Origin of the sequence: Legionella lytica (assembly GCF_044626755.1) — a bacterium.
Classification (GTDB): Bacteria; Pseudomonadota; Gammaproteobacteria; order Legionellales; family Legionellaceae; genus Legionella; species Legionella lytica_A.
In genome coordinates this window covers 1,498,210-1,555,880 of the sequence record NZ_JBGORX010000001.1, presented here as the reverse complement: position 1 = coordinate 1,555,880, position 57,671 = coordinate 1,498,210, and the positions used below count along the sequence as shown (strand labels likewise).

Below are 57,671 nucleotides of genomic sequence, written 5' to 3'. Positions count from 1 at the left end.
TCAAACCATCGAACGTGATTTGCAGCAGGCTCTTGCGCAATTAAATATTCCTTACGAGCAGGTATTTGGCAGACAGAAGCACTTATACAGTATTTATCGTAAAATGCGGCAAAAAAAGGCCTCATTTACCGAAATTACTGATGTATTTGCATTCCGAGTTATTACCGAAGATATTGATTCCTGTTATCGTATTTTAGGTGCCTTGCATTGTACCTATAAACCAGTGCCACAGCGCTTTAAAGATTATATTGGCATTCCTAAGGCGAACGGTTATCAATCCTTACATACTACTTTATTTGGTCCCTTTGGGGTTCCACTTGAGGTACAAATTCGTACACGGGATATGGATAAAGTTGCCGATAATGGGGTTGCCGCGCATTGGATCTATAAATCCTCAGGATTGGAAGTAAATGAAGCGCAATTACGTGCCCGTGAATGGGTACAAAGTTTATTAGAAATGCAACGTAGTACCGGAAACTCCCTGGAATTCATTGAAAACGTTAAAATTGATTTATTCCCCGATGAGGTTTATGTATTTACTCCCAAAGGTCATATTATGGAGTTGCCCAAAGGAGCTACACCCGTTGATTTCGCGTATGCAGTACATTCGGGAGTGGGAAACAGTTGTGTGGCTGCCAAGGTAAATCGACGTTTAGTGCCTCTGAGTATCCCTTTATCGAACGGACAAACTGTAGAAATTGTTACTTCTTCCAGCGCTCAACCGAATCCGACATGGTTAAATTTTGTGGTTACTGGTAAGGCGCGTTCGAATATACGTCACTTCTTGAAAAGTCAGCAAAATGAGGAATCCATTGTTTTAGGAAAACGATTATTGGAACAATCATTAGCTGAGTTATCGAGCGATTATGCCAAAGTACCCCCAGAAACATTGCAAGCCCTATTAAGTGATTTACATTATAAAGCGATAGATGATTTGCTCTATGCCATTGGTATTGGTAACCAAATGGCTATGGTGATTGCAAAACGCTTAGTGGTCAGTCAAGACTTCCTTGAATTGGACAAAGCAAGCAAAGTGCGCCCCTTTGCCATTAAAGGCACCGAAGGAATGGTGGTCCATTTCGGTGAATGTTGCCAACCCATTCCTGGTGATAGCATCATAGGAGTCTTCCAGCAGGGAAGAGGAATCATTGTCCATAATAGCGATTGTGCTACCTTAAAAACATCACGCATGAACCCGGAGCAATTTGTTCCCTTACGTTGGGACGAACAAGTTGAAGGAGAATACTGGGTTGATATAACGGTTGATGTAGCCAATGAGCGTGGGGTTTTGGCTGCTTTAGCAACTGCTATTTCTGAAGCGGGCTCCAATATCGGTAATATTAACGTGGACCCTCGCGATGGACGCCATAATGCAGTAACCTTTTCAATCAGTGTCATTGACCGGACCCATCTGGCGCGAGTAATGCGTCGATTACGCGCTAATAAAGTGGTAATGCGACTGTACCGAAAAAAACAAGGGGATAATTAATGCAACCTGTACATACCCAATCAGCTCCGGAAGCTATTGGAACCTATTCACAAGCAATTCAATGCGGTAACACGGTATACCTCTCAGGACAAATACCACTAGACCCTAAAACCATGCAAATCTGTAGTGAAGACATTAGTGAACAAATCACCCAAGTTTTAGAAAATTTATCTGCAGTGTGTGACGCTGCGGGTGGTAGTTTGGCAAATATAGCCAAGCTCAATGTGTATTTAACTGATTTAAGTCATTTTCCCTTGATTAATGAAGCCATGGGGCGTTATTTTGTAGAGCCTTATCCTGCTCGAGCAGCAATTGGTGTTGCTGCGTTGCCGCGTGGGGCGCAGGTCGAGATGGATGGGGTTTTGGTATTACCTGCGTAGGCTGGGTTTAGTTAAATCTCCCACTACTTTTGCTATTGAGTTGAGGATGAATCGCTACTTCGAAAAGAGTAACACCTTTAACTTAAAGGTATGAGAGTGGGTAGAAACACCATAAATCAAGCCAAAATATGTTCAATTTTTCGAGTTTAAAATATGAGTATTCTTTCCCTTCATGACGTAAGTCTTAATATCGCTGGCAATCAACTATTAGATAAAGCCGATTGGCAAATACAGCCACAAGATAGGGTTGCCTTAGTCGGCCGTAATGGGGCAGGTAAATCAACGCTGCTTAAATTACTGCAAGGAGATATTGTTCCTGACAGTGGGCAACTCAATCAATTATCCGGCTTAAGAGTCGCAGGTCTAACCCAAGAAGTTCCGATTACCGGGGACGACTCCGTTTATCATTTTTTAGTGAAAAGCTTAGGCGAAGTAGGGGAGGTTCTTTCTCAATTCCACGAACTATCTCAGCAAGGGGACATGGAGAAATTAGCGCGTGTGCAACAGCGTATGGATAACCTACACGCTTGGGATAAATTGCCGCAGATCGAAACGATGGCTAGCCGTTTGGGTATTACTACTCAGGAGCGGATGAATAACCTATCTGGCGGAATGAAACGCCGTGTTCTGTTGGGAGCGGCACTGATTGCATCCCCTGATTTACTATTATTGGATGAGCCAACCAACCATTTAGATATTGAAGCGATTGAATGGCTCGAGGCCTATCTCAAAAGCTTTAAAGGCGCTGTGTTATTGGTTACCCACGATAGAGAGTTTCTAAGTCAGGTATCAAATCGTATTGTGGAAATTGACCGTGGAAAATTACATCAACATGATTGTGATTACGAAACTTATCTTGAGCGACGTGAGACAATTCGTCACAGCGAGCAAAAGCAGAATGAATTATTTGATAAAAAACTAGCTGATGAAGAAGTCTGGATTCGCACGGGTGTTAAAGCTCGACGTACACGAAATGAAGGACGAGTACGCGCTTTAAAAGCATTGCGTGAAGAATATAAAGCACGCCGTAATCAATTAGGGAAAGTTAAGACAATTTCTTTAGATGTTAATCGCTCAGGCTCTGTAGTGATTGAAGCAAACCAAGTGAATTACTCTTTAGGGGAAAAGAAGTTATTAGAAAATTTTTCCTTATTACTGACTCGCGGAGATAAGCTGGGTGTTATTGGTCCTAATGGTTGCGGTAAAACAACCCTGGTACGTTTATTGTTAGGGGAATTGCAGCCTGACTCAGGAGATATCAAACAGGGTACTTCCTTAAACGTGGCCTATTTTGATCAGCTACGTCGTCAACTGCAAGAAGATAAAACGGTAATGTATAACGTGGGCGAGGGAGCGGATTATATAACGATTAACGGTAAGCAAAAGCATGTTGCCAGTTATTTACGCGATTTTCTATTTTCTGCAGAGCGTTTTAATCAGCCGGTTTCCGTGTTATCAGGTGGAGAGCGTAATCGTTTATTGTTAGCAAAGCTATTCGCTAAACCAGTTAACTTTTTAGTGATGGACGAACCTACAAATGATTTAGATATTGAAACGCTAGAGCTTTTGGAAGAGATGTTGGCTGATTATCCGGGTACCTTAATATTAATTAGCCATGACAGAGCCTTCATTAATCAAGTGGTCACCAGTGTTTTAGTGTATGAAGAGGCCGGACAATTTAGTGAGTTTGTTGGGGGCTATGATGACTATAAAGCGCATAAGAAGCAACAGCAACAACAGCAGCGTGAGCGTGGTACTGCTGACAAAAATCCAGCCGTTAGACGCAGCCCATCAACAAATAAGCTAAGCTTTAATGAACAGCGAGAATTATCCCAGTTGCCCAAAAAAATTGAGCAATTGGAAAAGAAAATTTCTGAGCTGCAACTCCAGATGGCTGACCCTAAATTTTATCAGCAAGAGGCATCGGTGATTGCAAAAATAAATCAGAGTCTTGCTGACGATGAAGCTGTATTAATGGAGTATTATGCGCGTTGGGAAGCTTTAGAGGAACGATTATAAATAGTGGCTAATTGGTTTTTAGATTTATGTTTGAGGAACAAGTAACATGTTATTTACCCTGACCTTGGTTATCCTGTTGGGAGCTATTGCGGTATTCTTTTCACAGGAGTTCCTCGGAGTTATTAAGAGGATCTTTGCGGTTAAAGGGGTTAAATTATTTTTGCCTTTACTGGCGGCTTCTTGGTTTGTATTTAGTTTGGGCGATTGGGTTATCTTTGCGCTCACTTATTATCGCGAAACACTAGTAAAGATATTATCGTTTATCGTCTCCATAATACCCGCTCCGCAAATAGCCGAATACGTGGCTTTGGTGATTGTATTAACCCTTGTTTCAGTGCTTCCTGTCTACCTAATCGATTTATTCATGCGCAAGCGAAGTTATAAGTCGTACCACTACCCCCAGATAACCAGCTTGCTAATTTTCCTTGTAAGCACCTTCATTTTGCTGGGGCTCTAATCACCACTCGGTATGGGATTTGTAACTTCCACGACAAAAACCTTATGCGGGGTAATTACCCTAAACCACTGCAAAGTTAATGCATATGCTGCCGCTAATCATCCATCAGTCCTATTATAGGGCTGCCCTCCTTGCGCCCGCGGACTCGCCACGGGACATAGGGGTATAGGGTATTGGAAATATCGAGAAGGGTCAGTTAGTACTATACAGCGGTAATAACCGGCGTAGCAGCCCTGAAGTATCTACGGTAAAAGTAAATGGCGCTGTGGGCGAGGAAGTATTGCCTGCAGCATCCGTTGCGGTGAAGGTGAAGGAGTGTGTACTATTCGTTAGCGCTGTTATTGGTGTAAACGCCCAGGTCCCATCTGCAGCTGCAGATACTGTTCCGATAATGTTGCCATCATCAATAATGTTGATGGTACTACCCGCTTCTGCTGTTCCACTGAAGGTGGGTTGAGCATCATTAGTAGCTCCTCCGTTAGTTATTGGCCCTATATTAGGGGGGACATCACTTACTACACTAGAAATAACTGGGGTTGGAGGTGGTGTGGTATCTACGGTAAAGGTAAATGCCGGAGATGGCGCAGAAGTATTGCCTGCAGCATCAGTCGCAGTTGCAGTGATGGAGTGTTCCCCCTCACCGAATGGCACTGGTGTAATAAGCGACCAATCGCCAGCTGCATTCGTAGTAACAGTCCCTATAATGGTGAGCCCATCATACACCGTGATGAGCGCGTTAGCTTCAGCATTTCCATTGATGGTGGGTTGGTTATCATTAGTAAATCCTCCATTGTCTATTGGTCCAATATTTGGGGGGATATCACTTACTACACTAGAAATAACTGGGGCTAGGGGTGGTGTGGTATCTACGGTAAAGGTAAATGCCGGAGATGGCGCAGAAGTATTGCCTGCAGCATCCGTTGCGGTGAAGGTAAATGAATGTAAACCTTCAGTTAACGGGCTTGTGGGTGTAAACGTCCAAGCACCACTAATTGGATCCGCAGTCGCGGTTCCCACAACGGTAGTGCCATCATAAGCGGTGAGAGTAGCTCCAGGCTCTGCTGTTCCATTGAAGGTAGGTGTATTATCGTTGGTGGTTCCACCATCTGGGATTGTGCCACCAGGGGGGACATTACTGGTTGCATTGATAATGACGGGGGCATCTGGTACTTCCGTATCGATGGTCAAGGTGAAGGAGGTTGCCGGAGAAACATTGCCTGCAGCATCCATTGCGGTGAAGGTGAGGTTATGTAAACCATTAGTGAAGGCTGTTAATGGTGTAAACGTCCAGGCTCCCGCGCCATCCACAGTAACAGTTCCTAACAACGTAGTGCCCTCGTAGGCGCTGATGGTCGCTCCAATTTCCGCGGTTCCATTAAAGGTAGGGGTATTATCGTTGGTGATTCCACCATCTGGGATTGTGCCACCGGGGGGGACATTACTGGTTGCATTGGTAATGACGGGGGCATCAGGGGCTATCGTATCTACAGTAAAGGTAAATGGCGCTGTGGGCGAGGAAGTATTGCCTGCAGCATCCGTTGCGGTGAAGGTGAAGGAGTGTGTACTATTCGTTAGCGCTGTTATTGGTGTAAACGCCCAGGTTCCATCTGCAGCTGCAGATACTGTTCCGATAATGTTGCCATCATCAATAATGTTGATGGTACTACCCGCTTCTGCTGTTCCACTGAAGGTGGGTTGAGCATCATTAGTAGCTCCTCCATTAGTTATTGGCCCTATATTAGGAGGGACATCACTTACTACACTAGAAATAACTGGGGTTGGAGGTGGTGTGGTATCTACGGTAAAGGTAAATGCCGGAGATGGCGCAGAAGTATTGCCTGCAGCATCAGTCGCAGTTGCAGTGATGTTATGTATCCCTTCACCTAATATTGGTGGTGTAAACGACCAATTACCCACTGCATCCGCAGTAACAGTCCCTAAAGTTGTGGTGTCATCATACACCGTGATTAACGTGTTAGGTACTGCATTTCCATTGATGATGGGTTGGGCATCATTAGTAGCTCCTCCATTAGTTATTGGCCCTGTATTAGGAGGGACATCACTTACTACACTAGTAATCCCTGGTGCAGCTGGTGCTACTGTATCTACAGTAAAAGTAAATGTATTACTGACCGGAGAGGTATTACCTGCGGCATCAGTCGCAGTTGCAGTGATGGAGTGTTCCCCCTCACCGAATGGCACTGGTGTAACAAGCGACCAATCGCCAGCTGCATTCGTAGTAACAGTCCCTATAATGGTGAGCCCATCATACACCGTGATGAGCGCGTTAGCTTCAGCATTTCCATTGATGGTGGGTTGGTTATCATTAGTAAATCCTCCATTGTCTATTGGTCCAATATTTGGGGGGATATCACTTACTACACTAGAAATAACTGGGGCTAGGGGTGGTGTAGTATCTACGGTAAAGGTAAATGGGTCACTGGCCGGAGATGTATTGCCTGCAGCATCCGTTGCGGTGAAGGTAAATGAATGTAAACCCTCACTTAACGGGGTTGTGGGCGTAAACGTCCAAGCTCCACCTGGACCTGCAGTCGCGGTTCCTACAATGGTAGTACCATCATAAGCGGTGAGGGTAGTACCCGCTTCTGCCGTTCCATTGAAGGTAGGTGTATTATCGTCAGTAGTTCCACCATTAGGTATATTTCCTTGTGTAGGCCCGGTATTATCCGTCACATTAGTAATAACGGGTGCTGCAGGAGGTACCGTATCGATGCTAAAGGCGAAAGGAGCACTTTCTGGAGAAGTATTACCCAGGGCATCCGTTGCAGTGAAGCTGAAGGAATGCGATCCATTATTTAGCGTTGTGGGTGGAGTAAAGGTCCAAGCACCATTTCCCCCGACAGTAGTTGTTCCCATAAGGATGCTATTATCATAAGCCGAAATGACTGTGCCTGGCTCTGCGGTTCCATTGGCGGTAGGTTGTGGATCATTGGTAAAACCTCCAGGAGTTATCGGTCCCAAATTTGGCGGCATATTACTTGTTACATTGATAAGGACAGGAGTGTCAGGGGCTTGAGTATCTACCGTAAACGTAAAGGGCGTAGTTTCCGGAGAAGTGTTGACACCATCCGTTGTGGTGAAGGTGAATGAATGTAGACCATCAGTTAACGGCGTGATTGGGGTAAACGTCCAATTACCATTTGCATCAACTAGAACTGTTGAGATAGGGGTGCCATTATCAATAATGGTGACGGTATTGCCTGCCGTTGCAGTTCCAGTGAAGGTCGGTGTGGTATCTCTAGTAGCACCGCCCTCAGGGATTGGACCTATTGGTGGCACATCACTGATTACACTGGTAAGAACCGGGGGTGCCAGGTTTAGAGTTAGAAGGGCTGGGTTCGTGATTGCCTGGCCGATACTGTTAGTAAATACCGCTCTATATTGGTTGCCGTTATCAGTCATCGACAAAACAGGGGTAGTATAGGGGCTTGAATTTGCGCCAGGAATGTCACTCCAGGTAATGCCATCCGTACTTAATTGCCATTGTACGGTGGGTGTTGGGGTTCCTGAGGCTGCAGCAGAAAAGGATGCGGTATTGCCTACAGAAGCACTTTGGTTTACGGGTTGCTGAGTGACTATAGGTGCTGCTGTATAAACAAAGGCATTAGGTTTGTTTACACTTCCTGAGGACGTAGTGAGGATTATGGGGACTTCGCCTTGCATATTTGGAGGGCTAATCACGATCACTTGAGTGTCAGTTACCTGCACCAGAGTACCGGGAGTGCCTCCAAAAGTGACGCTTTGGGTGGTACCAAGATTGGTTCCAGTAATGGTGACGGTTGTACCTCCAGTAATGCTGCCCTGAGTTGGGCTTATAGAAGAAATTGTCGGTAAAGAATTTCCTAGATAGGTATATCCACTCGTGAGAAAAGATTTTTGCCCATCTGGGTTTTGCACTACGACATCAACAGCTCCTGACGAGTTTGACATTGGCGGTACGGTGACAAGAATAGTTGTTGATGAGAGTACTTGAATATTAGAGGCTAGTTGGCCGCCAAAAAATACTAATAATCCTTGAGCAAAATTAGAGCCGGTTATGGTTACGGTATTACCACCAGCAATAGAGCCGCTATTGGGGGATATACCGGAAATGGTAGGCGCTAGTAATTTGGTAATTTGCTCAGCAGCTACCAGTACTTGGTTCATTTTTACTGCAGGTGCGCGTACCCATTGAGCAATATCATTACTTACAAGTGCTCGTTGGGCTCGTTTAGTGTAGAGTTTAGGGCCATCACCAAACAAACTGAGGTTGATGCTTATGGTGTTATTATTGGGAGTAGCATTATGAGATACGAGATGCTGACCTACTACCGAAATTTCTGAGTTGAATCCCCAAGAAGGGACAAAGCTAAAACCTGCTTGATAGGTATCATAAATTTCGCGCACGCTTGCTTCACCTAATACTTTGAAGCGTTGGCCCAGAAGTTGATCTATTTTAAATCCTACGCCCATACCTGAGCGGTTTTTTACGGAGTTAGTGTTAATCGTATTGAATTGAGTACGGTAATGAACTTGATCGTAATATAAATTAGTTTTTATGAAGGTTGCTGGAGTTAAGGATAAATCAATGCCTGCATCCAAGCCCTGGCTTGTTGCTCCTGCTAAATGGCGGAAGTTAATACAGGTCAATCCGGCACCATAACCACCGCAGTTTGAGCCGGTTGACGTGAATATAACGGGATTTAAATTTTTATTACTGGCCTGTGCCCAATAGCCTCCAAAATTAAACTCTTGCACCCAATTAGAGTTTAATAGTTGTTGAAATCTTCCTCCATAGGCCATTTGATCCACTCGAGCGCTAATATCCCCTGAATCAAATTCGAAAGGCAAGCGTTGGCCTAAACGCTCCGCAGTCGCTTTGAATTGGCTAAATGGAGTAAGGCTATAGCCTAAGGTACCGTTGACGCGATATTGATTTGCACCATATTCACCTAAAGCGCCTAATGCGAATCGCTCGCCAAGAGGTAGTACATATTGGGCATTGAAAAAGGTGCCAGTGAGATCGCTATAGGTTAAACCCCAATCCAATGGTCCTTTTAAGCCTAATTGGCCATTTGTTAAGTTCAAGGCTCCCGTTTGGGTATAATTCAATAAAGGCGTAAAGCGGCCCGCTGATACAGGCGTATTATTTGCCACTGGTTTATTAATCTGATAGTACAGTGAAGACGAAGATGAGGAGGATCTTGTGGGAGCTACTGCGGCGCCAGCGATTGGTACTATTTGGCAGTATATGAGAGCAGCTGCAACACAACGACGAAAAAAATTATTTTTATTATATTCTTTCTCTATCACCTTACATTCCTTTAAAAGTCGAATAGCAGAGTGGGGTTATATTATCATGATAAATCCGATGTATCGACACTTTGCGTAACTCACTGATTTAACAAAAAAAAGACTTAATTTCCTTGGCCAACTCATCTTCTTCCGCATAAAAATATGCGGTAGGAATCGATAAAACGGTTGCAATTCTTTTTAAAGTGGAGAAATCGGGAGAATGTTTTCCTGTTTCATATTGATTGATGCGGGGGCTGGCTGAAAATTCGTCTATTCCTGCCGCAATGCCTAATTGTTTTTGGGAGATTCCCGTGGCAATACGAGCTTCTTTTAATCGCTTGGGTAAAGGTGAATCGGTCATTTTACGTACCTACTAATTCTATATAAAAAACTAAGAATCGCTTAGTATCCACTCTTCAATGAACCAAATATGATCATTTGGTTTTTTATGGATTCATGAAGTCTAAATAAAAAACGAAACTGGTGCTAACCAGTTAAATTTTATCAATTTTGTTTAGGGGTTCCTAATGAAATTAAGAATATTGTTAGTCAGTGTGTTTATTGGTCTTTTTAGTTCTTCTAATCTTCTTTATGCCTGGGGTAATTATCACCATCATCATAAACGCCGACATCACCACCATCACCGTGTTCAACCGCATTATTATCCAAGACCACAGGTGCACGTGCATCAACATTATAATCCCAATCGCTATCCTAGTTTGCATTGTCATAATAATATATGTGAGTAGATGTACTAATAATATTGTCCTAAAGACGTTACTGTGAGAAAAAGAATGAAAAAATTTATCGCCATTATTCCTGTTTTATTACTACTTGTTAGTTGTGCAACAGGCTATCATCCAATGTCACTATCGGGAGGATTTGAAGATTTCCGTTTAAGTGAGGATACGTATACGGTAAAGTTTTTAGGGAATGAATACTCCAGTCGCGATCAAGCTTATCAATATGCGTTAAGACGTTCTGCAGAAGTAACTAAGATGAACGGTTATCGCTATTTTAAAATTCTTGATTCGGCATCAACGGTAAATAAAAGAACGTATCAAACACCAGTAACGGAAACTACAACAACCGACTCGACTTCGGAGCATCATCGTCAGCGTCGCTATAATACAACCACCACAAGTAGGACAACTATTTCAGGTGGGGACTGGGTAACGGTAGAAATTCCAACTACCTTTATGAAAATTAAATTGTACCGTACCAATGTCGGTGGAGTAATGGATGCTGAGGCTGTTTTAAGTAACTTCAAAAAGTAATTTAAACTATAGCCCGTATACGCTGTGCTAATACGGGCTATAGTTTCTAGTTTTCTTTTTGAATTGATGTTTACTTAATCACACTCTCGAATTGCCAGGCTTGTTCCTGAGGAATTCTCTCATAAAATTACCGCCGCTTGACCAAGTTATCCATAAGTTCGAAGTAACTCTTAACTTTCAGACCAAAGATACTGCTGTAAATCCACACGTCCCCCAAGCATTACAATTCCTTCCATCTCCAGCAGTCCTTTCTGATACTCATAGGCTTCACTATGTGGCGGAAATGAGAGTTGTCCGCTTGATTTGATGACACGATGCCAGGGGAGCTGGTGTTTTTGCGTACTTGAATGCAAAAGCCAGCCCACCTGACGTGCAGCACGTGGACTTCCGGCAAGGGCGGCAATTAATCCATAAGTGGCTACGTTACCCTCGGGAATTGCTTTGATAAGTCGAATTACCTCTTGAGAAAATTCAGTTACTTCATCCTTATTCACCGTCACTAAGACTCCCGGCTAATGAGGGTTAATAGCTCGCGTAAGGCAATAAAAAATTGAGTATAGTCAACTTCTTGACTGCTGAATAGCATTTCGAGCAACTGATCCCAGCGCTTTTGTATAAAAACATGGTCTGACAACCAGAAATCAATTAATTCGTTGGTGTTAAGTCTCTGCTGATCTTCTTTTAAAACGGCAATAGTGATACGACGTTGTAAGTTGTCCAAGTCTTCGCGTAAGGAAACACGGGCCAGACTATTCCAATGTCCCTCACGAGAATCGGTGGCAATCTGATCACGAAACCAAACTAAATTAAATTTACTACCTACGGTAAAATACACTTCAGCCGTACGTTCTAAATCAAATTTATTTTGGGTAGCGACTTCGACGATATTCAATGCAGTATACATTGCTCGGGTGGCTGCAATCTTCTTCGCAGTCGCTTCTGCAATACCAATGCCTACAAATTGAGCCACCAGTTTATCTAAATAATCTTTAGTAATTCCCGCCATTAACGAGGGAATCATTGTTTCAAGCTTATTAATGGATTGTTTATAGTGCTCAATATTACTGGCCAGATCGCCATGCAGCCGTCCATGATGCAAGAACCAACGGGATGATAAATTCATTAATTGGCGCACATGATGCAGTAACTCGTATTGAGTTTGTACGGATACTTTATAGTTTAGTGAATCAATTAGCTCATGCAATTCCTGTAGACCATAGGCTTTGGCTGCTAAGGTATAGGCACGAGCAATATTAGCGATGGACATACCTGTTTCTCTTTGCAAGCGAAACATAAACGTAATGCCAACGGTATTTACGATCTGATTGCTTAATTGAGTCGCAATAATTTCGCGTCGTAAACGGTGTTTTTCCATCTGTTTTGCATACAGTTTAGTGAGCAGTGAAGGAAACCCTGTTTCCATCGTGGCGAGAAAATAAGGATCCTCAGGTAAATCGGATTTTAATAACTCCCCAGTGATGTAAATTTTGGTATAAGCCATAAGAATTGACAGCTCGGGACGGGTTAGTCCTTGACCGGAGGCTTTGCGCTCTAAGAGTTTCTTGTCATCAGGAAGAAATTCAACGGTTCTATCCAAATTTACTAATTTTTCCAGTTCTTTTATATAGGACTGGTACAGCCCACTATATAAGACGGTATTTGCGGCAGAAAAACCGAGAACCAGGGCTTGATTATAATTATCCTCCAGCACCAGTTGTGCAACTTCTTCTGTCATTTGCGCAAGTTCTTGATTGCGCTTTTCTTCTGTAAGATATCCTTGATTCACTTCCTTATTTAGCAAGATTTTTATATTCACTTCATGGTCGGAACAATTTACACCTGCTGAATTATCAATCGAGTCCGTATTAATATGGCCACCATTTAGTGCATACTCCACACGGCCCAGTTGCGTAAATCCAAGGTTTCCTCCTTCACCTACCACTTTACACCGTAATTCACTACCATTAATACGGCAAAATTCATTGGTTTTATCACCTACCTCCAAATTGGATTCAGTCGATGCCTTAACATAAGTACCAATACCGCCATTAAATAATAAATCAACAGGGGCTCTTAAGATGGCTTTAATCAATTCATTCGGTGGCAATGAGTTTTGGTGGATGTCCAGCGCTTGTTTTATTTCTGGTGAAAGCGGAATAGACTTGAGCCTACGTGAGTACACACCACCTCCAGTGGAAATGAGCTTGGGGTTATAATCTTCCCAGGAGGAGGTGGGCAGATGAAAGAGACGTACCCGTTCATCAAATGATTTACGTGCATCAGGATTAGGATCAAGGAATATATGGCGATGATCAAAGGCTGCCAGGAGGCGACTGTTTCTGGAATAGATGAGCCCATTACCAAACACATCACCACTCATATCCCCAACACCAACGATGGTGAATTCTTGCTCTGCGAAGTTAATATCTAATTCACGAAAATGTCGTTTCACAGACTCCCAGGCTCCACGCGCGGTAATTCCCATTTTTTTATGGTCATAACCTACAGATCCGCCAGAGGCGAAGGCATCGCCTAGCCAGAAATTGAATTCTTTAGAAATGCCATTAGCGATGTCGGAAAAGGTTGCGGTTCCCTTATCCGCAGCGACCACCAAATAAGGATCCGCTTCATCATAACAAACGGTATTGGCAGGTGATACGACCTTATCTGCAATAAGATTATCAGTGAGATCAAGAAGTCCATTGATAAATAATGTATAACAAGTAACCACTTCCTGCTTGATTTGCTCGCGGTCGGAAATACTGTCTAATCGTTTTAAAACAAAACCGCCTTTGGCGCCAGAAGGCACAATTACTGAGTTTTTAACCTTTTGCGCTTTCATTAGGCCAAGAACTTCGGTACGAAAATCTTCAGGACGCTCGGACCAGCGAATGCCCCCACGCGATACTTTGGCGCTGCGTAAATGGATGCCTTCAAAACGGGGGGAATATACATAAATTTCATACATGGGCTGACCAGGTGGTAAGTCTGGGATTTGGGCTGAATCCAATTTAAATGATAAATATTCTCTTACGTGTCCATTGCCAGTTTGGAAATAATTGGTGCGCAGGGTGGCTTTAATTAACGACCAGAAATAACGAATAATATAATCTTCGTCCAAACTGCTAATGTCATCGATCCTGGTTTGAATTTCATGCTCTAGCTGTTCCATGGATTTTTTAGTTGCCGCATTTTGCTGTGGATTAAATTTTAAGGAAAACAGTTGAATGAGCATTTTGGCTATTGAGGCATGGGTATCAATAATTTTTTCGAGGTATTGTTGGCTGAAGCGGAATCCTACTTGATGCATGTATTTAGCATAAGCGCGAATGATGTTCAGTTCACGCCAGGTCAAGCCAGCACCCAGGACTAATTTATTAAAGCCATCATCCTCACAAGCACCACAGGTTATTTGCAGTAAGGCATCACTAAAAATATCTTGTAGTTGTTCAATAGCCAGGGCACCACTATGAGTGGAGTTAACATTAAAATCACTAATCCAATATTGTTGTCCATTAAGAACAATCTTATAAGGACGCTCAGTATAGGTACGCAATCCCATGTTTTCCAGCATGGGCAGGATATCTGATAAAGGAATTGGACTGCCAAAACGATAAATTTTTACATGCAAGGGATATTCGGAAAGGGTCGACTCATAGAAGTTGATAATTATTGAACGCTGATCAGATAATTGCTCAAGCAGTAACAGATCGCTTACGGCCACTTCAACCGTGTGCTGTTCGCAATAACTCGTTGAGAGGGCTTTAACGAATTTTTGGGCTTCAATATGTTTCTCTAGTTGCTGATTTAACTGTTCTTTCCATGAATGGTCCATTTTAGATCCTAAGATGAAAAACGTTATTATTTAACTACAGTATAGGTGATGAAAAATTTCCGTCCATTTTTAATGCATTGCTGGTGTTTGATCGGGTTTGAATATGAGGGGATAAGAAAGCCCTAGACACTCCCTGGAACTAAACTTACAATGATGAATGCGTCGTTATTTTTAATAAACATCAGCAACTTAATTAATGATAAAAAAAACACTATTCTTAATCTCCATACTAATAGGATTATGGGGCTGTGGTAAGGGAGTCAAGCAGCAAGTCGTGGCGCCAAAGCAATTTCCCTCCAGTACAAAAGCTTATAAACCATTAGATAAGTTACCTTGTCTGGCCTGGTGGCAACAATTTCATGATGAGGAATTAAATCATTTGATTGAGCTTGGTTTGCGTTACAACATGGACATCCATATTGCTTTGGGCAATTTGCAACAAGCGCGCGGAGAATTACTGCAAGTCAAACTGAGTTGGATTCCTACCATTCAATTATTAGCGGGGTATTCAACAAACCCGGCACTCGGTGTTCCTGGGGGCTTTTATGGTATTTGGCCCTACTATGCACTGAATATGATGAAGCTGTATACGCAAGGAAAAGAGGCTCGTTATAACGTAGAATTTCATCGTGCAGCCGTTGATGGAGCTCGCTTGACAGTTATTGGACAAATAGCGTCTGCTTATTTTACCCTGATGTCTCAACAAGAACAAATCCGACTCCTAAGGCAGTTAAATAAGGATATTAAAACGCTCATTAATTTAAGTGAACACGATATCAAAATTGGCTTAGACAATGAAATTGCCTTAGCGCAACTGCAATCGGATGAGCGCTTGCTTGCCGCGCAAATTGAGCCTGCTTTGCATAACATGGTATATAGTGAAAATGCATTGCGTTTTTTAATTAATGAAAATCCAGGGCGAATAAGAAATAAAAACAATTTTGCCAAATTGGATTTCTCCCATTTTAAACCAGGTAGTTTGCCAGCCACCGTCCTTAACAACCGTCCAGATATGCACATGGCCATATACGCTTTAAAGGGGGCTCGTGCCAGTGAGTGGGTTGCCTGGAGTGATTTTTTCCCGGCATTACAATTAGATGATTTGGTAGGAAGAATACATCTTCCTGGTGGGATATCGGCTAATGTGACTGATGCTTATGCAGATTGGGATTTAATGCCAGGTTCTTTAGGTAAAGTGGCTCGAAGTAAAGGCCTACAGCAGGCCAAACTAGCAGAATTGTATAAAACAGCCAAGCGAATTTTGCGGGAAGTAGATACTGACTATTCCGCAAATAAACGCATGAATGAGCAATTTAATGCGTACATGCTCGCCGAAAGGGAATACCGTCGTAAATATAAATTACAACAGGGCTTGTTAAGTACCGGGTTAATTTCGTATAAAGAATTAATACAAAGCAAAATTTATTTAGATAACTTGGCACTTAGAACAAATCAGGCTAAGTTAGAGCTAGCCATGTCCTTAGTGGTTTTATACCAAGACTTAGCCGGAGGCTATGCCGTAAAGCCACAAGAAGGAAAATAAAATGTTGTGGGCTTGGTTGTTTACAATTAGTGACTCCGAATTACTGCGCTCAAGCTACGGTCATTCAAAAATACCATTATGTAAGAACAGTTTAAGTCAGTGGCATTAGTTGCAAGCAACCAGGCTACACCAGAAAAGTAAATTATTTGAGAGGGATATGATTAATTTCACCAAGCTTCGTAGCCAATTTAAACAACGCCTTACGCGGGCGAAGCGCTGGGTTACTTTGCCAAATACCATTATTTTTATTGGCATTTTCACCACCTTTGTTTACCTGTTTTCTTTTTTATTTCCCTTTACCGATAATGCTTTTGTGATGAATAATGTGCGCCCGGTTGCAGCCCTTACCAGTGGTTATATCACTGGCCTTTATGTACAAAATGGTGATGTGGTGCATAAAGGACAAAAGCTCTTTACCGTATTCAAAAGACCTTATGCTTATGCTCATGACCAATTTATTGCAGATTTAGCCAGTGGCGAAGCTAAATTGGCGGCGTTCAAAGCCACCTATGAACGCGACTTAAGGCTTAGTCGTAATGAAGAGCGTAATTACATTAGACTAAAACAAGACGATGAAAAATACCGAAAAGGATACCGTTTGCGGTCGGTTTCTTTAATCACGGTACAAAATTCTGAACAGGAAACGATGGCGGCAAAAAACCGCTGGGAAGCCTCTTTAAAACAGTTGGAAATTGATAAGTATCAAATTCAAGGCCAAGAAAGCGAGATTCAATCGCTGGGCGCACGCTTACGCAATGCCAAGGTAAATCTGAACCTCACCGATGTATATGCTCAAGGTAATGGGGTGGTGCAAAATTTATTTTTTACGGTAGGGACTCCCGTAAATGTTAATCAGCCCTTATTTTCTTTAGTTGATACCGAGAATATTTACATTCAAGCCAACTTTAATGAAACAGATTTAAGTGCAGTGCGTAAAGGCTCGAAGGTGGTGGTGTTTCCTCGAATGTATTTAGGAAGAAAAGTATTTCATGGGATTATTGAATCCGATTATTGGTCTGCTAATCGTCAATTAGTTGATCCGCGCACGCAATTGCAAAATGTTACTAATGAAAACCAGTGGATTTTATTACCGCAGCGTTTACCTGTAATTATCCGTGTTACTGATCCTGATCCTAAATACCCACTTCGTCTTGGCAGCAGTGCTTATGTTTACATCAGGGTTTAAACAATGGCTTGAGGAATATGATCCTTATGGGGCGCAAAGGGTCATTCTCCCTAAAGCGCTTTTTCTTGCTACCGTGGCGACCTACGTCTATTGGATATTTCAGCCATCTAATTTTCAAAGTTACATCATTCCTTTTTTGGTGATCGCTTTTTATGAGGCACCCGTACTGGATTCGTATGCCGAAAAAGAGCGTTTATTAGTTTTTATCACCATTGCACTCATATTAATTAGTGTGTCTTTTTATCTGGTTTATCCTTTTAAAGGGACGTTTTTCTTTTTCTCCATACTGGTTTTAGCCCTTACGTACTATTCAATACTCAAGTATTTTTATGCACTCAAGAACTTAACCATGCTGCTATTAGTTAATGGGACGGTGGTTTTAAGCACTGTACCTTTAGGAAGTATTCAAGTCGCGTATACTTTTGTCTCTTCAACTTTATTAGCCATGCTTACCGCTTTTATTTGCCTCAAAATTTATCCAACTAACTATTTGTGGATCTGGAATAAAGCGATGCAAAAATTCATTCATTGCCTGCAAGAGGGGATTGATTACGCCATTAGAAAGGAAAAGCACAGTTCGGCACAAGAGATACAACATTTAGGTATGGCGCGTAATTACCGTAAATTAATTCCCCTCAAATATCGAAGACAGGCTTATCGGATAGCGGTTAATTTGCGTAATATTCAGCATTGTTTGGACAGCCTTTATTATGAAGATAAGAATGTGGCTTTTTGGCATGATATTCAGGCAAATTTTGAATTACTTCGTTTGAATATGAATACCTATGCTCCTTGCGGAATGCCACGCATGACTACGGTTGCAGAAACGCAATTACAACAGTACATTTGCCGTTGTTTAAAGCAAATTTTTATTCACTGGGATAAATTATGTTATCTACAGCACAAATGAGAAGACGACTTGATTATGCTCGTTTTACTCATTTAGCCGGCATGTTCATGATTGCTATGTTCATCTATTTATTTTCGACGATCCCGCATAAGTTTTGGGTTTTACTTACTGTGTTAGTGGTGAGTGCAGGGATTGAACCCGGTTTAATTACGAGACGAGCCATACATCGTATTGGTGGAACCTTTATCGCGCTCGCGATTTTACTTCCCCTAATCTATTTAATGCAGTTGAATTACCGATTTATTTCCGTAGTCTTTATTTTGGCTTTGATTGGTTTATCGATTTCCACTTTAAATCCGCGGCGTTATGATATTAGCGTGTTGTTTACAACCATTATGATTTTTTTATTATTAGCAGAAACTTCGCAGAGCAGTTCGCCAGAAGGTCCCTTTGATATGGTAATTAACCGCGCCATTTGCACCTTAATCGGTGTGGCAATTATTTTAGTTGGCGATTATTTTTTATTTCAGGGTTACCATTATTCGCAAAAACTTTATTTATTTCACCAGCGACTGGTTTTTAATTTTTTTAGAGATAGCGTACAAGAAATTATCAAGACTAAACCCGAAGAGATCAATACGTTTATTTTTGTAGAAAAACTTCGAGCTGATGTCATTAGTAATTGCGCTCCCATTGCGATAAGCTCGGAAAATTTATCTCTGGAAAAAAAACTTAGTCCAACCACCAAAAAGAAAATAGATGCATTTCAAGATGCGCTTTGGGATATGCGTCGATTAATTTTTGCCTTAAGCATGTCCAAGTTTGTTTTGCATACCGAGGTTACTACCGAGAAGCACTTGCTAAGATTTCAAGAATTATTGGAGAAGGCCAGAGCTAATTTCATATAAACATTCCCTATCTTTACGAATGACCCGAAGTAATCGAATTACTCAGCCCTGCCCAAAGGGTAAATTTCAATCAGGATGTGGTCAAAAAACGCACAAATCATGAGCTATAATAATTCTTACAAGGTAATGTATTCCAATCCCAATGGAATATCGATTATTAGAGGTACGCCATGCCCAAACCAATAAGAGTCCCTGAATTATTAAGAAATGGTGATATGCAAGCTTTAACTACGTTGTCGGACTCAATTGGCAAAGTCTTTGAAATCAGCCGTAAAAAGCAGTTTGGGTTGGCTCACTCGAAGAACATCGCGATATACAATGAAAATGTATTGAATATTAAAACCAGTGTTGAGGATTTAATCCGCTTGCATAATGCACTTAAAACAAGCGGGGTAGAAAATGCACAAGAAATTCTTGCTCAAAAGGTCAAGGCAATCAATGAATCGATGCAAATTCTAGCAAGGACCACTAAAGATCCAGAAAAAAAGCAATTTTTGATCGGGCAAATGAATAATGTATTGAATGCGCTGAGTTATGCTCAAAGTGAAATGGTACGAGCGCCATTAAGAGAGACCTTTAAAGAAGTGCAGAAGCAAACGGAGACTGATTATAAACAAGGAAAAAATGGCTATTATGATGTTTATGTGAAGGAGAACTGGGGGAAGTATAGTGCTAACTATGGAACGCAATTGCAAGAGCATGTCGCAAAAGTACATCAAAGGGAGTTTGATGTGGCACTCGAGAACAAAGTGCAGGAAACTATAGCTGCAGGTGGTTTGCGATTAGAACGACAGTTTGAGGCGCAATATTTTGATAGTTTTACACGTGCGAAAGAATATGAGCTGAGAGTCCAAGGAAAAACATTTAAAACCTTAACCGAGGAAGAGGGAAGGGCAATCCAAGCAGAGTTTAATGCCAAGTTTAAAGATTGGGTGAAAAATGAAGTGCTCGCGCAAGGATTTAAGGAGAATTTTCAAGGAACTTCATCAAAAGTTTTAGAAAAAGAGTTTAAAGCTGATTTTGATAAAGGGTTTCACAAGGCATATCTTGATCACTGTAAAGCTAGGGTTAGACATTATGAAGATGAAATTAAAGTGAAACTCGATAATCCTCAAGACCCTAAGTTACAATTAGGACATATTAAAGAGGTGCTCAGAGAGATACAAAAAACTGCCACCGGCAAAAGTAAACAAGATGTAGTAGCAGCGGAAACCAGTGCGCTCCTTTTGGGGTTCTTTGATAAACTCGAAGGTCAAATAAAGACCTTAACTAAAGGAGGGATGACTACTGCAGAAGCAGGAGCTGCGGCTTTGGCCAATAATCAAATACCACAGGGTTTTGCTACGCTATTGAATAATTGTAAGAGCCCAAAAGCACAAGAGCTAATGACTCGCGAATTTCCTACCTTTTATCAGCAAATACAAGGGATTAATCGAGACATTCAAGCGGCACAAATGAAATGCGAAATGTCTGCTTTACAACGAATGCGCGGTGAAATTTCTGGTAAACAACAACTCGAGCAAGACGTGATGTTAAAAAATGAGTTAAGTGGTGGAGCAATAAAAGTCGAGCCTGGATTGGTAACAAGTTCTAAGATAGCCGAAACGGTTAAGATGAAATCTGAACTTCAGGCACGTAAAGAGTTAGCTGAAGATTCTCCTAACGAGGAATTGTATAGTTCTACTAATATTCGTCCAGTAAAATAATAAGTTACCCCCAATTGAGGATCGATATGTTTACCGAGATACAGTTAGGTTTATACGAAACGTCAAAAGATTTTATTTTTACTCGATTAACAAATTTAGTTAATCGCTCTCATGAGGGGGGAGAGGCTTCAGTTAAAGCCTTTTTTTTCCAATTGAAAGTCGCTCTGGAATACAATAAAACCTATACTGATTATATAGGACAAATATTTTATCCCTCTTATCCAGAGATAAAACTCTTTTTTTCTGGACTTAATGATTTATTACACGCCAACGCTCCTGAGCATGTATTTATTACCTCAATTAGTGATCCTCGTTTTTTTTCTGAAGAAAAAAATAATCCAGAATATAAGAAAAAATTATTAACCGAATTTAGCAAAAATTTAAGGCAGGATGTTCGCGATTGGTATACGGAAGAGTTTAAAAAAACGGAAATAAAAGATGCGGACATGGCTGATTTGCATTCGAGATATCATGCTGAGTTTATTAATTCTCTAGCAGGCAAAAGTAATAAAACCAGTTTTTCTTGATAGCATGATAACCCGTATTACGCAGCGCTAATACGGGTTACGCTTCGTGCTCTTAATTGGGGGAAAAACGTCTTACGTCGTAGGTTAGTAATTTAAAATAATCGTAGGACATATAAAAGTCACCCCGATCGCCATAATCACTTCCCCAAGAGTTGCGTAATGTTAATAATCCAGTGTGTTTCTTACCGTAACTATCAATGACAATGGCATTGTCATCATAACCGGTAACAATAAGGCCGTGTGCCGCTTTTATACTGAAGTTAGTGGAAATATCCGATCGGAGTAACCACGTATCATTCGTGCTTTTATAACTGCCCACAGCACCTACCGTACCGAGGTCAAGACGAGGTAGCATGACCGAAAAAACGGAGCGGTCGCCGGCACGAAGCGCTTCTTTCACTTCATTTAAAGTCCAGGTCGAGTTGAGCCTCCAATAGATATTTGACCAATTGACTACTTTACCGAAGATTAACTCATTCATGTTGCTGTATTGCTGCGGATCGATAAACGATTCGGGTGTTTCCTCCGAATAAGTGGGGTATTCAGTTAAGCCACCACAGCCGTGCTTTCTTTGGTTTTCTTTATTAATAATGCCATATTGGACAATTTGATTGATCACGTCTATCGGAAAATTGCCATTCCAGCCACTCAATACAAACCACCCATGCTGTTCCAGGTAATTGCCTAGTTGTAAAAGACAGAGTTGGCTAATGTAATCTCCCTGGCCCATGACCGCATCAAGTGCACCAGTCATAGCAAAGGTGATGCATGTTCCATGGCGGCCTTGGTCTAGTACCGGAACATTATTCATAGCCAATTGCACCATCGTAGGCGTTTCCGTATCTAACAACGAAGGAGCCTGAGGCTCGTCGGTGAGTTCTTTAACGCGTTTTTCCAACAGTTTTTGTGCCTCATCGGAGAGCTCGATTTTAAGTAATTGAATGACCTTGGGCTTCTTAGTTTTGAACGAGGAGTTAGTGGGTGCTTGTATTGAATGATTGATGGAGCCAACAACTTGGACATCTCCTGAAATGGCCGTCTTCACTATCAATAAAGTTAAAATAACCACGTGTACTAGCGGAGGTATGATCCTCGTTGCTTTCATAATATTTACACTTTGAAAAATTATTATGCGCATATTATTTTCTTTTATCAATTAATTTGCAAGCACCTTTACTGTGTAACTACGGTTAGAAATGAAAATTCAAGACTGTTTCTACAGCGTATCAAGCCCTATTACAGGCATCCTACAAAACGATGGATGAGTCATTATCAGGGAATAACCAGAAATTAGTGTTATTTTGCTCAAATTGGGGTTGCTTGGATGCTGTGGTTAAAGCTAATTCAATTGATGCTATTCGTGATTAGGTTGAGTGGGAAGATCAAAAAGTCGGAAATTTAATAATCAGAGGTAACTGGATAGTCGAATACAGCAGGCCTAGAAGAATAAGGTCTGCTTTTACGAACTGTGTGTCCGAAAATTTTCAACCTATTAGGCATATAGCTACCCGATTTGTCCGTTCACTTAGATTTTCACGAGATTGTGCCAGCTCCGCCGTTCTCACTTCATCAAGCTCATACATTGCCCCTAGATCAATTAGACAGGGTGGGATACCAGCCCACATGGACCGCACTCCAGGCATCCCTCCGCGTATGAACGCAAAATCAAAGCCTAGACCCGCAGATGATGATTTTAAAGGAAACCAGCATTGCCCTAAATTGTCATAATTAAGTCCTCGTGGTAGAGTTGTTTCACGAAAATCACGTCTTGTTTCAAATGATTTATCAGGTCTACAATATTCATGTGCCACATGTGCGGGAACCTCTCGCTGGGCTTTACCAATCTTCATCCTTGCCACATGGCTGGCGTTCGTATTACCTTCACGAAGCCAATTGTTCCATCCCCGAATATATTCTTCAATGCTTTTAATGAGTGGGGTCATATCAAAATGTTTGCTTTGAAAATTTTGTCCGCGTTGTTGATATGCCAATCCATGCTGTTCTATACGTTCAATACGTGCCAAAAGTAGTGTTTTTGTCTCATCGTCCATATGTGCTTCTAACATGCGGCGCATTTGGGTGTCTTTAGCCCAATAAGCATATTCATAGGCGGTGCAATAGAAGGTTCGTCCTGAATAATCAGTGAACAAACCGGGGGTTTGTAAAAGCATTTGGGTATTGTTCTGCATCGGAGTTAATGAGTTCTCGGCCTCAGTTTGCCTCCCTTTGGCAACATCGTGTAAGAATTGACGCATTTGAAAATCAGGAAGAGCATGACAAGCATCTTTGACCTCTTGAGGCAAGAGTTGAAATTGCTCATCATTGACCTGTGTAAGTAGCGTTTCAAGCTCGATATTCACGGTTGCGACAATTCCCTCGTTTTTATTGGAGATCTCAACTGGATGTTCTAAAAAATCAGTGCGAATTCGAGCAAAGTAGTTTTGATTTGCTGCCTCGAGTGTGACAACTTCCGCAAAATTCACACAAATCGACCCTTGATGCGTGACGAAATGTGCTCCTGTTGCCTCTCTGTCTAAAATCATAAAATCATCCATATGCGGATTGTCTTTAGTTGCGGTTATGGTACGGTAAGTTCGTTCAAATTGTTGTTGAACGAGCGTGATATCAGTTGGAGTGAAAGGACGTGATAGCTCAAACTGCGGAGCATGATGCGTATAAAAAGCACAAATGGTTTGCTCTATTTGATTCCCAAGGCTTAAGGCAGTAGCGATCGTTTGGGTTAAATCATGACTTAAAGCAGGGGAGGCATCTAAAATAGCACCAAAATTTTGAGTACTTATACCTTTGGCTTTGCAGTAAATATTTAGATTTGCCAAATAAAATTGGGTGATAATTGAAAGTTGCTCTGTTTTTTCCTCAACGGATGTTGTTGGAGGGAGGCTGTAAAAAGGAGACATCAGGGTTGGAATGGTTCCCCAGAGGTTAGGAGCGCAGGTCCCTAAAAGAGTCTGGATATACTCTTCTGGTGTTGCGGGATCTTCATCGTATCCCATTAGGGCATCGATATAGGCTTGATTTACAGTTTGTTTGATTACTTGATTATTTATCAGGTTAAAATAGCTGGTAAAATCAATCTCCATGCTAAAGGTTTTTTTACATTGTGCGGTTAAGACCTTCACTATTTCCTCAAAGGTAGGCGATGGGGATAAGTTATTCAATACGGCAGTGCTAAGGCTCGATTGAGGGGTACATGGAGTAATCGTGGTAGCCGGAAAGACTTGATACATTGCGTTATATAAAGCAGATAAAGGCCTGCCTGAATTATCATTTTGACGTACGACACTAAATACCGGGTTTATGACGCGGGATTCGCTGTCTTGTTCACGAGGGCGTAACTGGATGCTGTATAAATTAGAAGGTTTGGCCAAGAAGGTATTCAGAGCATGGCCATAACTGTAGCGCATGGCGCGAACGGCCTCAATATAAACATTTATTTGTGTCAGTCGTTCTTCTTTAGCAATTCGCAAGGGATTGTCGTGGGTGAGTAATCCAATATCGAACGTTAATGCATTCTGATACATGATGAGCTCATTCAATGCACCACCATCAAAAAATTTTCGCAATGCGGCAGTTGCCTGACAGGTATTGTCGGTACTAATTTCTTGCCCACCTACAATGGGGACCAAGAGGTGAATCTGGTTAGTTGTTGGGTTGATATGGATGTATCGAGGAGATGGTGGTTCTTTCAATGAGATAAGCATTAGGTTTGTATTTAAATCTTTAATAGCGCAATAGAAGGCGATTGTAAACCATAGTGTACTTAATATGAACTTTTTATGAGAGAAGATGGCTTGAATATGGTATTTCGTCATTGCTTAATTTATAGCAATGACGAAATTTACTATTATTTATGACACTACTGCTATCCACGTATAAATAATAATGTACACCACATAAATTATTGCGCTAACAGCCCCTATTCTTAAAGAAACTGAAGACCTCTTTTTTTCATCTTGATATTTAAGTTCCAGACTAATTGATACAAAAATAGAAATGATTATTACTAAAAAAGTTATCATTTGAATGGCATCTGCAAGGCCGTAGCTGGTGGTTGGCGGTAATCTTGGATCAATGATGTATTTGTTTCCAATGAAGGCAACGACTGAGCCGATGAATACGGTTGCGCGAGCAGCAAAGGGTAATGCGCTCATCGTATATAACAAATGTGCCAAAATTCCGGCCATAAAGAAACCAATAAAATAACTGATATACAATTTCCATCCATGACGCTTCACCTCAATAACAAAGCTAAGTCTTGCATAAGAGCTGGTCTCCATGGTGTCATTACCGAAGTTCGTGGCATAATGATTAATCGATTTTATTAGGCTCATACCGATAATATTCCAGCCTGGCATGGTAAATTCTGAATGAAGCTTTGACTCTTTGGTATCCGGTTCAAAAACAACCTTGTTTATATCTGAAAAATCTTCCATTTTGATGGTTAAAAACTGCCGGCCAAAGGGAAAATATTTACTCTCCCAGGGCTGATGCATTTTAGCGTAGTAGTGTGCAGATTTATAATACTCATTACCTACTTTACCTGTTGCTCCCGCTTTATAGGTGTAATCGCGAGCATTTATAATTTCAATAGTTTTGGTCGGATTATAATTTTTATCTGTAGTTCGCCACCAGGCATAATAACTAATGCTGAAGGTACCATTGGCTGGATCAACATCATAAATACTTACTGGATAAACACCAAAGGTAACTACATCAGGGCTTGCTGCCCATGCTGGAAACATAAACCATGAAATCATTACGATAAGAAAAGCTTTTTTCATCTCTGAAATCCTTTTGAGACTAACTCCATTTATGCTGAGCTGTTCGGTTAAAAACCCATAAATTAAATACTAACACATAACTCGGCTATGTCTAATTTAAGTACTCATGTATTCAAAGTCTGCTGACCTAAATCGGTAAACGTGTTGTCTATGCTTGAGTTCTTGGGTTTTTATATTAGACTTTGGTTATGCGTGCCGTTATTTTGGTCACCTTGAGTGGTGTTGGGATTTACTTAGCCCTTAATGATATTTGTAGCATTTTGCATTGGACATTGAGGAAATTAATAACGAACATGGAGTGTTTTTATGAAAACAATTAGCAAAGATGATCTGAGTAAAATAACTCCAGACCAAGCTATTGATTTACTTAAAAAGGGAAATGAGCGTTTTATAAATAACTTGCGTTATAATCGTAACCTCCTACAACAAGTGAATGAAACCGCTGAAGAGCAATTTCCTTTCGCCTCAATTTTAAGTTGTATTGACTCTCGAACTCCCGCCGAATTTATCTTCGACCAAGGTCTTGGTGATATTTTTAGTATTCGTATTGCGGGCAATATTGTGAATGACGATATTATTGGAAGCCTGGAATTTGCATGCAAAATTGCTGGTTCTAAATTGATTGTAGTCCTTGGTCATACCAATTGTGGCGCCATAAAAGGAGCTTGTGATGAAGCTCAGCTAGGTTATTTAACCCAGCTTTTAGATAAAATCACACCGGCCATTGAGCAAGAAAGCTCTTTTAAAGAAAATCGCAATGGAGCTAATTCCGCGTATGTCACCAAAGTGACCAAAATTAATGTGGATAACAGCATAAAAATAATCTTGGAGAAAAGCAGTATCCTCAGAGAACTGATCAGCAAAAAAAGCATTAAAATCGTCGGTGGCTTATATGATATCGCCTCAGGTGAAGTTACGTTTTTTGATGAGTAAAACAGCCTGAGCATCTAAGCTTGCCGCGGCTTGTTAAAGACCGAAGTCCTCTAAAATAGACGGCCATAAAATTGATGTTTCATGGGGCTAAAATAAACTCCATGCAATTAGGGGCTCAGTTTCTTGGATACCGCGGTCACGCCGCGGTAATTCGAGAGTGTTGATAAGTATGAGAGGGACTCTCAGAGATATTCCATGTTAATTCGTGCCTTAGTCCCTATGCCCTTTGGGTATAAAGCGCACTACAGAGAATAGCTTATCAATGTATTGCAGAAGGGCGGTGATTAAGATTTTGGAACAGAGCGTCCTTCTTCAAAGAAGGTAACTTGACCTGTTTTAATATCATGGATTCCTGCCACAATACCCACTTTGTTACTTTCTACTAAAGACTTGAGGATAGGGCTTTTTTCCTGGATCTCGTTTACCATATTTAATGCATTAGTTCTTGCAATTGCATCAACTAATTTTGGATCCGCGCAATTCTTGTTGTCCTCGGCTTTCATGCTCATTTCCACAGCAGGATGAATTTTATCGAGAACATCCGTTAAATGTCCGAGTTTTACTCCATTACATGCGCCAGCCACTGCACCGCAAGAAGTATGAGCTAATACGACAATTAAACGTGCTCCCGCTGCTTTAGTTGCAAATTCCATACTTCCTAAAATATCGTCATTGACTATATTTCCGGCTACACGTAGGGTAAATAAATCAGCCAAGCCTTGATCAAATAGAAATTCAGGAACACTACGAGAATCCATACAATTCAACACTACAGCAAAGGGATATTGACCATAAGACGATTGATAGGCTTGTTTTAAATAGTCTCTGGTGACGAGTTTATTATTTAAAAAACGTTGATTACCCTCTTTTAAACGGAGTAATGCTTGTTTAGGGGACATTTCTTGTTGCTTCGCCTGAGTCATCGTTTTCCCTAGAAGCGGGATTTCTACCTCAGTATTTGCAAAACTATTAATAGAATAGATAACACCACAGGTTAGTAAAATTGATTTTAATAAATGGTTCACCGAAAGCTCCTTCTTTCTTCGTTATTAGTTTCATCCCTATCCATGATAGCCGTATTTATATTCTTTACAATAGAATTATTGCCGGTTTAACACCGTAACGCGCCGCCTTTGTTATAAAAACTCAACGGGAGGGCATGCGCAGTACTACTACTTCGTCGGAAAATGGATGTGCTGAATTAAATTTAAAATGAGGGAGTGTAAGATAAAAAATGGTACCTAGGGTGGGACTCGAACCCACACGGTGTCACCACCACCGGATTTTGAATCCGGCGCGTCTACCAATTCCGCCACCCAGGCACTGCAGCGGCCATTATAACAAAGAAATAGATTCTCACAATGGGTTTTGGTATATAATTCTAAAAATATTAGCTAAATTAAGGGATAGGATGAAAAGCAATTATTTATTTGCGGGACTCGCACTTATCATGTGGAGCTCTATTGGGAGCGCGATGACTTGCCCAGATCCGGAAACCAGTTCCTTGCAGTGGGGGGAGCCGCCTGCTCCTTGGGTTGTAAATCCTTATTCACAGCATCCACCTCAAGGAGAGGCAGGGACTCGTTTTGTACGTGCGAATATTTTAGTGGCTCAATATGGACAGGGGGTTGTTTGCACTTATAGAAACTCTCTTGGCGATTATTCAATTTGGTTACAGGCGCTTACCAAGATTCCCGCACCGGTAGATTATAGTTGGATTAGAACGTTAGGTGGCTATGTCTGCACCCAAGCTGTGGATGAATGTAATTTTTTTGTCGCGGAATTTTAGAAGAGCGCATAAAAATAAACAATAAGGTTTATTTTTGCTCATATTTGCCATATAATGCTCCCAACTAAAATTTTTTTAGTGCAACTGTAAATTGCTCTAAAAGGTTATTTGGGAGTTTGGTTTATGCTGTCTACCCCTGATGAAGGGCAGTTGTTAATTCAACAGATTAATCAGTTAGCTGCAGCCACAGATGAGCAACTTGCTAATTCAGGGATGGAGCAATTTTTAACCGCGGCAAAAATTGATGTCCAGGGACCGCTTTTATATCCTTGTTCTGGCTCAGACGTCGTGCACCCAATATTACTTTTTCCCAAAGTAAATGAATTTATTTTAATTGATGAACATCCTTTATTTTCTACAACTGCAGAACTAAATTTCGCTGACTTATCGCAGTTAGGAAAAATCCCCAATTTGTCCCAAGGAATGGGCTTTTGGGGCTATGGTTATGATTACACTGATATATTAAAAACGTTTAATCGGTTGGACGTTTCTTTTAACTCGGATCGTTTTCAAAACCGAATAGGGGCTTTATTCTTAATACGCCTACGAACCTTGTGTGGTATGGAGTTGCTGCAAATTTCCAAACTGCAGAAAGGGGTCTATCAAATTAGGGGACTTTGTGGGGACGAGCTCAAAACAATTTATTACGTACAACATCAGCTTGGCCATGACTCAAATGCCTATCAATGGTTGCTGGCACAAAACGTACAATTTCAAACGTTGTTTATTAAAGCCTTTTCGGTTTCTATTAATGAGCAGGTGATTTCGCGTGATATCTTTCAACAAATTAAAGCACTTTATCCGGACAACCTATCGCAATTAGCGGTTGTGGCAGAGGCTGATGGTGTTTATGGATTTAATCGCACCTTGCCTCATTTACTTAATCCAGATCATGCCTATTTTAGTGAGCAAACTAATTTTGCTTATGGCTACTCAAATAAATTGGTGATCACCAATGGCTTGGGCCTTTATTGGGATTATCCAGAGCATTTACTTACAGTGCAACAACTTCAAAATGAATATATAGCGGAACAACAGGATGCGCAGCTTATTGAAAAACAACGAGCCGAAGCTGCGTTACAGCATTTTTTACAGTTAGATAAGTATAAAAAATTTGATTGGTTGATATTAGAAGATTTGCTGGGCCCTGGGGAGAATACCTTGAAGGTCAAACTTCTGGATAGTAAAACGCTTAGCTCTCAATTGACAGATAAAGCGATTACTGAGCTCTTGGCGGTTGCCAAGGAAAAGCATTTGTATGAATTGCAATTGACTTTAGGTCCCGCAAATACAAGCTTAAAATATCAAGAGTTAGTCACCCGTTTTATTAAACGACTCGATGCGCCAGAGGGGGAGGGAGTACGCTCTTTATTCATTAAGGCATCTTTTGATGAAGTTAATTTTAAAAGCTCCTTTGCGATCGCTGCTGCAGAAGCATTAAAAGTACATGGGAAAAATTTAGTGGAAATTAGTGTGCAGGTAAACGATCAAGCTGCCTTGGCTTTTATTGATACCTTTCAGTTTTTGCACCATACAGGGAAACTGACGCACAGTATCATTGAGCCAATTGTTGGTTGGCGAGAAGAGACACATCAAGCAGTCACTGCTTTTTCCCTCCAAAACTTCCATCAAGATTTGTTGTGGCCTGTTTCATTTTGAAAGGTAGATCTTGTCATTGCTAGTTGGTCTTGATATGCGGGCGAGACACGAAACCGCTTGATTTTTTTATTTATGTCAGCGAACTCTCCATGCCATTTGATGCGAAAAATCCTTAATTGCTTCCCTGACGCAACCTGGGTATTCGTTGCATCCGGTCAATACTATTTCCGGGTTTGTCCAGGCGAATAGGCTCGAATTACTTCCTCATTTTCTTCTGTTCCTTCTATTTTTTTTTGTTGATAAAAAGCATGGCGACTCGTGGTGGGAGAATAAGGAGAGCGCTGACGTAGCAAATGGGTAACTGAATTGAGCATTTCCATTTTTGGGCGAGCTTTGGGAGATTTGGGGGAGGGGGATTGTGTAGATAACCAACCATTCGATGAATTATAAAGTGGTTTAACACTGAGTTTACTTTTAATGGTCACTGCGCAATCAGAATAGGTTTCGTTATGAGCTTTGGCATAGTGTTGACTGTGAGTTTTTGCCGCCTTACGGGCAATCTCATCATTATAGGATTCAAGACATACAAAGAGTGGCGCTTTAGCAAAATACTTATGGCCTTTAAATGATTTTTGTAAACTGCCATCCATAAGAAATGCGGGGAATATTTCTTGTCCTCCAAAACCTAGATTGACATCCCCTCTGTAATGAATTTCTGTGATCTGGGGGTAAAGAGCGGCAATGTTGCTTTGGATCATGGCTAATTCATTGAGTATTGTTTCTTTAATTTCATTTTCGTTGGCAGATAAATTGCCTATTTTCTTGGTTGCAGAAAGGTTTTGTTTTTTCGTCAATGTTTTAAAGGAAACCAGTGCAGCAAAATTGTCATGATAACAACTGATAAACAATTGTTGGCTCGTACTGACGCCATAATAAATAAAAAAGTTAGACATAGTTAAAAAATTAATTTATCCAGTAAGTTAGGTCGAGAGTGTAATATAAATGGGGAGAGGTACCAATATCTACGTTACAATGTCGTCTTGTTACTCGCAACGGATATTTTTCTTTAACAGCGGCTAATTACGTCCATATATAACTATTTTTATCCCCTGGACGGTATATAATTGAAATTATACCTTCTAGGGTATATATTTATAATTATCCGATGTAAGGTATAAATTTAATCCGGAATCATATGCCTATTATCCATTCACCAGCAGAATTATCTCTGTTGATAAAAAATCAACGAAAAAAATTAAAATTAAGCCAAGCCGAAGTTGGGGATCTGGTGGGTTTGAAACAAAAAACTATTTCAGCCATCGAGAATGCACCCAAAAGTGTAAAATTAAGCACGGTATTCCGCATATTATCAGCTCTTGATTTGGAGATGAAAATATCGATGAAGAAAGAAGCAGAAAAAACAACTACCCAATGGGTGGAAGAATGGTAAAGAAAAAGACTCAAATTCTTCATCTACTGATGAATGGCTTTCACGTGGGTGAATTAGAGAAAACATCCCAAGGAGCGTTAGTATTTAGATATCATGAGGATTGGTTGAATCACTCAAGTGCTCGCCCCCTCTCTTTATCCTTACCACTTATGGAGAAGATTTATACTGGTGATGTGGTTTATAATTTTTTTGATAATCTTTTACCTGATAACCCTCAAATACGCGCAAGACTTCAAGCACGTTTTCAAACACCAACGAGCCAGCCCTTCGATTTGTTATCAAGCATAGGTCGAGATTGCGTAGGTGCAATCCAGCTTGTAGTGGGTGAGGTAGCCGAATTTGAGAAAACAATCAAATTTAAACCCTTAACAGAACAGCGAATCGCCGCTATATTACGTAATTACCAAATTAACCCTTTAGGCATGAGTAGAGAAGAGGATGATTTTCGTATTTCTATAGCTGGAGCCCAGGAAAAAACAGCTTTTTTATATCATGAACACCAATGGTGCGAACCACTTCAGGAAACGCCAACTACCCATATTTTCAAATTACCCATAGGCTCTATTGCTCATCAACAAATAGATTTACGAGAGAGTTGTGAAAATGAATGGCTATGCTCTTTAATTGCTAAACATTATGGTTTACCTGTAGCTGAGACTGAAATTCTACACTTTGAAGACATCAAGGTCTTATCCGTCACAAGATTTGATCGTCGTTTATCTTCTGATAACCAATGGATTATGCGCTTACCTCAAGAAGATATGTGCCAGGCATTAGGGGTATCTTATAACCTAAAATATCAGTCTGATGGTGGTCCTGGCATCAAAGATATTATGGAGTTACTCTTGGGATCTGCAAACTCGAATGAAGATAGGGATATGTTTTATCGTGCTCAGATCTTCTTTTGGTTGCTTGCTGGTATTGATGGTCATGCGAAAAATTTTAGCCTATTTATTGAGCCTGAAGGAAAATACAGATTAACTCCTTTATATGACATCATATCCGCATATCCATTGAAATTACAGAGCCAAAAAATCAAAATGGCTATGGCATTACAAGGTAAAAGTAAGCATTATCATTGGAATACAATACAACGCAGACATTTTTTAGATACAGCGAAAGCAGTAAGCTATTCTCAAGAGAAGGCAGAGTTTTTTCTTGACGAAATGTTGAAAAAGACCGATTTAGTTATCAATGAGGTCTCAAAATTACTACCAGCAGAATTTCCGGAGCATATTTCTGAACCTATATTTCAAGGTTTGACCAAAGCAAAAAAGAAATTAGTGCTTAGATAGGGCTTATCATTAATGTAGCCTGATTGCAGGCAGATTTCACTTAAGCATCGGCTAATTACGTTCATATAAAACTTATTTTTATCCCCTCCAAGGTATATAATTGAAATTATCCCTTCAAGGGTATAAAGGAAAATCTGGTTGTGGGATAGCCCGTATTAGAGCAAGTCGTAATACGGGAGGACAATGCGCTAGATTCTATCTTCGGTAATATCAATCATCATTTGTAATGATTTTTTCGCATTATCAATAACCCATTGCTGATCATTTACGGGCAAGCGGTTGCGGGTACCGGTAAATTCGTTGACCACATCACCGGCATTTACTTCATTGTAAGACATGGCCTTTCCTTGCCTGAGTAAATCGACTAAGGCAACCAAATGTGGTGGGTCATTACGTGACATAGTAGCACAGCCGCAGCCCATACCTTTTTCATCATCCACTTTTGGTGCTTCGGCTAAATTGACTACGTCAATCCCTAAACCTTTGCAATGTTGTTTTAGATTTTCCACCATGTGGTTTTCGGTACCAATAGCATAGCGTTTAGTCTTGGCGCGATCATTCACTACATAATCCCAAATAAAGGCAGTGGAACCTGCGTGCTGGGCTACGCGGATTACGGAGTTGCGGCACTCAGGATGTACAATCGTGGTGTAGGATTTACTGTGCCAATAGTCACACATTTCTGGTTGATAGTGGGTATGTACCGCACATTGGCTAGCAAACAGAATTAATTCGGAATCATCAAATTGTTTCAAGGTTTTGCTGTCTTGTTCGGCCAATGAGTACTGAGCTCCGGCTGTTCCCCCTGGCCAGTAGGCCAGGTTTTTGATACCAAGCCAATAGGCAACGTTTTCACCCATATGTTGATCGGGAATAAAGAGTATTTTTTTATTTTGCTTTTGTGCCCATTGGAATATTTTTTTCACGTTGGAACTAGTGCATACCGCGCCACCTTGAGCACCTGTCATGGCCTTAACACGTCCAGAGGTATTCATGTAACAAACCGGTAAAATATTTTCAGCGCCATAGCGTTCATTTAAATCAAGAAATGCGGGTTCAACCATAAAATCTTTGGCAAGCATTTCCATGGTGCAGCCTGATTTTGGGTTGGTAATGTAAACCTGTTGGTGTTGGTTGGCGAGAATGCTGATTGACTCCGCCATGAAATGCACAGCTGATTCAATAATTACTGATTTCTCTGGACGTTCAGCTGCCATTAAGGCGAGTTGATAGGAATCGCCGATAACCCCGCCAAATTGTTCTACCAAGCGTACAATATCACCGCCCATGTAATAGTGCGCAAGTAATAGTAATTTATCGCCAAAATGATCTTGGGCTTTTTTCATGTAAGGAGTCATCCACTCCAGTACCGTAGTTAGTTTACGGTCGGGGAGTGCCTGATACTCCTCAGCATAGGGAATAAATTCTTCCTGATACCAATCTATAGGGTAATCACTTTGGCAAATACTCATGTCATTGCTGATGCGCATTAACGTGGTTTCAGGAGTATAAACAGTTGAATTCTTAAACATCTTTATTTTGCCTCTAATCGACTTATTCTATTATTCCGCAATATCCATCAATCCCATTTTAGCAATGCTTTCTTGTGCCTGAGTTTTCTTGTCTGGATAATCTTCTCGGTAATGGCCGCCACGTGATTCTCGGCGTGATAAGGCTGCACGAACAATTAATTCGGCATTGAGAATAATGTTTCTTAGTTCAATAAAATCTCGGGTAATGCAATGCTTCCAGTAATATTCTTCGATTACTTTTTTACGATCCATTATTAATTGTAGTACATCTTGCAGGCCGGCTTCAGTGCGTACTATGCCTGCATAGGAAGTCATTTCGCCACGTAAACCGCGCCATTGAGCATTGATTTGGCTTGCACGTCGAGTATTAACCTCGCCAGGCGAACTCCAATTCGGGATGTGGGCAGCATATTTCCACGGAGAGGAGATATCTTTTAACGTGCAACGTGCGGCATTCGAGCCCATAACCAAGGCTTCTAATAAGGAATTACTGGCCAAGCGATTGGCTCCATGCAAACCGGTAAAGGCTACTTCACCAATAGCGTATAGCCGTTTTAAATCGGTTCGTCCATCAATGTCGGTAAGCACGCCGCCACATTGATAATGCGCGGCAGGCACTACAGGGATCATGTCCTGACTCATATCAATGCCAATAGACATAAGCGTGGTATAAATCTGGGGAAATCGTTTTTCCAGGAAGCTTTTCGGTTGATGTGTAATATCCAAATAAACATAACCGATTTGGCTGCGTTCAATTTCACTAAAGATAGCACGAGAGACTACATCACGTGTGGCCAGCTCCATTTGCTGTGGCGCATAGTCTTGCATAAAGCGCCCACCGGTTTCCGCATTTTTGAGAATGGCACCTTCGCCACGCACGGCTTCCGAAATTAAAAAGTTATTCAGTGAATGATGGTGTAAGAGGGTAGGATGAAATTGATAAAATTCCATATTCCCCACTCGAGCCCCAGCTCGATATGCCATGGCAACGCCATCACCGGTTGCAACCATGGGGTTTGTTGTGTAGCGATAGGTTTTACCAGCCCCTCCCGTAGCCAAGATCACGCTATTGGCTAAAAAGGTATGAATAAGGTTATTGTTACAATCAAGAATATAAGCGCCAAGTACTTCACCCTGAGTATCCGTCCGATGGGGATGGTACTGAGTAATTAAGTTCACTGCGACATGATGTTCAAAGAAGTGAATTTGCTCATGCTGACGTGCTAATAGATTCATCGTTTGGGTAATTGATAAACCCGTTTGATCACCGCAATTGAAAATACGTCGATGGGAGTGTCCGCCTTCTTGGGCAAGGTTAAACTCGCCATTTGCATCTTTTTTAAAATGCACTGAATATTGATTCAGTTGGTTAATTGTTTCTGGCCCTTGGCGAATAATAAACTCTACTGCTGGCGGGTAACATAAACCATCGCCAGCAATTAAGGTATCTGAAACATGAGACTCCAACGAGTCTTCTGCTGAAAACGCAGCGGCAATTCCTCCCTGAGCATAGCGGCTGTTGCATTCAATTGCTTCTGCTTTACTAATCAGCGCAATCTTTACGCGAGGTTGCATACTGAGTAATTGCAGGCAGTATTGTAAGCCCGCTAATCCTGTACCGATAACAAGAACATCGAATTCAAACGTTTGTCCTTGTTGCGATAAAGTTCCGGTCATGAAAACGCCTTAACAAGTTGTGCTGCTAAACCAATATAATTTTCAGGAGTGAGCTTCGTGAGTTGCTCTTTAGCTTGTGCTGGTATTGATAAGGTTTGGATAAATTGTTGCAAACTGTCCCCATCAATTCCCTGACCGCGCGTTAATGCTTTTAATTGCTCATAGGCATCTGGAACATTATAACGACGCATCATGGTTTGGATGGCTTCTGCCAAGACTTCCCAATTAGTTTTTAAATCATCCTGCAGGGCGCGTTTATTAATTTGCAGTTTATCATTACCTTTAACAACAGAAAGATAAGCAATTAAACTGTAAGAAAATGCCATACCAATATTACGCAGTACCGTAGAATCTGACAAATCACGCTGTAAGCGAGATTGGGTTAGCTTGTTCGCAAAGTGCATGAATAGCGCATTCGCTAAACCTAAATTACCTTCTGCATTTTCAAAATCAATTGGATTGACTTTATGAGGCATCGTTGAGGAGCCAACTTCTTCAGCTACCGTTTTTTGCTTAAAGTAGCCTAGAGAAATATAACTCCATATGTCTTGGGTGTAATCCAGGAGGATGTTATTAATGCGTATCATAATTTGTGATACTTCAGCTAAACCGTCGTGTGGCTCAATCTGTGTAGTATAGGGATTGAACGACAGGCCTAATGATGTGACAAAATTAGAGCAATGCTTGCGCCAATCTACTTCGGGATAGGCAACGATATGGGCATTATAGTTACCCACAGCACCATTGAATTTTCCTGGGATTAACACTTCAGCTAATTGTTGCTGAGGTCTTTTCAAACGGGCTACAAAATTCACCAATTCTTTACCCATGGTTGTTGGGGTGGCTGGTTGACCATGTGTTCTTGCCAACATAGGAATGTCCCCATGTTGCTTGCCCAACAGCGTAATGCCGCCCATGATCTCTGCTAAGGTGGGTTGGATTACTTGCGCTATAGCTTGCTTTACCATTAGGGCATAAGCCAGGTTGTTGATGTCTTCTGAAGTGCTGGCAAAATGAATAAACGCCGTTACGTTTTTCAAACGTTCGTTACTCAGGAATTTTTCTTTGAGGTAATATTCAACAGCCTTCACGTCATGGTTTGTTTGACGTTCAAAGTCTTTGACTTTTTGTGCTTCGGCTTCATCGAAATTAGCAAGGATTTGATTGAGGTAATCCTTAGTTTCTGGATTCAACTTGGGTACTTCAGGAATCAAATCATTGGCTGCTAAAGATTCAAACCAGCGAATTTCAACCATTAATCGATAATAGATTAAGGCAAACTCGCTAAAATAGGGACTCAAAGCCCGGGTTTTGTTAAGGTAGCGGCCGTCTATAGGGGAGATGGCGTTTAAAGGAGTTAGAGTCATAAGTAGCTTGCCCCTGATAAGAAAGCACATATGATATTAGATGCGAGGCAAGATGTGAATTCTAGAGGCTGAAATTATCTATATAAAATGTTTTTGTGTTTGAAAATTGCACATAAAGATTATTTATATATACTTAGATGATATTTTCTTTTTCCATGGCTGTTGAAATAGTCTTTTAAAGACCGAGATCTCGGGGAGAGTTTGCCATTTTTCTTACTTGTATGATTATAATGTCGCCAATTTAAACTTGGATTTATCTCATTGTTATGAAAACCATTATTGAATCTTATCAGGAAGGCTTATTTCATCGGAAGTATTGGCTGCAAAACATAATCTCAGGCTTGATTGTTGGTGTGGTGGCCTTACCTCTGGCTATGGCATTTGCAATTGCATCCGGCGCGAAACCAGAGCAAGGTTTGTATACTGCAATTGTTGCTGGCTTGATTGTTTCCATTATGGGCGGCAGTCGTTTACAGATTGCCGGACCTACCGGAGCTTTTATTGTGGTACTCTCAGGAATTACCGCAAAATATGGTATTTCTGGGTTACAGATTTCAACTTTGTTAGCGGGTTTTATCTTGCTATTATTTGGCCTGGCTCGCTTAGGGGGAATCATTAAATTTATACCCCATCCAGTCATCGTCGGTTTTACCGCAGGTATTGCTGTGGTTATTTGGGTAGGGCAGTGGCATTATTTTTTTGGTTTTCCTTCTGGAGGAAGTGGGCATTTTCATGAAAAATTGTGGCACCTGCTGCATTCCTTTTCACAATTGCATCTCATTACCACCGAGCTAGGATTTCTGGCGTTATTCCTGGTGGTTTTTTCTAATAAAATTCCAGGTTTAAAACGTATTCCGGGTCCTTTAATCGCTCTTTTAGTGGTTACTGTTTTGCAGTCCGTCTTCCAGTTTCAGGGGGTAGCAACTATTGGTTCCATGTTTGGTGGAATTCCTCAAGGCTTACCTCGTTTTGAAATACCCGAGATTACGGTTGATCGCGTAATCGAGCTGATTGGCCCCGCATTTACTATTGCCATGTTAGGCGCGATAGAATCCTTATTATCAGCTGTAGTTGCTGATGGTATGGCAGGCACAAAACATAATTCAAACCGTGAATTGATTGGGCAAGGAATCGCGAATATTTTTGCGCCCTTATTTGGTGGTTTTGCGGCAACGGGAGCAATTGCCCGTACGGCAACGAACATCCGTAATGGTGCGAATAGTCCCTTGGCAGGAATTATTCATGTCGTTACCTTAATTTTAATTGTACTCTTTTTAGCGCCTCTGGCGGTGAACATCCCCCTTACTGCACTCGCTGCTGTATTATTCGTAGTGGCATGGAATATGAGTGAAGTGAAGCATTTTATTAAAATAGTGCAGCGTGCACCTCGTGCTGATGTGGTTATTTTATTGGTGACTTTTACCCTTACCGTATTCGTGGATTTAGTCGTTGCGGTAAACATCGGGGTGATTATCGCGGTATTACACTTTATTCGACGCATGGCTTCCAGCGTGGAAGTGCAGCAAATGACGGATAATGACTTAGCCACTGAATTAGCACAGCGGAATATCGAAAATTTGCCTCAGGGGGTGTTGGTTTATGCAGTCGATGGGCCATTTTTCTTTGCCGCCGCAGAAGTATTCCAGCATTCTTTGGCGGTGACTCATACCGATCCTAAAGTCTTAATTATACGGCTGCGTTGGGTACCTTTTATGGACAGCACCGGCTTGCAGACTTTAGAGGAAATTATTAAAGATTTACATAAGCGCAAAGTACAAGTGATTGTAAGCGGCGCTAATTACCGAGTTGAAGGAAAATTACGCCGGGGTGGGATCCTTAACTTAATTGGCGAAACTAATTTTTATCGGGAATTTTCTGATGCGATTACTGCATGTAGTAAATTAGAGCATTAGGCATAAAGCTCTGAAACTGATGGCAATTCGCCTTTAGCTAATTGCCTGAAAGTTCTCATTCCAATAGCATCGTAATTTCAGTAGAATGTTTTTCACTTTATGGATATGGGGTAGTTTTATGGCAGTCAAAACACATATTATCGATTTAGCCCAGCTTGGTATGCGCGATTTAGAGCAGGTTGGTGGTAAAAATGCGTCTCTGGGTGAAATGATTAGCCATTTGTCCTCAGTGGACGTTGCGGTTCCGGGTGGTTTTGCAACTACAGCGGATTCATTTAAAGAATTCTTAGCTCAAGATGGCCTGGATAAGAAAATTTATGAAAAACTATCAACACTGAACACGGATGACGTACATCAATTAACTACTGTGGGTAGAGAAATTAGAGAAATGGTGATTAACACACCCTTTACCCCCGAGTTTGAAAAGGAAGTGCATACTGCTTATCAAAAGATGTCTCAAACGATTGGACATGATGATTTTAGCGTGGCCGTTCGTTCTTCAGCGACAGCAGAAGATTTGCCTGATGCCTCTTTTGCCGGGCAGCAAGAAACTTTTTTAAATGTTAAAGGCATTGGCGCTATTTTAGAATCCATTAAATTGGTTTTTGCCTCTTTATTCAATGATAGAGCGATAGCCTATCGTACCCACCACCAGTTTGAACACCATGATGTTGCTTTATCTGCAGGTATTCAGCAAATGGTACGCAGCGATTTAGCGGTGAGTGGTGTAATGTTCACCATGGATACCGAATCGGGTTTTGATCAAGTCGTATTCATCACCTCCTCTTATGGCTTAGGGGAAATGGTTGTGCAGGGTGCGGTCAACCCTGATGAGTTTTATGTTCACAAGCCCGGGCTACAAGCAGGTAAACCCGCAATTATTCGTAGAAATCTCGGCAGTAAAGCTTTGAAAATGGTTTACTGTGACGACCCAAGCCAAAATCGTCGCGTTAAAACCGTGGACGTTGATGCGGCAGAGCGCCGGTTATTTTCTTTGACGTCAGCGGAAATAGAAAGTTTGGCACGTCAGGCGATGACTATTGAGAAACATTACGGCCGTCCCATGGATATTGAATGGGCAAAAGACGGAACCAATGGCAAGCTCTATATTCTACAAGCACGCCCAGAAACGGTTAAAAGCCGTGATAATAAGCAAATTCTCGAACGCTATACACTGCAAAAGCAGGGTGAGGTATTAGCGGAAGGACGTAGTATCGGACAGCGTATTGGCCAAGGTAAGGCACGCATTATTCGTGATGTCAGCGAAATGGATCGTGTACAACCTGGTGATGTACTGGTTTCCGATATGACCGATCCCGATTGGGAACCGGTAATGAAACGTGCTTCGGCGATTGTGACAAATCGCGGGGGGAGAACCTGTCATGCCGCAATTATTGCGCGTGAGTTAGGTATACCTGCCGTCGTTGGTTGTGGTGATGCAACGAAAACGATTTGTGATGGCGATGAAGTCACGGTCAGTTGTGCTGAAGGGGATACCGGTTTTGTTTATGCAGGCATACTGCCGTTTGAACAAATACAGCTTGATGTGGAAACGATGCCTGAATTACCGATGAAGGTGATGTTAAACGTCGGTAATCCTGAACGTGCATTTACCTTCCAATCGATTCCCAATTCAGGGGTTGGTTTGGCGCGTTTAGAGTTCTTGATTTCCAATACCATTGGCATTCACCCACGTGCTTTGTTGGATTTTGACTGCCTGCAAGATGAAGAGCTGAAGCAATTTATTAGTGAAAAAACAGCAGCTTATGAGTCTCCGGTGGAATACTATATTGAGCGTTTAAAAGAGGGTATTGCAACAATCGCTTCGGCTTTTTATCCCAAACCCGTAATTGTTCGTTTGTCTGATTTTAAATCCAATGAATATGCGAATCTGACCGGTGGTTCTTTGTACGAGCCGCATGAAGAAAACCCCATGCTCGGTTTTAGAGGGGCATCACGTTATGTTTCTCCAGAGTTTGCGGATTGTTTTGCTTTAGAATGTAAAGCGGTACGCCGTGTTCGTGAGGAAATGGGTTTAACTAACGTGGAAGTGATGATTCCCTTTGTGCGTACAGTGTCTGAAGCCGCTAACGTTATTGAAGTATTAAAACAAAACGGCTTAGAGAGAGGCAAACATGGATTAAGAGTGATCATGATGTGTGAGCTGCCCTCCAATGCTTTGTTAGCTAAAGAGTTTTTAGCATATTTTGATGGCTTTTCAATCGGCTCTAATGATTTGACGCAGTTAACTTTAGGCTTGGATAGAGATTCAGGTTTGATTGCTGCCCAGTTTGATGAGCGTAATGATGCAGTGAAAGCCTTATTACATATGGCGATTTCAACGTGTAAAGCAGCTGGTAAGTATATTGGAATCTGCGGCCAGGGTCCTTCAGACCATCAGGATTTTGCGCAATGGCTGATGAATGAAGGGATTGAAAGTGTTTCATTAAATCCTGATTCTGTATTAGAAACTTGCTTGTTTTTAGCCAAGCATAAATAAATATTGGATAAGGGGCTTCCTGCTCACCTTCCTGTGACGACAACCAATCCTTTCGAATTACCGTAGCTTGACCGCGGTAATTCGGCATTTCTATGGGCGAGGGAGCAAGCATCTCGCTTGACGAACCCCACTCCAAGCTTCAACATAGACAACATCAATGAGTACCATGCCTATTTATCAGAGAGGTTTAGTTTAATGCAATATCGTAATTGGTGGCTACTTTTAGCCGGATTAAGTCCCATGGTGGCATGTGCATCTCCAGTAGCCGAAGAAGCCGACCCCATAACCTTTGTATTACTGGGTGTCACCACGATATTTTTCTTTGCCATTCTGGGACGTTATATCGCTAAACGTTTAAATCAGCCTAGTGTACTTGGTGAGCTGCTCATGGGGGTGTTGATTGGTAATCTGTTTTATTTTTATGGCTTTCAATTAATTATTTTATTACGCGAAGGGGCGGCTACTTTTGACATTGTCCACGAACTCTTAAAAGGTGTCCCTTTAAATACTGCAGTCAACCAGATCATTTCTGACCCGGAACATGCTCAACAAGTCATTACTGCCTTAGCTAGTCCTCGCGGTGCGGATTACCTTAAAATTGCCTATGTCGTGGATATTTTTTCACGCTATGGCGTCATTTTTCTTTTATTCATGGTGGGTTTGGAAAGCTCCATTCAAGAATTAAAGCATACGGGGCGTGACTCGATACTGGTGGCACTTATCGGGGTGATTGTGCCAATGATTCTGGGATTTGCCGTTGCCTATTTATTAATGCCGGAAGCTTCGCTCCAAGCCGATTTATTTATTGGTGCTACTTTAAGTGCTACCAGCATTGGGATTACTGCACGTGTTCTGGCCGAGATGAAAAAATTACGTACTCGTGAGGCTAGAACCATTCTTGGTGCGGCGATGCTGGATGACGTTTTGGGTTTAATCATTTTAGCCGTAGTGAGCTCCGTAGTAATTAGCGGGGCGGTTGATTTTATGGTGGTGTTACGTATTGTGATGGCGTCCATCATCTTTTTTATCAGCGCCTTACTTTTAGGACCGTTTATTCTACGTCGCTCAATTCATTTTTTCCGTTTCCTTGAAGCTTGGGAAGCTAAGTTATTTGTTTCATTTTTATTTATCATGCTGCTTTCTTGGTTTGCTTCATTTATTCAGCTGGCTACCATTATTGGTGCGTTTACGGCTGGCGTTATTTTGCATGATGATTATTTTAAATCACTGGAAACGAATCCTAAAGAAGAGGTTCATCGCACCATTTATCATTTATTATCACCACTGGAAACCATATTGGCGCCTGTATTTTTTATCTTGATCGGTATTCAGGTCAAATTAGAAAGCTTTTTCCATTGGAATGTAATGATGCTTGCTTTAGGCTTAATTGTTGCTGCCGTTATTGGAAAATTGGTGAGTGGCTTTGGGGCTAATGCCAAAGATGACCGCTTACTTATCGGTATTGGCATGTTGCCACGAGGTGAGGTGGGGTTAGTTTTTGCTTCGATTGGACGAACTTTAGGGGTAATTTCTGACGATTTGTTTTCAGCGATTGTTTTAATGGTTATGATCACCACTTTTATAGCTCCTCCATTATTAAAAGCGCGTTTTGTAATGCAGGAAAAAAAGGTACTGTAAATGAATAAACACTTATCACAGGTACATATTGATGTCACTGAGGCCTTGCAAGAAGATGTTGGTACTGGGGATGTTACAGCAGCCTTATTACCTGAGCATTTAATGGCTGAGGCTGAAATTATTTCACGAGAGCCCATGTTAATTTGCGGCCAGCCTTGGGTAAATGAGGTATTTAGCCAGATAGATAAGAGCATTAAGCTGGATTGGCAGGTTACTGAAGGCAGTTGGTTAGCGGAGCCGACTACTTTATGTCGTATTTCGGGACCGGCACGCAGCATGTTAACCGCGGAGCGTACAGCCCTGAATTTTTTACAAACACTGTCCGCCACTGCGACGCACACATACCGTTATGTGGAGCAACTAAAAGGTACTAAGACACGTTTATTAGATACGCGCAAGACCTTACCGGGTTTACGGGTAGCGCAAAAATATGCAGTGACTTGCGGTGGCGGCGTTAATCACCGTATGGGACTTTATGATGCCTTTTTGATTAAGGAGAATCATATCAAGGCATGTGGCTCCATAGCTAAAGCAATTGCCTTGGCAAGAGAGACACAAAATAATATTCTAGTAGAAACCGAGGTTGAAACTTTAGATGAGTTACGTGAGGCATTGGCTGCAAAACCGGACCGTATATTGCTCGATAATTTTAGTTTGGAACTGCTGGCTGAAGCTGTACGTATTAATCAATCGAATCATTGTACTCTAGAGGCCTCCGGCGGAATTACTCTTGAAAACATTGCCAAAATAGCAGCTTCAGGAGTAGATTTTATTTCTGTTGGAGCAATTACGAAATCCATCCAAGCAATTGATTTAAGCTTATTGATTAGGGAAATATTATGATGCCAAGTATCGTTTTTACTGGGGGCGGAACTGCAGGCCATGTAGCGCCTAATATTGCGTTGATTCAAGAGTTTCGTCATAAGGGATGGGATATTGCTTATGTGGGTTCTGCTGAGGGAATTGAAAATGAAATGATCAAGCCACTCGGTATTCCATTTTATTCAGTGAAAAGCGGTAAATTACGACGCTATTTGAGTTTTAAGAATTTATTGGACCCATTTAAAATCGTCTTAGGTATTTTTCAAGCCTTTTCTTTACTCGCTAAGCTAAAACCTGACGTGGTGTTTTCAAAAGGGGGCTTTGTTGCTTTTCCCGTCGTCGTAGGGGCTTGGTTAAACCGTATTCCCGTAGTTGCTCATGAATCGGATATGAGTCCTGGACTTGCAAATCGCTTATGTTTTCCTTTTGTAAATAAAATTTGTCTTACTTTTGATGCTGGTAAAAAGCATTTTAAAAGCCAGGAAAAAATAGAAGTAACGGGAACACCAATTCGTGAGCAATTATTTTCCGGAAATGCGGCGGCAGGATTGGCATTGTGTGGTTTTAATGAGGAAAAGCCTTGTCTGTTAGCGATTGGTGGCAGTTTAGGTGCAGGTTCCATCAATCGCAGTATTCGCGACGCTTTGCCCCAGTTAACTCAGAACTATCAAGTCATCCATCTTTGCGGTAAAAGGAAAATGGATGCTGCCTTGATGGATGTTGCGGGTTACAAACAATTTGAATACGCCAATGAGGAGTTAGCGGATTTATTTGCTGCTGCATCCGTAGTAGTTTCTCGTGCAGGTGCAAACTCTCTGTATGAATTGTTAGCCTTAGGCAAGCCTCATATTTTAATCCCATTATCGGCACAGGTGAGTCGTGGGGACCAAATTCAAAATGCCAAGTATTTTCAAGGATTGGGTATTAGTTCTGTCATTGATGACCGCTCCTTGAATGCAGAGGCTTTAGTAAACGCTCTGTGCGGGCTCGAAAAAAACAAGGATGAGATTTTTAATAAAATTAAAGCATTAAAAATCAAATCAGCTACGGAACAGATTGTGGTTATTATTGAGGAGCAAATACATGTTCAATCCCCAAGCGCTGTATGATTTTATTCGTCAGCAATGGCAGGAAGAGATTATTCCCAGTTTATGTGATTACATAAAAATCCCCAACAAGTCACCTCATTTTGATGTGAAATGGAAAGAGCATGGGTTGATGGATCAGGCAGTAGACCATATTGCTGATTGGTGTAAAGCCCATGCTCCCCAAGGTATGCAATTAGAAGTGATGCGTTTGGAAGGGCGTACCCCACTGCTTTTTATGGAAATTCCCGGGCAAGTTAATGAAACCGTATTAATGTACGGTCATCTAGATAAGCAACCCGAAATGTCAGGATGGCATGATGATTTACATCCGTGGAAGCCAGTAATTAAAGAGGGGCGTTTGTATGGTCGCGGAGCCGCTGATGATGGTTATTCCGCATATGCATCCTTAACCGCCATCCGTGCCTTAGAAGAGCAGGGCCTTCCATTCCCACGTTGCGTATTGATTATCGAAGCTTGTGAAGAAAGTGGCAGTTATGATTTGCCTTATTACATCGAATTATTGAAAGAACGTATTGGCCAGCCCAAATTAGTGATTTGCCTTGATTCCGGAGCGGGGAACTACGAGCAGTTATGGATGACTACCTCGCTACGTGGCAATGTCGTAGGCGAGTTGTCTGTTGAATTAATCAATGAAGGGGTTCACTCTGGCAGTGCCAGTGGAATTGTGGCCGATAGTTTTCGAGTTGCGCGCCAATTAATTAATCGTCTTGAGGATGAGTCAACGGGGGTGATTAAGTTGCCACAACTGCATTGTGATATTCCTGAGGAGCGCGTCAAGCAAGCACATCACTGCGCAGAAGCTTTAGGCAATCATGTTTATGATGAATTCCCTTGGCATGCAGGTGTTGAACCAGTTGTTCCCAATCGCCAGGAACTGATTTTAAATCGCACCTGGCGTCCGGCATTAACCGTCACTGGAGCAGATGGTTTTCCAGCCATTGCGAATGCAGGGAATGTGATGCGTCCATTGACCTCATTAAAATTATCAATGCGTCTACCCCCGTTAGTTAATCCCAAGATTGCAGCCGCAACAATTCATGAAACATTAACGCAAATGCCTCCTTACAATGCGAAGATTCATTTTTCCATAGATGATGGTTCTCAAGGCTGGAATGCACCTAAACTTTCTCCTTGGTTGGAAGCAGCAGCAGATGATGCCTCGCAAACTTACTACGGTAAACCTGCGGCGTACATGGGAGAGGGGGGGACTATTCCTTTCATGGGAATGCTGGGTGAAAAGTTCCCTGATGCTCAGTTTATGATTACCGGAGTATTAGGCCCCCATTCTAATGCCCATGGCCCAAATGAGTTTTTACATTTGGATATGGTGGAAAAGTTAACTGCTTGTGTGGCTTATGTTTTGTATAAGTCGATTGCATAAGAACTATAGCCCGTATTATAGGAGTTGCCGCGGCGTGACCGCGGTATCCATTAGCTAAATGTTTATACCAAGCTCTGGTAGTAGTTTACTTAGAAAAGCATAGCTTGCTTCATAGATACCCTCACAGCTTGATTCTCGTGGGCCAGCAATGTTAAGTATATGAATCTTATTCTCTTCAATTGAAAATGAGAGGTTAATAATAAGGTAAGGCTTTTTTTGAGACGCGACAGACTTAATAGTTAACAGGGTTCCATCTTTAATTTTTTCTGGTAATGGCAGGGTGGGGAGAATAATTAAAGTGCCATCAGAATCACGAATATTCAGTTTTGTTCGGGCATCATAATTTTCTTTGTCAGTACTAATATCGATTTGATGTTCGACTAATTGGCCATATTTATTAGGAATTATCCCAAGTTCATCTATCCTGCCCTTAGGACACCAGCCACCAAAAACCAAATGAGAATTATATGCCACATCTAAAGCTGCTCGATCAACTCCGGTTTGGCCTCCAGAAACAATTTTTTCAAGCATATTTAATTTCTTCGCTCAACGAAAATCAGTGCAGATAGCTTCTTTAGTTAAAAAGAAATAGAGCGGTAGAGATTAAAATAACAATCAATATAACTATGTGTTTATGATTAATCATAATGAATTTCCCAATAAGAATGATTCTTGAATTCTAGACTATTATACCTAATTTAGGATTTTCGACGAGAACTAATAACGGAGCGTCAATGACGCGGGAAGGAGGGTGGATAACTCTCGTTTTTAAATTTAGATGCTGCTCTGAATTCTTGATTAATGTCTCGGAAGTAAATATTTCAATTATTGGGGCGTTCTTTGTTGACACTCAGACGTTTATTCGATGCTCTTAATAGTTGCCTGTAATTTATTTATATCTTCTTTTAAGTGCAGTGATTCGCTTTCTAATTCCGTTACTCGGTTTTGAAGTTTATCCAATTTTTTTGAGTGCATCGTTTGAAAACGATAATTGTAGTGGCCGCGACTACTGCAGTGTAGCCTGCGGTCATTATTTCAAACTCAAACATCGTTTCACTCCAATCATTAATTATTGGTGACGAGTATACTCTTAATGTTGGGCACACACCACTTTGGTAATGTCAGGCATCCCAAAGGGCTGTCTTGTTTTGTGCTTATCCTATTCGTGGGATTTATAGTGCCTTCTAAAATTTAAAAGCAAGGAGTATGGATCTGGTCTGTTTGTAGTTACGAATTATTTTGGCTTATCTCTTGGTATTTTTTCTGCTGAAGCTCAAAAATTAAGATGTAACTGAATAGCTCCGTTAGGGGAGATGGTCACGAGGCGGTAATTCAATCTTTAGTTAATATTTGAGCGCAATCCTCAGAGTGGGTTGGTAATTTGAAACTAGGGAATTGCCTACTTTGCTCTACACTACTTAATTGATTAATCAATTAAAAGGCTCCAAAAAAGCCTAGACAGTCTATCTAATTATTGGGATACTGCAACCGACCCTGGAACGGGTCTTTTAGTCCAACAATTAGGAGAAATTTATGAAAGCACAAATCCTTGCTGCTGCATTTTCATTATTGGCAGTAAACCTCTCAGCGCATGCTACTAAAACGCAAAGCACTAATCTCGAAAAACAAACAGTTGTTCTTTCCCAAAAGATTGATCTCAATAAAGCGGATGTATCTTCGTTGATTGGTTCTTTCAAAGGGATAGGCAAGAAACGCGCTGAGGCTATTATTGCTTATCGTACCAGTCATAAAGGTTTTAAATCAATTGAAGAGCTCTCAGAAGTGAAAGGCATCGGTCAGCGTTTTGTGAGCGCCAATAAAGAAAAATTAAACGAAATATTTGTTATTAGTTAATTGTTCCGTATTGTTTCTGCCTACCTTTGTAGGCTGGGCTGTTAAGCCCAGCATGAGAATTTTCAAATTTAGGTTTGTTGGGCTTAACAGCCCAACCTACACTCTAATGAGTAAAATTTCTTGATCCCGATAAAATATAGCCAATATTAATCATGTGGTTAAAAATTAAACATTATTTGGTTTAAGTGTTTGATGCGGCAGCAAAAGCGAAAGATGAAAAATTGGTTGAACAAAAAATTTACTTTTTTATTTGCAATTGTTACGCCAGAACAGTCGATCTTTACGCAAAATTAGTATAAAGTAGCGCACAAAAAAAGAATGGGATAGTGCTGCTTATGTTCAGGAAATTAAGGGGCGTGTTCTCCAATGATTTATCGATTGACTTGGGAACCGCTAACACATTGATATATGTACGGGATAAAGGAATTGTCCTTAACGAACCCTCCGTTGTTGCATTGCGAAATGAGTCAGGTCAAAAACGCGTTGCAGCAGTAGGTCTAGAAGCAAAACGTATGCTTGGAAGAACTCCAGGTAACATCAATGCGATTAGACCCATGAAGGATGGGGTTATTGCTGACTTTTTCGTTACTGAAAAAATGCTACAGCATTTCATTCATAAAGTTCACGAAAATAAATTTTTGCGCCCCAGTCCACGCGTGCTGGTTTGTGTTCCTTGTGGTTCGACCCAAGTTGAGCGTCGAGCAATTCGTGAATCAGCTATGGGTGCAGGTGCTCGCGAAGTATTCTTGATTGAAGAACCAATGGCTGCTGCCTTAGGTTCAGGAATGCCAGTAGAAGATGCTAGTGGTTCGATGGTTGTTGACATTGGTGGTGGTACTACTGAAGTCGCAATTATTTCTTTAAGTGGTATCGTTTACCATCAATCAGTACGTATTGGTGGGGATAAGTTTGACGATGCAATCGTATCTTACGTGCGTCGTAATTACGGTACACTTATTGGTGAAACAACTGCTGAACGTATTAAGCATGAAATTGGTTCTGCATTCCCCAGTCGTGATCTGTTTGAAATTGAAGTACGTGGAAGAAATCTTGCAGAAGGTGTGCCCCGTAGTTTTGTTTTAACCAGTGCAGAAATCTTAGAAGCGCTACAAGAGCCTTTATCAGGAATCGTAGGTGCTGTAAGAGCTGCTTTAGAATTGGCTCCACCTGAATTAGCTGCTGATATTGCGGAGCGTGGTATGATTTTAACCGGCGGCGGAGCATTATTGAAAAATATTGATCTCTTGCTGATGGAAGAAACTGGTCTGCCCGTATTAATCGCAGAAGATCCGCTAACTTGCGTTGCTCGTGGTGGTGGTAAGGCTTTAGAAACCATGGACTTACGTGGCGGTGATTTCCTCTCAACAGAATAATAATCGAAACAGATTATTTAGCCGAGGCGGGCACAATCCGATAGGATTCGTGCTTGCTTTGCTTATTTCTGTTTTCCTCATGTTCTCCGACTACCACTATCGTTATTTAAATAGTGTTCGTAGCGGTTTTTCTTTAATTGTAGCTCCATTGCAATATGCCGTGGATTATCCTGTGCGGGTATTTGGCTGGATTCAGTCGTTAGTTAGCGCCAAAAAGGCGTTAATTGATGAAAACATGCGACTACGTTACCAACAAGCCATGTTAGAATCTGAGTTACAAAAATTATTAGCGACCCAAAAAGAAAATTTTCAACTTAAAGAATTATTACTGACTTCCTCACAAGCCGACATGCGTGCTATGGCGGGGCAGATTTTGGCTGTAGATACCAGCAATTCACGACAAATCGTTGTATTAAACAAAGGCGAGCGCGATGGTGTGTATGTTGGACAGCCAATATTAGACGCGAAAGGGGTGATGGGGCAGATCATTGACGTGGGTCCTTTAACCAGTACCGTATTATTGATTTCGGACTCTAAAAGTGCTGTACCTGTGCGAAATAATCGTACCGGAGAGCGAGCTATTCTGATTGGTACTAATGATATTGAAACTCTCTTTTTAATTAACTTGCCGAAAACCTCATCCATTCATCCTGGTGATGTATTAGTTACTTCAGGGTTGGATAGACGATATCCTGAAGGTTATCCTGTTGGGCGAGTAGAGGAAGTTAATAGTCTTCCTGGCGAGGATTTTGTGAAGGTGAAAGTAAGACCTGTAGCCCTGCTTAACCGCAATCGCTTGGTTTTATTAATCTGGCCTGATAAGCAGCAGAAGCAATTAACCGTGCAAATTAACGAGCGTCTAAATGCTAAGGAGACCATGTAATGAATCTTCGATTACGCTTAGCCGTCGGATTTATGATTACATTGATTTTATCAATCCTCCCTATGCCGGAATTAGTTACTGATTTTAGACCGCCGTGGGTTTTACTATTTGTGTTATATATTGAATATTTTCTCCCCGGAAATTTTAATCAGGCTACTCTATTGTTTGTAGGTTTGATGCTTGATGTGTTGCTGGCGACGGTTATCGGTGAACATTCCTTTGCTTTATTATTAGTAACCTGGATAGCTTCTAGTAAGTCCAGACGCTTTCAGTTTTTCTCCATGATGCAACAAATCTTTTTAATTGGCTTTTTCTGCCTGTTATATCAAGCAATCATCACCTTAATTACCGCGCTGCTTGGTTTCAAATACAGCCTATTCATGCCTGTAGCAAGTGCCTTTGTCGGTATGTTTTTATGGCCATGGATTCGTTTACTCGGCGAAGATACGCTCTTGCCGCGTTTTTCTTATCGTTAAAAAAGCCTGGTTGGTAGCTGACCCCCAATCCATACTCCTACGTTCCGAGGAGAGCCGCGAAACGTAAGCGATATATGAGGAAAAGACAACTACAATCAGGCTACACCTGAACGATGGTAAATTCACCCGGATTCAATCCATCAAGCTTCCAATCCCAAATTCGATGGCGTACCAACCTCAAGGTAGGAAACCCGACAGCAGCAGTCATGCGTCGTACCTGATGATTTTTTCCTTCACATAAAACAATTTCCAGCCAACAGGTCGGAATGTTTTTTCTAACACGGATAGGGGGATTACGCGGCCAAAGAAAGGGCTCTTCAATCACTCTTACCTCCGCAGGTAAAAAGCGAGTATCTTTAAGTACCAAGCCTTTTCTTAACGGGTGCAGCTGCTCGTCAGTCGGTATGCCTTCAATCTGCACCCAATAATATTTCTTCTTATTAAACTTAGGGTGTGTTAATCGGTGTTGTAAGGTCCCGTCATTAGTTAATAACAATAAACCCTCACTGTTTTTATCCAATCGGCCTGCGGCATAAACATTAGGTATATCAATGAACTCCGCCAAAGTATGATCATGTTCCTCACCGGTAAATTGGCAGACAACCCCATAAGGTTTGTTGAATAAAATAAGTTCTGGCATAAAATCGACTGGCCTAAATTCAAAAAGCCTCAATGGTAGAGGGATTGTCCCGCTTTGTGAAGCCAATCTCGGCATGATTTGTGTTTTTAGGGCAATTATTATACAATGGCGACCGGTTTTTATATTAACGTGAACTGAATCTATGCGATATTTTTTACTTGTTTCATTATTTTTCTCTCAATTTACCTATGCGATGAATCACATTGTGATGGTTGGTGATGAAAAGGTTGAGATTAAGCATACTGAGGGTAGAGGGAAAACCTTTATTCATGTGCATCACAATGAACAGACGGCACTGAAAGCAGCGCAAGCGGTAGTTAAGAAAGAAGGGGGAAGCCTTATTACCTTAGTGCATTCTGGTGGTCGCAACATTGTATTTAATCTGCGTAATACGCGTTATGAATTTGATCCCAATCGAATTTATACTGATAATGGCATTAAGAAAACTTTAACTGGTCTTAGCCAATACAGTCCAGAAGCACATCGAGAAGTAAAAAAATTAGCCGATAAAATAAAACAAATATTACCTAAAGGTAAGGTTGTTGCCGTACATAATAATGCATCGTACTCGCTTAAAGATTACCTGCCTGGCAATTCCCTACAACATGATGCACAGGCAATTCATATGTTGCCACGCAATTATTATCGAAACTTTTACTTAGTAACCAAGATTAGTGACTTTTTACGCTTAAAAAGCAAGGGTTATAATGGAATATTACAAAAATCTACCGCCACAGACGACGGCTCCTTGTCTATTTATTTGGCCAAAAATGACTACATAAATGTAGAGGCAGGCTATGACCAATTAATCGAACAGATTAAAATGTTGCAGCACGCGTAAACTTCAAACACTACTACCTGTCTTTTGCGAAAATTGATTGCATTTTTCGTACTATCCTCGCTTATTTCACGCAAATGGACTTGGGATTCCAAGTTCTCGCGTGCTATCATTATTACCTCTAAAAATTTACGGAGTTGTCAATGACGTACGATAAAATCAAAGTGCCTGCACAAGGTGAAGTGATTACGGTGAACGCGGATCATTCGCTTAATGTGCCCAATAATCCAATTATTCCTTTTATTGAAGGTGATGGTATTGGTGTAGACGTAACACCTCCTATGATTGAAGTTGTTGACGCAGCGGTAGAAAAAGCTTACGGCTCTGAAAGAAAAATTTCCTGGATGGAAGTTTATGCTGGCGAGAAAGCAACTAAAGTTTATGGTGCCGATCAATGGTTACCCGAAGAAACTTTAGAAGCATTAAAAAAATATGTTGTCTCTATTAAAGGTCCTTTAACTACTCCAGTGGGTGGTGGAATTCGTTCATTAAATGTCGCAATTCGTCAACAATTAGACCTGTTCACTTGCTTGCGTCCTATTCGTTATTTTACTGGGGTGCCAAGTCCTGTAAAAGAGCCGTGGAAAACCGACATGGTTATTTTCCGCGAAAACTCAGAAGATATTTATGCGGGTATTGAGTGGCAAGCAAATTCGCCAGAAGCGAAAAAAGTAATTGAATTCCTAACCAACGAAATGGGGGTTAAAAAAATTCGATTCACCGATCATTGCGGTATTGGTGTTAAGCCCGTTTCTCAAGAAGGAACTGCGCGCTTAATTAAAGCAGCAATTCAATATGCGATTGATAATGATCGTAAAGTAGTTACTTTTGTTCATAAAGGTAACATTATGAAGTTTACTGAGGGTGCCTTTAAAGATTGGGCTTACCAAATTGCTCGTGATGTGTTTGGTGCTAAAGAATATCAAGGTGGCCCATGGATGGAATTTACCAATCCTAAGACCGGAAGCCAAATTATTATCAATGATGTAATTGCGGATGCATTCTTACAACAAATTCTTTTAAGACCTGAAGAGTACAGCGTTATTGCAACCTTAAATTTGAATGGCGATTACATTTCTGATGCCTTAGCAGCTCAGGTTGGCGGTATTGGTATCGCTCCAGGTGCTAATTTAAGTGACCAAATCGCGGTATTCGAAGCCACTCATGGAACTGCACCAAAGTATGCTGGCCAAGATAAAGTGAATCCAGGTTCAATTATTCTTTCTGCTGAAATGATGTTACGTCATATGGGATGGAATGAAGCAGCTGATTTAATTATCAAGGGTACTGAAGGTGCGATTGAAGCAAAAACTGTGACTTATGATTTCCAACGCACAATGGAAGGGGCTACCCTAGTAAGTAGTTCTGGATTTGCGGATGCGATTATCCAGCATATGTAATTGCAGTTGTATCTGAGTCTGAGGAAAAAAGCGCTCATTTACGTATTCAGTTAATGAAATACTACCGCTTTCGAACTCCCGCGGTGTGACCGGGGAGCTCGAAGGCTTTAATAAGCCACCGAATGGCATCAAGGTAGTCTTTTATCAACTTTCTGGCCCGACGATTATGGGTTGAGGTTTAACCTATATTAGATGCAAACGAAGAGGGCAAAGGTTGTCCATTTTCATGGAAGCTATCTAACCAATATGTTTTTGATTATCCCAAAGGCCAATTTTTTCATTAAAATTAGCTGTTTTTACTGGCCAAATGCCTGTGGGGAGTCTATAAAAATAGTAAGAGGTTGTATGTTATGAGCGGGCAAAATATCGAGGAAATTGTAAGGCATAAGGTTGCTGAGCCAGAGGTACGCACAGAAAATAAACTGCCAAGAAAGTACAAAGTAGTGTTGCTCAACGATGATTATACGCCGATGGATTTTGTTGTTGATGTACTGAAACATTTTTTTCATCTAAACGAGGAAAGGGCTGTTCAGGTGATGTTACAGGTTCACATCCAAGGAAAGGGCGTGTGTGGTGTATTCACACGAGACATCGCAGAAACTAAAGTCGCTCTGGTAAATGAATATGCCAGAATGAATCAGCACCCATTGCTATCTAGCATGGAACCGGAATAATTTGTTGTGGGCTGAAGAGGAGCAACGACAATGTTAAACAAAGAACTTGAATTCACCTTGAACCTTGCATTCAAGGAAGCAAAAGAAAAGCGTCATGAATTTATGACCGTTGAGCACTTATTGTTGTCATTGCTTGATAATCCTGCTGCTGGAAATGTGTTACAGGCTTGTGATGCTAACATAGATGCGTTACGACGTGACTTAGTTGAATTTATTGACGAAACCACTCCCAGAATTCCCGACGATGAATTAGATCGTGAAACTCAACCTACATTAGGGTTCCAGCGCGTATTGCAACGTGCAGTATTCCATGTACAGTCAGCAGGTAAAACCGAGGTAACGGGCGCAAACGTCCTCGCTGCTATTTTTAGTGAACAAGAAAGTCAAGCTGTATATTTCTTGCGTCGTGAAAATATTACACGTCTTGATGTGATTAACTACATTTCTCATGGTGTATCTAAGTATCAAAACAATGATATGCACGAGAATATGAATTCATCAATGGATGAAGATATGGGCGCTGCAGAAGGTAATGAGTCTCCTCTAGAGAGCTATTGCACGAACCTTAACAAACGTGCAAAACAAGGTAAGATTGACCCCCTCATTGGGCGTCATGAAGAAGTTCAACGTACCATTCAAGTACTTTGCCGTCGTAGGAAAAACAACCCATTGTTGGTTGGCGAGGCCGGTGTCGGTAAAACGGCTATTGCTGAAGGTCTGGCGCGTCGCATTGTTGACGGGGAAATACCTGATGCCATCCGTGATTGCATTGTGTACTCACTTGATTTGGGTGCTTTACTCGCAGGTACCAAGTACCGCGGGGACTTTGAGAAACGCTTGAAAGCGGTGCTCAAACAATTAGGCCAACAAGAGGGTGCCGTTTTATTCATCGACGAAATTCACACAATTATTGGAGCAGGGGCTGCTTCAGGTGGCGTGATGGATGCGTCTAACCTAATCAAGCCTTTATTGGCAAATGGCGAATTAAAATGCATTGGTTCAACAACCTATCAAGAATACCGTGGTATTTTTGAAAAAGACCGTGCTTTAGCGCGTCGTTTCCAAAAGATTGATATTCCTGAGCCTTCAATTGATGAGACTTTTGAAATTTTAAAAGGCTTAAAAGGCCGCCTAGAAGAGCATCATGGGGTCAAATTCACTATTCCTGCGCTTAAGGCAGCTGCGGAATTATCGGCTAAATACATTAACGACCGTTTCTTGCCAGATAAAGCGATTGACGTAGTTGATGAGGCAGGGGCTTATCAAAACTTACTTACTGCAAGTAAACGTAAGAAAATTATTAGCGTCACTGAAATTGAGAGTGTGGTTGCGAAAATTGCACGGATCCCAATTAAGAAAGTGTCTGCGCGTGATAAAGATACCTTGCGTAATTTAGAGCGTGATTTAAAACTCTTGGTTTATGGGCAAGATCAGGCAATTGTTGCTCTATCTTCTGCAATTAAGCTTGGACGTTCAGGCCTTAGAGAGCCTCAAAAACCAGTAGGATGCTTCTTATTTGCGGGTCCAACTGGTGTAGGTAAAACTGAGGTTACACGCCAATTAGCGAATGTTCTAGGTATTGAGTTGCTACGTTTTGATATGTCTGAATATATGGAGAAACATACTGTTTCACGTTTAATCGGAGCTCCTCCAGGATATGTTGGTTACGACCAAGGTGGCTTGCTGACTGAAGCAGTAACTAAGAATCCTCATTCAGTCTTACTGCTTGATGAAATAGAGAAAGCACATCCAGATGTCTTTAATTTGTTGCTGCAAATCATGGACCATGGAACCTTAACTGATACCAATGGCCGTCAAGCCGATTTTAGACACGTTATTCTAGTAATGACATCTAATGCCGGTGCCAGTGAGTTGGTTCGTAATTCAATCGGATTCTCCACTCAGGACAATAGCAACGATGGGTTGGAAGTAATTAAGAAACAATTTAGTCCTGAGTTTAGAAACAGACTGGATGCTATTATTAATTTCGCTCCACTAGATGCTGTGACTATAGGCTTGGTTGTTGACAAGTTTATTATGGAATTAGATGAGCAATTAAGTCATAAAGGTGTTACTTTTGATGTAGACAAAGCAGCACGTGAATGGCTGATTGAGCATGGATATGACAAGGTAATGGGGGCAAGACCTATGGCTCGGTTGATTCAGGAAAATGTGAAGAAACCACTCGCCGATGAGCTTTTGTTTGGTAAGTTAATACATGGTGGCCATGTGACATTAAAAGTTAAAGATGGCA

General features: G+C 41.3%; 45 protein-coding genes and 1 tRNA gene (2 of these 46 only partly in view). 31 read left to right on the top strand and 15 right to left on the bottom strand.

Features of this window, described 5'->3' with window-relative positions; translation table 11 throughout:
* The 4 genes from spoT to ACD661_RS06525 all read left to right on the top strand — a co-directional run.
* Positions 1 to 1,489: the 3' portion of a bifunctional GTP diphosphokinase/guanosine-3',5'-bis pyrophosphate 3'-pyrophosphohydrolase gene (gene spoT, locus ACD661_RS06540; protein ID WP_472975191.1), read on the top strand. Its footprint begins 638 nt before the window's first position; 1,489 of the gene's 2,127 nt are visible here — the last part of the coding sequence; the start codon falls outside the window, past its left edge; its stop codon occupies positions 1,487 to 1,489.
* Positions 1,489 to 1,869: a RidA family protein gene (locus ACD661_RS06535; protein WP_400187023.1), complete on the top strand. Its 381-nt coding sequence runs from the start codon at positions 1,489 to 1,491 to the stop codon at positions 1,867 to 1,869. The genes spoT and ACD661_RS06535 overlap by 1 nt, the downstream gene beginning before the upstream one ends.
* Positions 1,870 to 2,022: 153 nt before the next feature.
* The gene (locus ACD661_RS06530; protein WP_400187022.1) at positions 2,023 to 3,888 is read left to right on the top strand and encodes an ATP-binding cassette domain-containing protein; all 1,866 of its coding nucleotides are present in this window, start codon (positions 2,023 to 2,025) and stop codon (positions 3,886 to 3,888) included.
* A gap of 46 nt (positions 3,889 to 3,934) precedes the next feature.
* On the top strand, positions 3,935 to 4,345 hold the full coding sequence (locus ACD661_RS06525; RefSeq protein ID WP_400187021.1) for a hypothetical protein: 411 nt from the start codon (positions 3,935 to 3,937) through the stop codon (positions 4,343 to 4,345).
* 192 nt (positions 4,346 to 4,537) lie between these two features.
* Here ACD661_RS06525 and ACD661_RS06520 read toward each other — a convergent pair whose 3' ends face one another.
* Together ACD661_RS06520 and ACD661_RS06515 are read right to left on the bottom strand one after the other, a co-directional pair.
* Positions 4,538 to 9,658 carry an Ig-like domain-containing protein gene (locus tag ACD661_RS06520; RefSeq protein WP_400187020.1) on the bottom strand — a complete coding sequence of 1,707 codons (5,121 nt, stop codon included), beginning with the start codon at positions 9,656 to 9,658 and terminating at the stop codon, positions 4,538 to 4,540.
* 88 nt (positions 9,659 to 9,746) lie between these two features.
* Complete coding sequence (locus ACD661_RS06515) at positions 9,747 to 10,001, bottom strand: helix-turn-helix domain-containing protein (RefSeq protein ID WP_400187019.1); 255 nt, start codon at positions 9,999 to 10,001, stop codon at positions 9,747 to 9,749.
* Between the two features lie 166 nt (positions 10,002 to 10,167).
* Between ACD661_RS06515 and ACD661_RS06510 the strand changes: the two genes are divergently transcribed.
* On the top strand, positions 10,168 to 10,389 hold the full coding sequence (locus ACD661_RS06510; RefSeq protein WP_400187018.1) for a hypothetical protein: 222 nt from the start codon (positions 10,168 to 10,170) through the stop codon (positions 10,387 to 10,389).
* Positions 10,390 to 10,434: 45 nt separating this feature from the next.
* Positions 10,435 to 10,917 carry a CC0125/CC1285 family lipoprotein gene (locus ACD661_RS06505; RefSeq protein WP_400187017.1) on the top strand — a complete coding sequence of 161 codons (483 nt, stop codon included), beginning with the start codon at positions 10,435 to 10,437 and terminating at the stop codon, positions 10,915 to 10,917.
* Between the two features lie 170 nt (positions 10,918 to 11,087).
* On the opposite strand, the gene ACD661_RS06500 is transcribed toward ACD661_RS06505, so the two are convergent.
* Complete coding sequence (locus tag ACD661_RS06500; protein ID WP_400187016.1) at positions 11,088 to 11,417, bottom strand: MGMT family protein; 330 nt, start codon at positions 11,415 to 11,417, stop codon at positions 11,088 to 11,090.
* Positions 11,417 to 14,752: an NAD-glutamate dehydrogenase gene (locus ACD661_RS06495; protein WP_400187015.1), complete on the bottom strand. Its 3,336-nt coding sequence runs from the start codon at positions 14,750 to 14,752 to the stop codon at positions 11,417 to 11,419. The genes ACD661_RS06500 and ACD661_RS06495 overlap by 1 nt, the downstream gene beginning before the upstream one ends.
* Positions 14,753 to 14,948: 196 nt before the next feature.
* Here ACD661_RS06495 and ACD661_RS06490 point away from each other — a divergent pair, with 196 nt between their 5' ends.
* The 6 genes from ACD661_RS06490 (at position 14,949) to ACD661_RS06465 (ending at position 21,472) form a co-directional block, all read left to right on the top strand.
* The gene (locus ACD661_RS06490; RefSeq protein WP_400187014.1) at positions 14,949 to 16,295 is read left to right on the top strand and encodes a TolC family protein; all 1,347 of its coding nucleotides are present in this window, start codon (positions 14,949 to 14,951) and stop codon (positions 16,293 to 16,295) included.
* A 157-nt stretch (positions 16,296 to 16,452) separates the two neighbouring features.
* Complete coding sequence (locus ACD661_RS06485) at positions 16,453 to 17,481, top strand: HlyD family secretion protein (protein ID WP_400187013.1); 1,029 nt, start codon at positions 16,453 to 16,455, stop codon at positions 17,479 to 17,481.
* The gene (locus tag ACD661_RS06480; RefSeq protein WP_400187012.1) at positions 17,462 to 18,391 is read left to right on the top strand and encodes a hypothetical protein; all 930 of its coding nucleotides are present in this window, start codon (positions 17,462 to 17,464) and stop codon (positions 18,389 to 18,391) included. Before ACD661_RS06485 ends, ACD661_RS06480 begins: the two co-directional genes overlap by 20 nt.
* Entirely contained in the window at positions 18,370 to 19,239 is an 870-nt protein-coding gene (locus ACD661_RS06475; RefSeq protein WP_400187011.1) for an FUSC family protein, read from the top strand. Before ACD661_RS06480 ends, ACD661_RS06475 begins: the two co-directional genes overlap by 22 nt.
* Positions 19,240 to 19,409: 170 nt before the next feature.
* Positions 19,410 to 20,945, top strand: a complete 1,536-nt coding sequence (locus ACD661_RS06470; RefSeq protein WP_400187010.1) for a hypothetical protein — start codon at positions 19,410 to 19,412, stop codon at positions 20,943 to 20,945.
* A gap of 26 nt (positions 20,946 to 20,971) precedes the next feature.
* Positions 20,972 to 21,472 (top strand): hypothetical protein, encoded by a 501-nt coding sequence (locus tag ACD661_RS06465; RefSeq protein WP_400187009.1) that lies wholly within the window; start codon positions 20,972 to 20,974, stop codon positions 21,470 to 21,472.
* Between the two features lie 52 nt (positions 21,473 to 21,524).
* Here the strand turns inward: ACD661_RS06465 and ACD661_RS06460 are convergent, their stop codons facing one another.
* The 3 genes from ACD661_RS06460 to ACD661_RS06450 form a co-directional block, all read right to left on the bottom strand.
* Positions 21,525 to 22,577, bottom strand: coding sequence for a C1 family peptidase (locus ACD661_RS06460; RefSeq protein ID WP_400187008.1), 1,053 nt, complete (start codon positions 22,575 to 22,577; stop codon positions 21,525 to 21,527).
* A gap of 379 nt (positions 22,578 to 22,956) precedes the next feature.
* Positions 22,957 to 25,305, bottom strand: a complete 2,349-nt coding sequence (locus ACD661_RS06455; protein ID WP_400187007.1) for a hypothetical protein — start codon at positions 25,303 to 25,305, stop codon at positions 22,957 to 22,959.
* 36 nt (positions 25,306 to 25,341) lie between these two features.
* On the bottom strand, positions 25,342 to 26,274 hold the full coding sequence (locus tag ACD661_RS06450) for a ligand-gated ion channel (RefSeq protein ID WP_400187006.1): 933 nt from the start codon (positions 26,272 to 26,274) through the stop codon (positions 25,342 to 25,344).
* 306 nt (positions 26,275 to 26,580) lie between these two features.
* Between ACD661_RS06450 and ACD661_RS06445 the strand changes: the two genes are divergently transcribed.
* Positions 26,581 to 27,207: a carbonic anhydrase family protein gene (locus tag ACD661_RS06445; protein WP_400187005.1), complete on the top strand. Its 627-nt coding sequence runs from the start codon at positions 26,581 to 26,583 to the stop codon at positions 27,205 to 27,207.
* 284 nt (positions 27,208 to 27,491) lie between these two features.
* Here the strand turns inward: ACD661_RS06445 and ACD661_RS06440 are convergent, their stop codons facing one another.
* Positions 27,492 to 28,211 carry a carbonic anhydrase family protein gene (locus ACD661_RS06440; RefSeq protein ID WP_400187236.1) on the bottom strand — a complete coding sequence of 240 codons (720 nt, stop codon included), beginning with the start codon at positions 28,209 to 28,211 and terminating at the stop codon, positions 27,492 to 27,494.
* A gap of 231 nt (positions 28,212 to 28,442) precedes the next feature.
* A tRNA-Leu gene (locus tag ACD661_RS06435) sits at positions 28,443 to 28,529 on the bottom strand.
* Between the two features lie 89 nt (positions 28,530 to 28,618).
* Between ACD661_RS06435 and ACD661_RS06430 the strand changes: the two genes are divergently transcribed.
* Both ACD661_RS06430 and ACD661_RS06425 read left to right on the top strand, forming a co-directional pair.
* Positions 28,619 to 28,996 (top strand): DUF3757 domain-containing protein, encoded by a 378-nt coding sequence (locus tag ACD661_RS06430; protein ID WP_400187004.1) that lies wholly within the window; start codon positions 28,619 to 28,621, stop codon positions 28,994 to 28,996.
* 123 nt (positions 28,997 to 29,119) lie between these two features.
* Positions 29,120 to 30,655, top strand: a complete 1,536-nt coding sequence (locus ACD661_RS06425) for a hypothetical protein (protein WP_400187003.1) — start codon at positions 29,120 to 29,122, stop codon at positions 30,653 to 30,655.
* 161 nt (positions 30,656 to 30,816) lie between these two features.
* On the opposite strand, the gene ACD661_RS06420 is transcribed toward ACD661_RS06425, so the two are convergent.
* Positions 30,817 to 31,548, bottom strand: coding sequence for a hypothetical protein (locus tag ACD661_RS06420; protein ID WP_400187002.1), 732 nt, complete (start codon positions 31,546 to 31,548; stop codon positions 30,817 to 30,819).
* 242 nt (positions 31,549 to 31,790) lie between these two features.
* Here ACD661_RS06420 and ACD661_RS06415 point away from each other — a divergent pair, with 242 nt between their 5' ends.
* Together ACD661_RS06415 and ACD661_RS06410 are read left to right on the top strand one after the other, a co-directional pair.
* A complete protein-coding gene (locus ACD661_RS06415) occupies positions 31,791 to 32,045 on the top strand; it encodes a helix-turn-helix domain-containing protein (protein WP_400187001.1) in 255 nt (84 codons plus the stop codon).
* Positions 32,039 to 33,340 carry a type II toxin-antitoxin system HipA family toxin gene (locus ACD661_RS06410; protein ID WP_400187000.1) on the top strand — a complete coding sequence of 434 codons (1,302 nt, stop codon included), beginning with the start codon at positions 32,039 to 32,041 and terminating at the stop codon, positions 33,338 to 33,340. The genes ACD661_RS06415 and ACD661_RS06410 overlap by 7 nt, the downstream gene beginning before the upstream one ends.
* 188 nt (positions 33,341 to 33,528) lie before the next feature.
* Here ACD661_RS06410 and nadA read toward each other — a convergent pair whose 3' ends face one another.
* From nadA to purB, 3 genes are read right to left on the bottom strand one after another with little or no spacing between them, the layout of a single operon-like run.
* Positions 33,529 to 34,872: a quinolinate synthase NadA gene (nadA, locus tag ACD661_RS06405; RefSeq protein ID WP_400186999.1), complete on the bottom strand. Its 1,344-nt coding sequence runs from the start codon at positions 34,870 to 34,872 to the stop codon at positions 33,529 to 33,531.
* 30 nt (positions 34,873 to 34,902) lie between these two features.
* Entirely contained in the window at positions 34,903 to 36,549 is a 1,647-nt protein-coding gene (gene nadB, locus ACD661_RS06400) for an L-aspartate oxidase (RefSeq protein WP_400186998.1), read from the bottom strand.
* A complete protein-coding gene (gene purB, locus ACD661_RS06395) occupies positions 36,546 to 37,916 on the bottom strand; it encodes an adenylosuccinate lyase (protein WP_400186997.1) in 1,371 nt (456 codons plus the stop codon). Before purB ends, nadB begins: the two co-directional genes overlap by 4 nt.
* A 266-nt stretch (positions 37,917 to 38,182) precedes the next feature.
* Here purB and ACD661_RS06390 point away from each other — a divergent pair, with 266 nt between their 5' ends.
* The 6 genes from ACD661_RS06390 to ACD661_RS06365 all read left to right on the top strand — a co-directional run bounded on the left by ACD661_RS06390 (position 38,183) and on the right by ACD661_RS06365 (position 47,279).
* Complete coding sequence (locus tag ACD661_RS06390; protein WP_400186996.1) at positions 38,183 to 39,829, top strand: SulP family inorganic anion transporter; 1,647 nt, start codon at positions 38,183 to 38,185, stop codon at positions 39,827 to 39,829.
* Positions 39,830 to 39,947: 118 nt separating this feature from the next.
* Entirely contained in the window at positions 39,948 to 42,329 is a 2,382-nt protein-coding gene (gene ppsA / locus ACD661_RS06385) for a phosphoenolpyruvate synthase (protein WP_400186995.1), read from the top strand.
* Positions 42,330 to 42,524: 195 nt separating this feature from the next.
* Positions 42,525 to 43,967 carry a cation:proton antiporter gene (locus tag ACD661_RS06380; protein WP_400186994.1) on the top strand — a complete coding sequence of 481 codons (1,443 nt, stop codon included), beginning with the start codon at positions 42,525 to 42,527 and terminating at the stop codon, positions 43,965 to 43,967.
* On the top strand, positions 43,968 to 44,810 hold the full coding sequence (gene nadC, locus ACD661_RS06375; protein WP_400186993.1) for a carboxylating nicotinate-nucleotide diphosphorylase: 843 nt from the start codon (positions 43,968 to 43,970) through the stop codon (positions 44,808 to 44,810). It abuts the gene before it with no gap.
* Complete coding sequence (locus ACD661_RS06370; protein ID WP_400186992.1) at positions 44,807 to 45,898, top strand: undecaprenyldiphospho-muramoylpentapeptide beta-N-acetylglucosaminyltransferase; 1,092 nt, start codon at positions 44,807 to 44,809, stop codon at positions 45,896 to 45,898. Before nadC ends, ACD661_RS06370 begins: the two co-directional genes overlap by 4 nt.
* Entirely contained in the window at positions 45,873 to 47,279 is a 1,407-nt protein-coding gene (locus ACD661_RS06365) for a M20 family metallopeptidase (RefSeq protein ID WP_400186991.1), read from the top strand. The genes ACD661_RS06370 and ACD661_RS06365 overlap by 26 nt, the downstream gene beginning before the upstream one ends.
* Positions 47,280 to 47,333: 54 nt before the next feature.
* Here ACD661_RS06365 and ACD661_RS06360 read toward each other — a convergent pair whose 3' ends face one another.
* Positions 47,334 to 47,810 carry a putative molybdenum carrier protein gene (locus ACD661_RS06360; RefSeq protein ID WP_400186990.1) on the bottom strand — a complete coding sequence of 159 codons (477 nt, stop codon included), beginning with the start codon at positions 47,808 to 47,810 and terminating at the stop codon, positions 47,334 to 47,336.
* Positions 47,811 to 48,812: 1,002 nt separating this feature from the next.
* Between ACD661_RS06360 and ACD661_RS06355 the strand changes: the two genes are divergently transcribed.
* The 4 genes from ACD661_RS06355 to mreD all read left to right on the top strand — a co-directional run bounded on the left by ACD661_RS06355 (position 48,813) and on the right by mreD (position 51,865).
* Positions 48,813 to 49,133, top strand: coding sequence for a ComEA family DNA-binding protein (locus tag ACD661_RS06355; RefSeq protein ID WP_400186989.1), 321 nt, complete (start codon positions 48,813 to 48,815; stop codon positions 49,131 to 49,133).
* Positions 49,134 to 49,468: 335 nt separating this feature from the next.
* Positions 49,469 to 50,506 (top strand): rod shape-determining protein, encoded by a 1,038-nt coding sequence (locus ACD661_RS06350; protein ID WP_058535650.1) that lies wholly within the window; start codon positions 49,469 to 49,471, stop codon positions 50,504 to 50,506.
* Positions 50,484 to 51,389 carry a rod shape-determining protein MreC gene (gene mreC, locus ACD661_RS06345; RefSeq protein ID WP_400187235.1) on the top strand — a complete coding sequence of 302 codons (906 nt, stop codon included), beginning with the start codon at positions 50,484 to 50,486 and terminating at the stop codon, positions 51,387 to 51,389. Before ACD661_RS06350 ends, mreC begins: the two co-directional genes overlap by 23 nt.
* Positions 51,389 to 51,865, top strand: a complete 477-nt coding sequence (gene mreD / locus ACD661_RS06340) for a rod shape-determining protein MreD (RefSeq protein WP_400186988.1) — start codon at positions 51,389 to 51,391, stop codon at positions 51,863 to 51,865. Before mreC ends, mreD begins: the two co-directional genes overlap by 1 nt.
* 100 nt (positions 51,866 to 51,965) lie before the next feature.
* On the opposite strand, the gene ACD661_RS06335 is transcribed toward mreD, so the two are convergent.
* The gene (locus ACD661_RS06335; RefSeq protein ID WP_400186987.1) at positions 51,966 to 52,505 is read right to left on the bottom strand and encodes a pseudouridine synthase; all 540 of its coding nucleotides are present in this window, start codon (positions 52,503 to 52,505) and stop codon (positions 51,966 to 51,968) included.
* 142 nt (positions 52,506 to 52,647) lie between these two features.
* Between ACD661_RS06335 and ACD661_RS06330 the strand changes: the two genes are divergently transcribed.
* The 4 genes from ACD661_RS06330 to clpA all read left to right on the top strand — a co-directional run.
* Positions 52,648 to 53,346, top strand: a complete 699-nt coding sequence (locus ACD661_RS06330) for a protein tyrosine phosphatase (RefSeq protein WP_400186986.1) — start codon at positions 52,648 to 52,650, stop codon at positions 53,344 to 53,346.
* 140 nt (positions 53,347 to 53,486) lie between these two features.
* Positions 53,487 to 54,743: an NADP-dependent isocitrate dehydrogenase gene (gene icd / locus ACD661_RS06325; RefSeq protein WP_400186985.1), complete on the top strand. Its 1,257-nt coding sequence runs from the start codon at positions 53,487 to 53,489 to the stop codon at positions 54,741 to 54,743.
* Positions 54,744 to 55,093: 350 nt separating this feature from the next.
* Complete coding sequence (gene clpS, locus ACD661_RS06320) at positions 55,094 to 55,417, top strand: ATP-dependent Clp protease adapter ClpS (RefSeq protein ID WP_400186984.1); 324 nt, start codon at positions 55,094 to 55,096, stop codon at positions 55,415 to 55,417.
* A 30-nt stretch (positions 55,418 to 55,447) separates the two neighbouring features.
* On the top strand, positions 55,448 to 57,671 hold the 5' portion of the coding sequence (gene clpA, locus ACD661_RS06315; RefSeq protein WP_400186983.1) for an ATP-dependent Clp protease ATP-binding subunit ClpA. The gene runs 44 nt beyond the window's last position; the window shows 2,224 of its 2,268 coding nt (coding positions 1–2,224); it begins with the start codon at positions 55,448 to 55,450; its stop codon lies beyond the right edge, outside the window.

What these genes read in the sequence shown, in the direction of transcription:
- ACD661_RS06430 (WP_400187004.1), top strand. Translation starts at nt 28,619, where the DNA reads ATGAAAAGCAATTATTTATTTGCGGGACTCGCACTTATCATGTGGAGC.
- ACD661_RS06485 (WP_400187013.1), top strand. Translation starts at nt 16,453, where the DNA reads ATGATTAATTTCACCAAGCTTCGTAGCCAATTTAAACAACGCCTTACG.
- ACD661_RS06335 (WP_400186987.1), bottom strand. Translation starts at nt 52,505, where the DNA reads ATGCCAGAACTTATTTTATTCAACAAACCTTATGGGGTTGTCTGCCAA.
- ACD661_RS06490 (WP_400187014.1), top strand. Translation starts at nt 14,949, where the DNA reads ATGATAAAAAAAACACTATTCTTAATCTCCATACTAATAGGATTATGG.
- nadA (WP_400186999.1), bottom strand. Translation starts at nt 34,872, where the DNA reads ATGTTTAAGAATTCAACTGTTTATACTCCTGAAACCACGTTAATGCGC.
- mreD (WP_400186988.1), top strand. Translation starts at nt 51,389, where the DNA reads ATGAATCTTCGATTACGCTTAGCCGTCGGATTTATGATTACATTGATT.
- ACD661_RS06455 (WP_400187007.1), bottom strand. Translation starts at nt 25,305, where the DNA reads ATGACGAAATACCATATTCAAGCCATCTTCTCTCATAAAAAGTTCATA.
- ACD661_RS06380 (WP_400186994.1), top strand. Translation starts at nt 42,525, where the DNA reads ATGCAATATCGTAATTGGTGGCTACTTTTAGCCGGATTAAGTCCCATG.
- ACD661_RS06515 (WP_400187019.1), bottom strand. Translation starts at nt 10,001, where the DNA reads ATGACCGATTCACCTTTACCCAAGCGATTAAAAGAAGCTCGTATTGCC.
- ACD661_RS06535 (WP_400187023.1), top strand. Translation starts at nt 1,489, where the DNA reads ATGCAACCTGTACATACCCAATCAGCTCCGGAAGCTATTGGAACCTAT.
- ACD661_RS06350 (WP_058535650.1), top strand. Translation starts at nt 49,469, where the DNA reads ATGTTCAGGAAATTAAGGGGCGTGTTCTCCAATGATTTATCGATTGAC.
- ACD661_RS06460 (WP_400187008.1), bottom strand. Translation starts at nt 22,577, where the DNA reads ATGAAAGCAACGAGGATCATACCTCCGCTAGTACACGTGGTTATTTTA.
- ACD661_RS06530 (WP_400187022.1), top strand. Translation starts at nt 2,023, where the DNA reads ATGAGTATTCTTTCCCTTCATGACGTAAGTCTTAATATCGCTGGCAAT.
- icd (WP_400186985.1), top strand. Translation starts at nt 53,487, where the DNA reads ATGACGTACGATAAAATCAAAGTGCCTGCACAAGGTGAAGTGATTACG.
- ACD661_RS06370 (WP_400186992.1), top strand. Translation starts at nt 44,807, where the DNA reads ATGATGCCAAGTATCGTTTTTACTGGGGGCGGAACTGCAGGCCATGTA.
- ACD661_RS06475 (WP_400187011.1), top strand. Translation starts at nt 18,370, where the DNA reads ATGTTATCTACAGCACAAATGAGAAGACGACTTGATTATGCTCGTTTT.
- ACD661_RS06505 (WP_400187017.1), top strand. Translation starts at nt 10,435, where the DNA reads ATGAAAAAATTTATCGCCATTATTCCTGTTTTATTACTACTTGTTAGT.
- purB (WP_400186997.1), bottom strand. Translation starts at nt 37,916, where the DNA reads ATGACTCTAACTCCTTTAAACGCCATCTCCCCTATAGACGGCCGCTAC.
- ACD661_RS06415 (WP_400187001.1), top strand. Translation starts at nt 31,791, where the DNA reads ATGCCTATTATCCATTCACCAGCAGAATTATCTCTGTTGATAAAAAAT.
- nadC (WP_400186993.1), top strand. Translation starts at nt 43,968, where the DNA reads ATGAATAAACACTTATCACAGGTACATATTGATGTCACTGAGGCCTTG.
- ACD661_RS06495 (WP_400187015.1), bottom strand. Translation starts at nt 14,752, where the DNA reads ATGGACCATTCATGGAAAGAACAGTTAAATCAGCAACTAGAGAAACAT.
- ACD661_RS06390 (WP_400186996.1), top strand. Translation starts at nt 38,183, where the DNA reads ATGAAAACCATTATTGAATCTTATCAGGAAGGCTTATTTCATCGGAAG.
- ACD661_RS06360 (WP_400186990.1), bottom strand. Translation starts at nt 47,810, where the DNA reads ATGCTTGAAAAAATTGTTTCTGGAGGCCAAACCGGAGTTGATCGAGCA.
- ACD661_RS06450 (WP_400187006.1), bottom strand. Translation starts at nt 26,274, where the DNA reads ATGAAAAAAGCTTTTCTTATCGTAATGATTTCATGGTTTATGTTTCCA.
- ACD661_RS06470 (WP_400187010.1), top strand. Translation starts at nt 19,410, where the DNA reads ATGCCCAAACCAATAAGAGTCCCTGAATTATTAAGAAATGGTGATATG.
- ACD661_RS06410 (WP_400187000.1), top strand. Translation starts at nt 32,039, where the DNA reads ATGGTAAAGAAAAAGACTCAAATTCTTCATCTACTGATGAATGGCTTT.
- ACD661_RS06355 (WP_400186989.1), top strand. Translation starts at nt 48,813, where the DNA reads ATGAAAGCACAAATCCTTGCTGCTGCATTTTCATTATTGGCAGTAAAC.
- nadB (WP_400186998.1), bottom strand. Translation starts at nt 36,549, where the DNA reads ATGACCGGAACTTTATCGCAACAAGGACAAACGTTTGAATTCGATGTT.
- ACD661_RS06445 (WP_400187005.1), top strand. Translation starts at nt 26,581, where the DNA reads ATGAAAACAATTAGCAAAGATGATCTGAGTAAAATAACTCCAGACCAA.
- ACD661_RS06510 (WP_400187018.1), top strand. Translation starts at nt 10,168, where the DNA reads ATGAAATTAAGAATATTGTTAGTCAGTGTGTTTATTGGTCTTTTTAGT.
- ACD661_RS06425 (WP_400187003.1), top strand. Translation starts at nt 29,120, where the DNA reads ATGCTGTCTACCCCTGATGAAGGGCAGTTGTTAATTCAACAGATTAAT.
- ACD661_RS06365 (WP_400186991.1), top strand. Translation starts at nt 45,873, where the DNA reads ATGTTCAATCCCCAAGCGCTGTATGATTTTATTCGTCAGCAATGGCAG.
- ACD661_RS06525 (WP_400187021.1), top strand. Translation starts at nt 3,935, where the DNA reads ATGTTATTTACCCTGACCTTGGTTATCCTGTTGGGAGCTATTGCGGTA.
- ACD661_RS06480 (WP_400187012.1), top strand. Translation starts at nt 17,462, where the DNA reads ATGTTTACATCAGGGTTTAAACAATGGCTTGAGGAATATGATCCTTAT.
- ACD661_RS06330 (WP_400186986.1), top strand. Translation starts at nt 52,648, where the DNA reads ATGCGATATTTTTTACTTGTTTCATTATTTTTCTCTCAATTTACCTAT.
- ACD661_RS06420 (WP_400187002.1), bottom strand. Translation starts at nt 31,548, where the DNA reads ATGTCTAACTTTTTTATTTATTATGGCGTCAGTACGAGCCAACAATTG.
- ppsA (WP_400186995.1), top strand. Translation starts at nt 39,948, where the DNA reads ATGGCAGTCAAAACACATATTATCGATTTAGCCCAGCTTGGTATGCGC.
- clpS (WP_400186984.1), top strand. Translation starts at nt 55,094, where the DNA reads ATGAGCGGGCAAAATATCGAGGAAATTGTAAGGCATAAGGTTGCTGAG.
- ACD661_RS06465 (WP_400187009.1), top strand. Translation starts at nt 20,972, where the DNA reads ATGTTTACCGAGATACAGTTAGGTTTATACGAAACGTCAAAAGATTTT.